Annotated in this window: 54 protein-coding genes and 1 pseudogene (2 of these 55 cut by a window edge); 37 read left to right on the forward strand and 18 right to left on the reverse strand. The window is 67.8% G+C overall.

All coding sequences use genetic code 11. The annotated features are described in order from the left end of the window. A protein-coding gene (locus AC1RUS_RS02080) for an AraC family transcriptional regulator (RefSeq protein WP_492912528.1) crosses the window boundary here: on the reverse strand, positions 1-120 show its 5' portion. 897 nt of this gene lie to the left of the window's left edge; the window shows 120 of its 1,017 coding nt (coding positions 1-120); it begins with the start codon at positions 118-120; its stop codon lies beyond the left edge, outside the window. A gap of 123 nt (positions 121-243) precedes the next feature. Between AC1RUS_RS02080 and AC1RUS_RS02085 the strand changes: the two genes are divergently transcribed. From AC1RUS_RS02085 to mopJ, 5 genes are all read left to right on the forward strand, one after another. After that, positions 244-1,047, forward strand: coding sequence for a DUF2306 domain-containing protein (locus AC1RUS_RS02085; protein WP_492912530.1), 804 nt, complete (start codon positions 244-246; stop codon positions 1,045-1,047). Positions 1,048-1,113: 66 nt separating this feature from the next. Continuing rightward, positions 1,114-1,998 carry a crotonase/enoyl-CoA hydratase family protein gene (locus tag AC1RUS_RS02090; RefSeq protein WP_492912532.1) on the forward strand — a complete coding sequence of 295 codons (885 nt, stop codon included), beginning with the start codon at positions 1,114-1,116 and terminating at the stop codon, positions 1,996-1,998. 162 nt (positions 1,999-2,160) lie between these two features. After that, a complete protein-coding gene (locus AC1RUS_RS02095; protein ID WP_492912534.1) occupies positions 2,161-3,384 on the forward strand; it encodes a DUF2336 domain-containing protein in 1,224 nt (407 codons plus the stop codon). A 204-nt stretch (positions 3,385-3,588) separates the two neighbouring features. Beyond that, a complete protein-coding gene (locus tag AC1RUS_RS02100) occupies positions 3,589-4,008 on the forward strand; it encodes a Ros/MucR family transcriptional regulator (protein WP_492912536.1) in 420 nt (139 codons plus the stop codon). Between the two features lie 196 nt (positions 4,009-4,204). Further along, the gene (mopJ, locus tag AC1RUS_RS02105; protein WP_492912959.1) at positions 4,205-4,702 is read left to right on the forward strand and encodes a motility/cell cycle regulatory protein MopJ; all 498 of its coding nucleotides are present in this window, start codon (positions 4,205-4,207) and stop codon (positions 4,700-4,702) included. Positions 4,703-4,719: 17 nt separating this feature from the next. On the opposite strand, the gene AC1RUS_RS02110 is transcribed toward mopJ, so the two are convergent. From AC1RUS_RS02110 to AC1RUS_RS02120, 3 genes are read right to left on the reverse strand one after another with little or no spacing between them, the layout of a single operon-like run. Further along, complete coding sequence (locus AC1RUS_RS02110) at positions 4,720-5,631, reverse strand: ribokinase (protein ID WP_492912538.1); 912 nt, start codon at positions 5,629-5,631, stop codon at positions 4,720-4,722. Between the two features lie 9 nt (positions 5,632-5,640). Then, positions 5,641-6,441 (reverse strand): flagellar type III secretion system pore protein FliP, encoded by an 801-nt coding sequence (fliP, locus tag AC1RUS_RS02115; RefSeq protein WP_492912961.1) that lies wholly within the window; start codon positions 6,439-6,441, stop codon positions 5,641-5,643. Next, on the reverse strand, positions 6,438-6,755 hold the full coding sequence (locus tag AC1RUS_RS02120) for a flagellar biosynthetic protein FliO (RefSeq protein ID WP_492912963.1): 318 nt from the start codon (positions 6,753-6,755) through the stop codon (positions 6,438-6,440). The genes fliP and AC1RUS_RS02120 overlap by 4 nt, the downstream gene beginning before the upstream one ends. Before the next feature lie 115 nt (positions 6,756-6,870). Between AC1RUS_RS02120 and flgB the strand changes: the two genes are divergently transcribed. The 8 genes from flgB (at position 6,871) to AC1RUS_RS02160 (ending at position 11,602) form a co-directional block, all read left to right on the forward strand. Further along, the gene (gene flgB / locus AC1RUS_RS02125) at positions 6,871-7,314 is read left to right on the forward strand and encodes a flagellar basal body rod protein FlgB (protein WP_492912540.1); all 444 of its coding nucleotides are present in this window, start codon (positions 6,871-6,873) and stop codon (positions 7,312-7,314) included. An 11-nt stretch (positions 7,315-7,325) separates the two neighbouring features. After that, entirely contained in the window at positions 7,326-7,745 is a 420-nt protein-coding gene (gene flgC / locus AC1RUS_RS02130) for a flagellar basal body rod protein FlgC (protein WP_492912542.1), read from the forward strand. Positions 7,746-7,755: 10 nt separating this feature from the next. Then, positions 7,756-8,070 (forward strand): flagellar hook-basal body complex protein FliE, encoded by a 315-nt coding sequence (fliE, locus tag AC1RUS_RS02135; RefSeq protein ID WP_492912544.1) that lies wholly within the window; start codon positions 7,756-7,758, stop codon positions 8,068-8,070. Between the two features lie 60 nt (positions 8,071-8,130). After that, positions 8,131-8,418 (forward strand): hypothetical protein, encoded by a 288-nt coding sequence (locus AC1RUS_RS02140; protein WP_492912546.1) that lies wholly within the window; start codon positions 8,131-8,133, stop codon positions 8,416-8,418. A 125-nt stretch (positions 8,419-8,543) separates the two neighbouring features. After that, positions 8,544-9,725, forward strand: a complete 1,182-nt coding sequence (ftsW, locus tag AC1RUS_RS02145; RefSeq protein WP_492912965.1) for a putative lipid II flippase FtsW — start codon at positions 8,544-8,546, stop codon at positions 9,723-9,725. A 1-nt stretch (position 9,726) separates the two neighbouring features. Next, positions 9,727-10,815, forward strand: coding sequence for an undecaprenyldiphospho-muramoylpentapeptide beta-N-acetylglucosaminyltransferase (gene murG / locus AC1RUS_RS02150; protein WP_492912548.1), 1,089 nt, complete (start codon positions 9,727-9,729; stop codon positions 10,813-10,815). A gap of 68 nt (positions 10,816-10,883) precedes the next feature. Next, on the forward strand, positions 10,884-11,276 hold the full coding sequence (locus tag AC1RUS_RS02155) for a hypothetical protein (protein ID WP_492912550.1): 393 nt from the start codon (positions 10,884-10,886) through the stop codon (positions 11,274-11,276). After that, positions 11,273-11,602, forward strand: a complete 330-nt coding sequence (locus tag AC1RUS_RS02160) for a hypothetical protein (RefSeq protein WP_492912552.1) — start codon at positions 11,273-11,275, stop codon at positions 11,600-11,602. The genes AC1RUS_RS02155 and AC1RUS_RS02160 overlap by 4 nt, the downstream gene beginning before the upstream one ends. Here AC1RUS_RS02160 and AC1RUS_RS02165 read toward each other — a convergent pair. Continuing rightward, positions 11,592-12,062 (reverse strand): hypothetical protein, encoded by a 471-nt coding sequence (locus AC1RUS_RS02165; protein ID WP_492912554.1) that lies wholly within the window; start codon positions 12,060-12,062, stop codon positions 11,592-11,594. The two genes, AC1RUS_RS02160 and AC1RUS_RS02165, sit on opposite strands and share 11 nt — an antisense overlap. A gap of 49 nt (positions 12,063-12,111) precedes the next feature. Between AC1RUS_RS02165 and AC1RUS_RS02170 the strand changes: the two genes are divergently transcribed. Both AC1RUS_RS02170 and AC1RUS_RS02175 read left to right on the forward strand, forming a co-directional pair. Further along, entirely contained in the window at positions 12,112-12,828 is a 717-nt protein-coding gene (locus AC1RUS_RS02170) for a hypothetical protein (protein WP_492912556.1), read from the forward strand. A 5-nt stretch (positions 12,829-12,833) separates the two neighbouring features. After that, a complete protein-coding gene (locus tag AC1RUS_RS02175) occupies positions 12,834-13,166 on the forward strand; it encodes a hypothetical protein (protein WP_492912558.1) in 333 nt (110 codons plus the stop codon). Between the two features lie 11 nt (positions 13,167-13,177). Here the strand turns inward: AC1RUS_RS02175 and AC1RUS_RS02180 are convergent, their stop codons facing one another. Then, positions 13,178-13,699, reverse strand: a complete 522-nt coding sequence (locus AC1RUS_RS02180) for a hypothetical protein (protein WP_492912560.1) — start codon at positions 13,697-13,699, stop codon at positions 13,178-13,180. Between AC1RUS_RS02180 and murC the strand changes: the two genes are divergently transcribed. From murC to AC1RUS_RS02245, 13 genes are all read left to right on the forward strand, one after another. Further along, positions 13,698-15,116, forward strand: coding sequence for a UDP-N-acetylmuramate--L-alanine ligase (murC, locus tag AC1RUS_RS02185; RefSeq protein WP_492912562.1), 1,419 nt, complete (start codon positions 13,698-13,700; stop codon positions 15,114-15,116). The genes AC1RUS_RS02180 and murC overlap by 2 nt on opposite strands. Then, a complete protein-coding gene (gene murB / locus AC1RUS_RS02190; RefSeq protein ID WP_492912564.1) occupies positions 15,113-16,027 on the forward strand; it encodes a UDP-N-acetylmuramate dehydrogenase in 915 nt (304 codons plus the stop codon). The genes murC and murB overlap by 4 nt, the downstream gene beginning before the upstream one ends. Before the next feature lie 120 nt (positions 16,028-16,147). Then, positions 16,148-17,548, forward strand: coding sequence for a M20/M25/M40 family metallo-hydrolase (locus AC1RUS_RS02195; RefSeq protein WP_492912566.1), 1,401 nt, complete (start codon positions 16,148-16,150; stop codon positions 17,546-17,548). A gap of 218 nt (positions 17,549-17,766) precedes the next feature. Further along, a complete protein-coding gene (locus AC1RUS_RS02200; protein WP_492912568.1) occupies positions 17,767-18,723 on the forward strand; it encodes a D-alanine--D-alanine ligase in 957 nt (318 codons plus the stop codon). Next, positions 18,692-19,603, forward strand: a complete 912-nt coding sequence (gene ftsQ, locus AC1RUS_RS02205; RefSeq protein ID WP_492912570.1) for a cell division protein FtsQ — start codon at positions 18,692-18,694, stop codon at positions 19,601-19,603. The genes AC1RUS_RS02200 and ftsQ overlap by 32 nt, the downstream gene beginning before the upstream one ends. A gap of 28 nt (positions 19,604-19,631) precedes the next feature. Further along, positions 19,632-20,957, forward strand: coding sequence for a cell division protein FtsA (gene ftsA, locus AC1RUS_RS02210; protein WP_492912572.1), 1,326 nt, complete (start codon positions 19,632-19,634; stop codon positions 20,955-20,957). Between the two features lie 308 nt (positions 20,958-21,265). Continuing rightward, the gene (gene ftsZ / locus AC1RUS_RS02215; protein ID WP_492912574.1) at positions 21,266-22,810 is read left to right on the forward strand and encodes a cell division protein FtsZ; all 1,545 of its coding nucleotides are present in this window, start codon (positions 21,266-21,268) and stop codon (positions 22,808-22,810) included. Between the two features lie 114 nt (positions 22,811-22,924). Beyond that, positions 22,925-23,395 carry an Lrp/AsnC family transcriptional regulator gene (locus tag AC1RUS_RS02220; protein WP_492912576.1) on the forward strand — a complete coding sequence of 157 codons (471 nt, stop codon included), beginning with the start codon at positions 22,925-22,927 and terminating at the stop codon, positions 23,393-23,395. Positions 23,396-23,538: 143 nt separating this feature from the next. Continuing rightward, positions 23,539-24,660 (forward strand): histidinol-phosphate transaminase, encoded by a 1,122-nt coding sequence (gene hisC / locus AC1RUS_RS02225; RefSeq protein ID WP_492912578.1) that lies wholly within the window; start codon positions 23,539-23,541, stop codon positions 24,658-24,660. Between the two features lie 19 nt (positions 24,661-24,679). After that, positions 24,680-25,744: a 4-hydroxyphenylpyruvate dioxygenase gene (gene hppD, locus AC1RUS_RS02230; protein WP_492912580.1), complete on the forward strand. Its 1,065-nt coding sequence runs from the start codon at positions 24,680-24,682 to the stop codon at positions 25,742-25,744. A 169-nt stretch (positions 25,745-25,913) separates the two neighbouring features. Then, positions 25,914-27,194, forward strand: coding sequence for a homogentisate 1,2-dioxygenase (hmgA, locus tag AC1RUS_RS02235; protein ID WP_492912582.1), 1,281 nt, complete (start codon positions 25,914-25,916; stop codon positions 27,192-27,194). A 25-nt stretch (positions 27,195-27,219) separates the two neighbouring features. Beyond that, positions 27,220-28,227: a fumarylacetoacetate hydrolase family protein gene (locus AC1RUS_RS02240; RefSeq protein ID WP_492912584.1), complete on the forward strand. Its 1,008-nt coding sequence runs from the start codon at positions 27,220-27,222 to the stop codon at positions 28,225-28,227. 20 nt (positions 28,228-28,247) lie between these two features. Beyond that, entirely contained in the window at positions 28,248-28,607 is a 360-nt protein-coding gene (locus tag AC1RUS_RS02245) for a Rieske (2Fe-2S) protein (RefSeq protein WP_492912967.1), read from the forward strand. A 124-nt stretch (positions 28,608-28,731) separates the two neighbouring features. On the opposite strand, the gene AC1RUS_RS02250 is transcribed toward AC1RUS_RS02245, so the two are convergent. Next, positions 28,732-30,237: a spinster family MFS transporter gene (locus AC1RUS_RS02250; protein ID WP_492912586.1), complete on the reverse strand. Its 1,506-nt coding sequence runs from the start codon at positions 30,235-30,237 to the stop codon at positions 28,732-28,734. A gap of 801 nt (positions 30,238-31,038) precedes the next feature. After that, positions 31,039-32,373 (reverse strand): spinster family MFS transporter, encoded by a 1,335-nt coding sequence (locus tag AC1RUS_RS02255; protein WP_492912588.1) that lies wholly within the window; start codon positions 32,371-32,373, stop codon positions 31,039-31,041. Positions 32,374-32,468: 95 nt separating this feature from the next. Here AC1RUS_RS02255 and AC1RUS_RS02260 point away from each other — a divergent pair, with 95 nt between their 5' ends. Further along, on the forward strand, positions 32,469-33,095 hold the full coding sequence (locus tag AC1RUS_RS02260) for a glutathione S-transferase family protein (protein WP_492912590.1): 627 nt from the start codon (positions 32,469-32,471) through the stop codon (positions 33,093-33,095). A gap of 123 nt (positions 33,096-33,218) precedes the next feature. Here the strand turns inward: AC1RUS_RS02260 and AC1RUS_RS02265 are convergent, their stop codons facing one another. After that, positions 33,219-33,698 (reverse strand): hypothetical protein, encoded by a 480-nt coding sequence (locus AC1RUS_RS02265; RefSeq protein ID WP_492912592.1) that lies wholly within the window; start codon positions 33,696-33,698, stop codon positions 33,219-33,221. A 29-nt stretch (positions 33,699-33,727) separates the two neighbouring features. Further along, the gene (locus AC1RUS_RS02270; RefSeq protein ID WP_492912594.1) at positions 33,728-34,204 is read right to left on the reverse strand and encodes a hypothetical protein; all 477 of its coding nucleotides are present in this window, start codon (positions 34,202-34,204) and stop codon (positions 33,728-33,730) included. A gap of 195 nt (positions 34,205-34,399) precedes the next feature. On the opposite strand from AC1RUS_RS02270, the gene AC1RUS_RS02275 reads away from it, so the two are divergent. From AC1RUS_RS02275 to AC1RUS_RS02290, 4 genes are all read left to right on the forward strand, one after another. Continuing rightward, positions 34,400-35,338 (forward strand): RDD family protein, encoded by a 939-nt coding sequence (locus AC1RUS_RS02275; RefSeq protein WP_492912596.1) that lies wholly within the window; start codon positions 34,400-34,402, stop codon positions 35,336-35,338. Between the two features lie 114 nt (positions 35,339-35,452). Continuing rightward, a complete protein-coding gene (locus tag AC1RUS_RS02280; RefSeq protein ID WP_492912598.1) occupies positions 35,453-36,955 on the forward strand; it encodes an NAD(P)/FAD-dependent oxidoreductase in 1,503 nt (500 codons plus the stop codon). 2 nt (positions 36,956-36,957) lie between these two features. Next, positions 36,958-37,386 (forward strand): GtrA family protein, encoded by a 429-nt coding sequence (locus tag AC1RUS_RS02285; protein ID WP_492912600.1) that lies wholly within the window; start codon positions 36,958-36,960, stop codon positions 37,384-37,386. 35 nt (positions 37,387-37,421) lie between these two features. Further along, on the forward strand, positions 37,422-39,278 hold the full coding sequence (locus AC1RUS_RS02290) for a hypothetical protein (protein WP_492912602.1): 1,857 nt from the start codon (positions 37,422-37,424) through the stop codon (positions 39,276-39,278). On the opposite strand, the gene AC1RUS_RS02295 is transcribed toward AC1RUS_RS02290, so the two are convergent. Continuing rightward, positions 39,248-39,424, reverse strand: coding sequence for a hypothetical protein (locus AC1RUS_RS02295; protein ID WP_492912604.1), 177 nt, complete (start codon positions 39,422-39,424; stop codon positions 39,248-39,250). The genes AC1RUS_RS02290 and AC1RUS_RS02295 overlap by 31 nt on opposite strands. Before the next feature lie 244 nt (positions 39,425-39,668). Here AC1RUS_RS02295 and AC1RUS_RS02300 point away from each other — a divergent pair, with 244 nt between their 5' ends. After that, positions 39,669-41,018 carry a sugar MFS transporter gene (locus AC1RUS_RS02300; RefSeq protein ID WP_492912606.1) on the forward strand — a complete coding sequence of 450 codons (1,350 nt, stop codon included), beginning with the start codon at positions 39,669-39,671 and terminating at the stop codon, positions 41,016-41,018. A 212-nt stretch (positions 41,019-41,230) separates the two neighbouring features. On the opposite strand, the gene AC1RUS_RS02305 is transcribed toward AC1RUS_RS02300, so the two are convergent. The 5 genes and pseudogenes from AC1RUS_RS02305 to AC1RUS_RS02325 all read right to left on the reverse strand — a co-directional run bounded on the left by AC1RUS_RS02305 (position 41,231) and on the right by AC1RUS_RS02325 (position 45,278). Continuing rightward, positions 41,231-41,665: a c-type cytochrome gene (locus AC1RUS_RS02305; RefSeq protein ID WP_492912608.1), complete on the reverse strand. Its 435-nt coding sequence runs from the start codon at positions 41,663-41,665 to the stop codon at positions 41,231-41,233. 2 nt (positions 41,666-41,667) lie between these two features. Then, the gene (locus AC1RUS_RS02310; RefSeq protein ID WP_492912610.1) at positions 41,668-43,260 is read right to left on the reverse strand and encodes a flavin monoamine oxidase family protein; all 1,593 of its coding nucleotides are present in this window, start codon (positions 43,258-43,260) and stop codon (positions 41,668-41,670) included. A 204-nt stretch (positions 43,261-43,464) separates the two neighbouring features. Further along, positions 43,465-43,560: pseudogene (locus AC1RUS_RS02315) on the reverse strand (hypothetical protein); the annotation flags it as partial. A gap of 9 nt (positions 43,561-43,569) precedes the next feature. Beyond that, positions 43,570-44,688, reverse strand: a complete 1,119-nt coding sequence (locus tag AC1RUS_RS02320) for an HlyD family secretion protein (RefSeq protein ID WP_492912612.1) — start codon at positions 44,686-44,688, stop codon at positions 43,570-43,572. Beyond that, positions 44,685-45,278: a TetR/AcrR family transcriptional regulator gene (locus tag AC1RUS_RS02325; protein ID WP_492912614.1), complete on the reverse strand. Its 594-nt coding sequence runs from the start codon at positions 45,276-45,278 to the stop codon at positions 44,685-44,687. The genes AC1RUS_RS02320 and AC1RUS_RS02325 overlap by 4 nt, the downstream gene beginning before the upstream one ends. 65 nt (positions 45,279-45,343) lie before the next feature. Here AC1RUS_RS02325 and AC1RUS_RS02330 point away from each other — a divergent pair, with 65 nt between their 5' ends. Further along, positions 45,344-46,960, forward strand: a complete 1,617-nt coding sequence (locus tag AC1RUS_RS02330) for a DHA2 family efflux MFS transporter permease subunit (protein ID WP_492912616.1) — start codon at positions 45,344-45,346, stop codon at positions 46,958-46,960. 128 nt (positions 46,961-47,088) lie between these two features. Here AC1RUS_RS02330 and AC1RUS_RS02335 read toward each other — a convergent pair whose 3' ends face one another. Then, complete coding sequence (locus tag AC1RUS_RS02335; protein WP_492912618.1) at positions 47,089-48,846, reverse strand: calcium-binding protein; 1,758 nt, start codon at positions 48,844-48,846, stop codon at positions 47,089-47,091. A gap of 251 nt (positions 48,847-49,097) precedes the next feature. On the opposite strand from AC1RUS_RS02335, the gene AC1RUS_RS02340 reads away from it, so the two are divergent. Then, the gene (locus AC1RUS_RS02340; protein ID WP_492912620.1) at positions 49,098-50,441 is read left to right on the forward strand and encodes a dicarboxylate/amino acid:cation symporter; all 1,344 of its coding nucleotides are present in this window, start codon (positions 49,098-49,100) and stop codon (positions 50,439-50,441) included. 102 nt (positions 50,442-50,543) lie between these two features. Next, entirely contained in the window at positions 50,544-52,847 is a 2,304-nt protein-coding gene (locus tag AC1RUS_RS02345) for a glycoside hydrolase family 3 N-terminal domain-containing protein (RefSeq protein WP_492912622.1), read from the forward strand. Here AC1RUS_RS02345 and AC1RUS_RS02350 read toward each other — a convergent pair. Beyond that, a protein-coding gene (locus AC1RUS_RS02350; protein WP_492912624.1) for a sensor histidine kinase crosses the window boundary here: on the reverse strand, positions 52,844-54,411 show its 3' portion. 100 nt of this gene lie beyond the right edge of the window; 1,568 of the gene's 1,668 nt are visible here — the last part of the coding sequence; the start codon falls outside the window, past its right edge; it ends in the stop codon at positions 52,844-52,846. The genes AC1RUS_RS02345 and AC1RUS_RS02350 overlap by 4 nt on opposite strands.

Raw genomic sequence — 54,411 nt, forward strand, 5'->3', positions numbered from 1 at the left:
GTCGTCGAGATCCTCGGGCCGCACGCCCGAGCGCTGAACGAGCGCGGCGGGGTCGGCGCCGTTGGCGATCGCGAAGCGCATCAGGTGATCCGTAAAGCCCGCCGAGACCGTGCCGGTCATCGGCTTTCGGGCCGACTGAATCCCAGGGTCATGTTTTTCGATCGCGGCCGTCATGGCCCAAGTCTTGGCCGCTGACCTAGCCTGTTGGCAACACGCCCAATGGGGTCGGGCCAGGGAAAACGCATGACGAAAACCGCTGTCGCGGCCGCCAGGGCCTTGCGCGTCTCGGCAAGGCTGTGGGTGTTCACGGCCTTGGCCGGCCAGCTGGCTTTCGCGCTTTATGTCGTCGCCTTCTACGGTCGCGCGGCGGTGAAGGGGCGGTTCGAGCGCTGGAACGATGTGCTGGTCGGCGGCTATGTCTCGGGCGCCGTGATCGGCAATGTCGTGCTGGGCGCGCACCTGCTGCTGGCGGTGGTGATCACCTTGGGCGGACCGATCCAGCTGTGGCCTTGGCTGCGCCGGCGCGTCCCCCGGCTGCACCGCTGGAACGGCCGACTCTACATGCTGACCGCCGTGGTCATCACGCTGGCGGGGCTCTATGCGGTCTGGACGCGGGGAACGGCCGGCGGGCCGCTGATGCGGATCGGCATCAGCGTGAACGGCCTGCTGATCCTGGCCTGCGCCGCCCTGGCCTGGCGCGAGGCCCGGGCCCGACGCTTCGACGCCCACCGCCGCTGGGTCCTGCGGCTGTTCCTGCTGGTCAGCGGCGTGTGGTTCTTCCGGATCGGCCTGATGTTCTGGATTCTGGCCAACCGGGGTCCCGTGGGGATCGGCAAGGACTTCGACGGACCGTTCGTGCGGGTCCTGGCCTTCGCCTGCTACCTCGTGCCGCTGGCGGTGCTGGAGCTCTATTTCAGCGCCGAGGGGCGGAAGGGCGCCGGCTCCCGTTACGTGATGGCCGCCGCGTTGTTCGCATTCGCGCTGTGCACCGGCGTCGGCATCCTGGGGGCGTTCGTCGGCATGTGGCTGCCGCGGATGACGGGTTAGGCGCGGCTTGGCGTTGCTCCTGACTCAAACGCATGTTTGACTGCGTCAAAATCAGGAGGAGCCACCATGTCGCAGCCCACCTTCGAGACCCTGCTCTATGACGTCGAGGACGGGATCGCGACGATCACCCTGAACCGGCCCGAGCGGATGAACGCCTTCACCGCCCGAATGATGAAGGACCTGATCGACGTGTTCGACGTCACCGACGCCGACGACGACGTGAAGGTGGTGATCGTCACCGGGGCGGGCCGGGCGTTCTGCGCCGGGGCGGATCTGGGCGCCGGCGGGGCCACGTTCGATCGCACCTCGCCCCAGGCGCTGGAGCGGGAGGAGGGCAAGGTCGGCGACATCTATCGCGACGGCGGCGGTCGCTGCACCTTGCGCATGTACGACAGCCTGAAACCCATCATCGCCGCCGTGAACGGGGCGGCCGTGGGCGTGGGCGTGACCATGCAGCTGCCCATGGACATTCGGATGGCCTCGAGCGACGCCAAGTTCGGCTTCGTGTTCGCGCGTCGCGGCATCAATCCCGAGGCCGCCTCGTCCTGGTTCCTGCCGCGCCTGGTCGGCCTGCAGACGGCGCTGGAGTGGTGCTACACCGGCCGGGTGTTCTCGGCGCAGGAAGCGCTGGACAAGGGGTTGGTCCGCTCGCTGCACGCGCCCGAGGACCTGCTGCCCGCCGCCCGAGCCCTGGCCCGCGAGATCGCCGACAACAGCGCCCCGGTCTCCGTCGCCCTGACCCGCCAGCTGCTGTGGCGCATGGCCGGCGCCGACCATCCGATGGAGGCCCACAAGGCCGACAGCCGAGCGATCCAGTCGCGCGGCGCGGCCGCCGACGCCAAGGAAGGCGTGACCTCGTTCCTGGAAAAGCGCGCGCCGACCTATCCCGACAAGGTCTCGACGGACCTGCCGGACATCTGGCCCGAATGGGGCGAACACCCTTTCCGCTAAAGGACTGGCGAAAGATTTTTCGCGCCCAAGGTCAAGCTGCGACCGATTTTGGTCGTGGTTGGGCGTCATCGTGACACGGAAGCCGAACCGCTGCGCTCATCGGACGTTAATGACGTTCTGATCAGTGTCGGATTGGCGGCTGAATCAACCGTCAGGATGACCATGAGCGAACCCGCGCCGATCACGCCCTTTCCGCAGCCGGAGGCCCCAAAGCCGCCGGCGCGCTCGCGTGCGGCCCTGCTCAAGCGCCTGGCCGACGTGGTCTGCCTGCCCGCCAGCCGGGTGAACGCCTTCGAGCGCGCCATGACCGCCGACCTGCTGGTCGAGATGCTGCGCGACGCGGTGATCGAGGAGCGCGAGAAGGTCGCCCGCCGCTTGGCCAACCTGACCGAGATGCCCGGCACCCTGGTGCGGCTGATCCTGCGCGACGAGCTGGTGGTTTCGCGGGCCCTGCTCGAGAACTCGCCGACCCTGGGCGACGCGGACCTGATCGACTGCGCGCGCAACACCACTCAGGAACACCGCCGCATGATCGCCCAACGCCGCGGCGTGGGCGAGATGGTGGCCGACGCCCTGGTCGAGGCCGGCGAGCCCGCCGTCGTCGAGGCCCTGCTGCGTAACGACTTGGTGCGCTTCGGCCACCAGACCATCGAGACCATGGTGGCGATGACGCGCGACAACCCGCGCCTGATCCCGCTGCTGCTGCGCCGCGCCGAGCTACGCCCCAGCCACGCCTATGTGATGTTCTGGTGGACCGACAGCGAGGCCCGCAAGCTGATCCTGCAGCGCTTCGCCGTGTCGCGGGAAATCCTGCAGGACGCCGTCGGCGACATCTTCTCCATCGCCTCGGAGGAGGGGTGGCAGGATCCGCTGTCGCGCAAGGCGCTGCAGTTCATCGAACGGCGTCAGCGAAACCGCGCCGCCATCGCCAAGAGCCCCTTCGACAGCCTCGACGACGCCATCGCCGCCTCGCAGAACGGCATGACCCGCGATATCGCCGAGGAAATCTCATACCTGTCCGGCCTCAAGCCGATGACGGGCGCCAAGATCTTCACCGATCCGGGCGGCGAGCCGCTGGCGATCCTCTGCAAGGCCACCGGCCTGCCGCGCACCGCCCTGCGCGCCTTGTGGCGCGGGCTGCGTCGGCCCGAAACCGACTCGACCGGCGCGACTGCCCCGGCGCTGGACCGGGTGATGGCCGTGTTCGACATGATCGCCGTCGATCGCGCCCAGACGGTGCTCCGCTATTGGAACTGGTCTCTGTCGTCGGCGCTGACGCCAGCCTTGCTGAAGGCTATCCGCGAGGGCGACGAAGCCGCCGTGGACGAATATTCGGTCCCGCAACGTGCGGCAATGCTAGCGCTATCACGCGACTTCGGGCGCTAACTCAAATATCATTGAACGCATTCGGCGAACGATTGCCGGACGTTGAGGAACTCAACCTCCGTGGGTGATTGCGAGCGATGATTTGAGGAGGGCTCTCCTCTTCCCGATATTGCAGTGTAACGCTGTTCTCTGTATCCACGCGGCGACTGATTTCAGAATCAGGCTAAGAACTCAAAAAACAAAACCGCGACGGGCAAGACCACAATGGATGATCAATCCGACCTCATCGAGATGACGGCGGGCATTGTTTCCGCCTATGTCGGCAACAACACCGTGACGACCGCTGATCTGCCCGCGCTGATCCAGCAGGTGCACCGGGCCCTGGCCGCCGTGGGCGGTCCTGCCGAAGCCGAAGTCGCTCCCCCGAAGGAGCCCGCCGTGCCAGTCAAGCGCTCGATCGCGCCCGACCACCTCGTCTGCCTGGAAGACGGCCGCAAGTTCAAATCGCTGAAGCGCCACCTGCGCACCAAGTACAATATGAGCCCCGAAGAGTACCGGGCGAAGTGGAACCTGCCCAAGGACTACCCGATGGTCGCGCCGAACTACGCCAAGGCGCGTTCGGAGCTCGCCAAGTCGATGGGCCTGGGCCAGGGCGGCCGCAAGCCGCCGCGCAAGGCGAAATAGCCGAGTCTGATCAAACGCTTGCCGCTTCGGCGGCCTGAAAACCTGCGACGCCCGTGATCCGAGTCCGGTCACGGGCGTTTCGCTTGTTGGTTGACTCTTAACCAAAATCTTGTCGAGCCGTGCGGTTTTTGCTTGCCGCCGATTCGTTCCTTAAGCGATAGTGAATCGTCGTGATTCCAACGGCTTGTTAAGGAATCTGAAGATGAACGCGCAGCTGAGCGCATCGGCCACGGCGGCCCGCGCTCACCAGGAGATGTTCGCCTACTGGGCGTCCCTCCGTCGGGGGGCTAGCCTTCCCGCGCGCGTCGACCTGAGCCCGCTTGGCATCAAGCGTATGCTCCCCACGGTCAGCCTGATCGACGTGGTCAACGAGCCGCGCGACTACAAGCTGCGCCTGGCCGGCACCGGCCTCTACGGCGTCTATGGCCGCGAGATCACCGGCAAGGGCCTGCACGAAGTCTACAACACCGCCGCCGCCGATTACTGGCGCAAGGAACTCGACAAGGTGGTCGACGGCCGCCGTCCGGGCGTCGGCGTCCACAGCATGGCTTGGCGCGGCGCGCCGCACATGTCGATCCTGTGGCTGCGCCTGCCGTTGGCCACCAACGGCAAGGACGTCGACATGATCCTGGGCTACGACGCCGTCATGGGCGCCCAGGCCGAGCACGGCTTCAGCGGCATCCGGGCGGCTTAAGCCGCCCAACCTTCATCTCAGCTTTCGAGGAACGCCTCGACCTCGCGCTTGCCCGGCATCGAGGGCGCGGCGCCGGACTTCTGCACCGACAGGGCGGCGGCGGCGTTGGCCATCTCGACGGCCTCGCGCAGGTCGACATTGGCCGACAGGGCGGCCGCCAGGGCGCCGCAGAAGCAGTCGCCGGCGCCGGTGGTGTCAATCGCCTTGACCTTGCGGCCCTCGATCAGGAACGCCTCATCGCGGCGCACGGCGGCGACGCCGGCCGAGCCGAGGGTGACGATCACCGTCTGGTCAGGACGGCTCATCAGCTTGCGCGAGGCGCGCGAAACCTCTTCCAGGCGCACCGGCTCCTCGTCGAGCTTGGCGTAGGTAGCCAGTTCGGTCTGGTTGAGGATCAGGATATCGACCAGCGGGAACAGCGCCGCGCCCTGGGGCAGGGCGGGGGCGGCGTTCAGGATGCGCAGCGCGCCCTTGGCCGCGCCGGCGCGGAACAGGGCCTCGATGGCCTGGGGCGGCGACTCCAGCTGGCTGAGCAGCACGCGCTGGCCTTCCAGCGGCGTGGCGGCCACGTGCTGCGGCGTGATCGAGGCGTTCGCGCCGCCGGTCACGACGATCATGTTCTCGCCGCTGGAGCTGACCCAGACATGGGCCTGGCCGGTGGGAACAGTCGGCAGTTCCATGACGTCGGCGACCTGCACGCCGTAGCCGGCCAGCTTGGTCTTCAGGCTCGGGCCGCTGTCGTCGCGGCCTACGGCGCCCATCAGCCGGGTCGGCGCGCCCATGCGCGCGGCGGCCACCGCCTGGTTGGCGCCCTTGCCACCCGGGAAGAGCTCCAGCGACAGGCCGGCGACGGTCTCGCCGGGACGCGGCAGGTCATCGACCCGCGCGACGGCGTCCAGATTGATGGACCCCAGGACAAAAACGCTCATCGGAAACCTCTAACCGCCAGCGCCACGCTGGAAACTCTCGACCAGGCTGCCTGCAACGAGTCGCCATCCGTCGACCAGCACGAAGAAGATCAGCTTGAAGGGTAGGCTGATCGTGGCCGGGGGCAACATCATCATGCCCATGCTCATCAGCACGCTGGCCACCACCAGGTCGATGACAAGGAAGGGGATGAACAGCAGGAAGCCGATTTCGAAAGCCCGCTTCAGCTCCGAGATCATGAAGGCCGGGGTCACCACCTTCAGCGGCGTGTCCTGGGCGGTCTTGGGTTTGGGGATCTTCGACAGGCGAACGAACAGGGCAAGGTCGTCGCGATCGACCTGCTTGAGCATGAAGGCCTTCACCGGTCCGCCGGCGGCCTCGAAGGCCTCGGGAAGCTCCATCTGCTTGTCCAGCAGCGGCTTGACGCCCAGGTCGTAGGATCGCTCGAAGGTCGGGCCCATGACGATGGCGGTCAGGAACAGGGCCAGGCTGATGATCACCGGGTTCGGCGGGCTCTGCTGCACGCCGATGGCGGTGCGCAGCAGGCCCAGCACCACAACGATCCGCACGAACGAGGTGGTCATGATCACGATCGACGGGGCCAGGGACAGCACGGTCAGCAGACCGACCATCTGGACCACGCGCTCGGAGAGGCCCGCGCCGGTGCCCAGGTTCACGTTGATCGCCGACTGAGCCAGGGCCGCGGCCGGCATGATCGTGGTGGCGAGTGCGGCCAGCACCGAGATGATCGCGGCGCGGCGCAGATCTTCGGGCTTGGCGCCGGTGACGGACTTGATCAGGTCGCGCATCAGACCACAGGCTCCGGGACGGAAACGGTCGTGGGTGGGGACACGGCGGACGCGGCGGCCTTGGGGCCCCAGTCCAGCAGCTTGCCTTCGCCCAGCAGCATCAGGCGCTCCTCGCCGTCCAGGCTGAAGATCACCAGGCGGCGGGTCGGGTCCAGCGCCAGGCTCTCGACCACCCGCATCCGGCGCACCTGGCGCGCGGTGATCATGCGTCCCACCGCGTCGGGACCGAAGCGGCGCAGCGCGTATGCGGCCAGGCCGATCAGGCCCAGTGTGACCGCCAGGGCCGCTATGGCGCGGATGAATTGCAGGATGTCCATGACGCCTGGAGGGTGCTCGAGCGAGACAAGATAGCGCAGGCGAAACGCCCGCTGACACTGGTGTGCCTGACGCTTCTTAATGCCGGATTAACCCTGTTTCTTCACCATGATCGCCATGGGTCCCGATGACATTCCCCTCTTTGGCATGCTCAAGAGCCGCCTCGGCTATCTGTCCGAGCGGCAGAAGCTCGTGGCTCAGAACGTCGCCAACGCTGACACCCCCGGCTACGCGCCGCGCGACCTGAAGGCCTATAGTTTTCAGGCCTCGCTGATGAACCAGGGTTCGGGCGACGCCTATCGAGGCGGCAAGGTCGCTCCGACCAGCGGCGTGAAGATGATGGCCACCTCGGCCTCGCACATGGGGCCGTCGAACGCGCCGAGCGCGTGGCGGGCCACGGCCGGCGCCGATTCGGAAACCACACTCGACGGCAACGCCGTGAACCTCGAGGACCAGATGCTCAAGATGACCGACGCGCGCATGAACTACGACGCGGCGGTCACCTTCTACCAGAAGTCCCTTTCCCTGCTGCGCATGGCGTCGCGCAAGCCCAACGGCTGAGGATCTAGGTCATGCCCGAGATCAAATCCCAATCGATGGCGACCATGGCGGTCGCGGCCTCGGCCCTTCGCGCCCAGCAGGGCCGCATGCGGGTCATCGCCGAAAACCTGGCCAACGCCAATTCGACCTCTCGCACGGCCGGCGGCGACCCCTATCGCCGCCAGGTGCCGGTGTTCAAGCCGACCAAGATCGAAGGGGCCGAGGGCGTGCAGATGCTGCGCGTCGACCCCGACCAGAGCGACTTCCGCACCGAGTACGATCCGGGGAATCCGGCCGCCGACGCCAAGGGCTACGTCAAGCTGCCCAACGTCAATTCTCTGGTCGAGGCCCTGGACATGAAAGAGGCGCAGCGCGCCTACGAAGCCAACCTCAACGTCATCGAGACTGCGCGTTCCATGGAATCGCGCACGCTCGACCTGCTGCGCAAGTAAGGGCTGACCGATGATCACCGCGCTCGCCGCCGCCAAGGCCTACGCCTCGCAAGGCGCCATGTCGGTCGGCAACATCGGCTCGATCGGCGGAAGCGGCGCGCCCAAGGGCGTGGACTTCGGCGACATGCTGAAGTCGGCCATGAACGACGTCACCAGCGCTTCGCGCAACGCCGAGCACAAGGTCGCCCAGCAGGTGGCCGGCAAGGCCGAACTGGTCGATGTCGTCACGGCGATCTCGTCGGCCGAAGCCAGCTTGGAGACGGTGATGGCCGTGCGCGATCAGGTGATCTCGGCCTACCAGGAAATCATGCGGATGCCGATCTAGGCGCTCGCCCAGCCCGCGCCACAATCCCGGCGTGTGATGAGCTCTCGCTGGGAGGGTCTCATGCGCACGTTCCGGATCGCCGCCGTCGTCATCGCCCTATGTCTGCCGCCGGTCGCCGTCCAGGCGCAGGCGTCCTCCGCTTCCCCGCCACCGCCCAGGTTCTGCGTCGACGCCGCCGGGCACGCTGCGGAATGCGGCGTCGATCCTTCGAACGTTCTGCGCGAATGCCGGGCGGCGGATCCGTTCGGAAGCTGCCCTGACGATCCCAAGTGCTTCGCGCGAGACGGCCTGAGGGTCCGCTGCCAGCAGCCCGTGACCGTGATCGATAAAGACCGGCGCACACGCTAGAGCCTTATCAGGCAGCGCACCGGCACGGCGATCGTGCTAGATAGTCCGCAGCCTTTCGCCGCATGTCCACCGACGCGCGGCTGCGCTGCAATCCTTGATTAACCTTGCGGTCCGACTCTCCGGCCATGCCCGCCCAGACCACCCACGCCTTCGCCCGGACCGACCGCACCGCGATCGGCATTTGGTGGTGGACCACAGACCGCTGGTTGCTCGGCGCGACCGCGCTCCTGGTGACGCTCGGCGTCCTGCTGTCGTTCGCCTCCAGCCCGGCCGCCGCCCAGCGGATCGGCATCGACGACCAGTTCCATTTTGCCCTGCGTCAGTGCGTGTTTGCGGCCGGGGCGGCGGTGATCGTGCTGTCGGTGTCGATGCTCTCGCCGCGCGGCGTCAGGCGGGCGGCCTTCTTCATCTACATCGCCGCCATCGCGGTGATGATCGCCCTGCCGTTCATCGGCCACAACGCCAAGGGGGCGACCCGCTGGCTTCAGTTCGGCGGCTTCACCCTGCAGCCTTCCGAGTTCATGAAGCCCGCCCTGATCGTGCTGGTCTCGTGGATGTTCGCCGAGGGCCAGAAGGGCGAGGGCGTGCCCGGCGTGTCGATCGCCTTTCTGCTCTATTTCATCGCCGTGGGCCTGCTGCTGATCCAGCCCGACGTCGGCCAGACCGTGCTGATCACCGTCGCCTTCGGCGCGGCCTTCTGGATGGCCGGGGTGCCGATAAGCTGGATCATGGGCCTAGGCGGCGTCGCCCTGGTCGGCCTCGGCTCGACCTACTTCGTCTTCCCGCACGTCCATGCCCGGGTGCAGAAGTTCCTCAGCCCCGACCAGGCTGACACACATCAGATCACCCGCGCCGCCGAGGCCATCCACGCCGGCGGCCTGTTCGGGCGCGGACCGGGCGAGGGGGTCATGAAGCGCCACGTGCCCGACCTGCACACCGACTTCATCTATTCGGTGGCCGCCGAAGAATATGGCCTGATCTTCTCGCTGGCCCTGATCAGCCTGTTCGCCTTCGTGGTGGTGCGAGGCCTCTATCGGGCCATGAAGCTTTCCGACACCTTCGAGCAGGTGGCGGCGGCCGGCTTGTTCGTTCTGGTGGGCCAGCAGGCCATCATCAATGTCGCGGTGAACTTGAACATGATCCCGACCAAGGGCATGACGCTCCCGTTCATCAGCTACGGGGGATCTTCGATGCTGGCCATGGGATTGACGCTGGGCTTGGCCCTGGCGCTGCTGCGCAAGCGTCCGGGCGCCTATGGCCCGTCGGGCGAGTTCATCCATGGCGCTCCGGACGGACCGTTCGCCTGACATGAGCAAGCTTGTCGTTGTCGCCGCCGGGGGAACCGGCGGTCACCTGTTTCCCGCCCAAGCCCTGGCTGACGCTCTGAGCGCCCGCGGCTGGCGCATCGTGCTGGCCACCGACGAGCGCGGCGCGCTCTATGCCGACAAGTTCCCGGCCGAGGAGCGTCTGGCCCTGTCGGCCGCCACCGCCAAGGCCGGCGACCCGATCGGCATGCTCAAGGCCGGCGTCGTCGTCGCCCAGGGCGTGATACAGGCCCGAGCGGCCTTCAAGCGCCTGGACCCGGCCGTCGTGGTCGGCTTCGGCGGCTATCCCGCGCTGCCGGCCCTGCTGGGCGCGCTGAGCCAGAAGCGCCCCACGGTCATCCACGAACAGAACGCCGTGCTGGGTCGGGTGAACCGCTTTCTGGCGCCCCGGGTCAACGAAGTTGCCTGCGCCTTCCCGATCCTGGAAATGGCCACGCCGAAGGTTAAGGCCCGCGCGCACGTCGTCGGCAACCCCGTGCGTCCGCCGGTGCGCGAGCTCTACGACGTGCCCTATCTGGCGCCTGAGGTGCAGCTGCGCGTTCTTGTGACCGGCGGCAGCCAGGGCGCGCGCCTGTTGTCGGAACTGATCCCCGAGGCCATCGCCAAGCTGCCCGAGGAGATGCGCGGCCGCCTGAAGGTCTTCCAGCAGGCCCGCGCCGAGAGCATGGAGCACGCCCGCAAGATCTATCGCAACGCGATGGTCGACTGCGAGGTGGCCCCGTTCTTCCGCGACATGGCCGGTTATCTGCGTCAGTCGCACCTGGTGGTCGGCCGCTCGGGCGCCTCGACCTGCACCGAACTGGCGGTCGCCGGCCGCCCCTCGATCCTGATCCCGCTGAAGATCGCCGCCGACGATCACCAGCGCTTCAACGCCAGACTCCTGGAAGAGGCGGGCGGGGCGGCCGTGTGCCTTGAGGACGAGCTGACTGTGGACGCCATGGCCGGCGCCCTCAACGCCCTGCTGAAGAATCCCGAGCGCCTGGCGCGGATGGCCGACGGCGCGCGCAGCGTGGCCAAGCCGAACGCGGCCGAGGAGCTGGCGGATCTGGTGGAGCGCACGGCAGGGCGTTAGCTCACCTTTTAGTTGCCATTTTGTTCTCATCTCGCTAGGGTGGATTGGCGAGGATGGGAGCGTGGTGAATGCGTCCGCCGTACAACTATGTGAGATGGCCGCACCGGCGACGGGTGATCGGCCCTCGGTTCATTCCCTATCTCGACGCGTCCGGCGAGCGCCTTGAGGCGTCGATCCGTGTGCGGATGGGCGCGCGTGAGTTTTGGATCTTCGATTACGTCGAGGGGTTGGAACACGTCGAAGGTGATGACGACCTGCTGGGCCGGCTCTGGGTCGAGATGGACGGTCTGCGTTGGGCCCACACCGTCCGGGGAAGCGACGAAATTCATCTGTTGCGCATCTGCATGTGGTTCGCTGGCGACTGGCTGATCCGCACCGCCCGCGACGAGGGTCTGACCCTGCTGCCGGACCGCGGGGCGCCGGTGACCGAATGGCCTCAGCTTTTCACGGCCAACCCATGACGGGAGCTGTCGAGGACCTGGTGCTGGGCCCGCGCTTGATATCGTACGGTGAGCCCCGGGAAGAGGATGACGAGACCGACAACGGCTCGGTCTTGATGACCCTGCGCACGCTCGAGTCTGGCGAGGTGATCGGCTGGGCCGACCTCGAACTCGACGGCCAGGCCGTCCGCCTCGAGACGCGCGGCGAGGACGAGCTCCAGGTCACTTACGATCTTATCCATCTCTCCGGCGGATGGCTGATCGAGACGGCCAAGACGCGCGGGCTGACCCTTTTCGCATGGGGGCAGCTGCCAATGGAGACGCCGCTGGACGTGTTCAAACTGTGATCCGATGAGCGACCCCTACGCGCGATTTTCGGAGCATGTCGTCCATTACGAGGATGGCGATGGCGAAGAGCGAGAGATCGCCATCGTCTTCGAGTTCGGCCAAGATCGAGAAGTGGACTTGGGCGACGGCTTGATCCTGATCCGCCGCACGGGTCGCGCGCGCTTCGATCTGTTGGGCCATGCCCACACGGTCCGTGCGGAAGGCGAGGATCAGGTCCAAGTCGTCTATCGTCTGATGATGATCTGCGGCGCGGAGTTGCTGCGCGCTGCGGAGGATGCGGGTTTGCAAGTCTACCAGCACCAGTCCGGCGACGCCCTGCGGTGGCAGGACTTCTTCAGGTAGCGCTTGGCCGGCAGAGCAACGGGGCGCGGGGAAAGGCGCGCGCGTCTCCTCGGGATCGATCTCGAAATTCAGTCGTAAATCAATGCCTTGATCGGATGCCGACGCATCTTGTCCCATGCGTTCGCCGCGCCCGCATCATGGATCCGCGAGAATTGCGGAGAGGACCATGACGTCGGATGAATTCGAATTAGCCTTAGGACGGTTCAGGAGCGACGCGGCCGCCGAGACGCTGCGGCAGGCGCTGCGAGACCTGGAAACCAAGTTCGATCCCAACCAGCCGCGCGCGCCGGTTGGCAGCGCCAACGGCGGGCAATGGGTCGACACCGGGCGTGGGGGCGGGGCGAAACCCCGCAAGCTTCCCAAGACCGGACTGAAGCTCGCGGGGCCCAAGCCCAAGGTGCGGCGACTGGCGGCCCAGGCGGTCCGCTTGCTGGCCACCCATCCCGAGGCCGGCCCGCTCGTGCAGGCGGTGGGGCTGCCCGCCATCGCCGGCGGCGTCGCGCTCACCCGCGCGGTCGGCGACTTCGACAAGCGGACGACGGGACGCGAGAAGACGCCGTTCCTGAAGTTGCCGACGGAGAAGCTGGATCTGACCATCACGGCGAACGGTTCTGGCAAGCGCGCCAAACCATTCAAGGCCGGTGCAACCTATTCATTCAGGTCTTCAACGAAGCAAAAAGAAAAGGAGAGGGAATGTGATGAGTTGGAGGAGTCGGATCTTGTCCAATGCAAGACCTTCGGATCAATGTATGGACGAAGTGCGGCGGATAAGAAACGCATCAAGGCGATATGCTACGCCACAATGAATGAACGCCAGGCGGAATGCCGTAGAGGTGATGGCGTCAATTCCGTGATCACTGATTTGTACACGGGGCGTAGGTGAGGCAAATGACCAGCGAACATTTTTCGAGCCATACAGTCCATTACATGGACGAAGATGGCGTAGAACAGCAAATCCAAATCGACTTTGAATTTTGGCCAGTTGAAAACCAGGATGTAGGCGAAGGGGATGTCTATTCTCTTCACAAGATGAGCGCGCGCTTCGCGTTTTTCGGCGAAGATCACACCGTCAGGGGCTACGGCGATAGTCGGACGCAGGCCGTTCTGCGAGCCGCGAGGCTTATCGGTATCGTGCTCCTCGACGTGACCGATGAGCACGGCGTCGCCGTCTACAAATACGAGCCAGGCGATGTGACCGAACCGCTCGATCTGTTCTCCTGATCCTTAAGCCTTTAAGGCTCCGCCCCCGTCTCGATCAGCGGCCTTCCGATCCCAACCGCCTGTTCGACGCTGGTCGCGACGGGGATCTTGGCGAAGGGCTTCCAGCCGTCGCAGACGACCTTGGCCACGGCGTCGTCGGCGCCGCCGGGCGAGATGGGGGCGGCGGGGCGCTGGTCGCCGGTGACGGGGCCTTCCTTGCCGCCGGCGCGAATGCTGCCGAAACCGGCGTGGGCGATGGCGCGGGCGTCGCAGTCGAGGACCTCGTGACGCCAGCCGCCCCAGAATTCCTCGGCCCCGGCCTTGAAGCCGCCCTCGGTGACTTGCAGCACGCGAAGGCGCGCCGTCCGGCCCGTCCACTGGACGCTGGTCTGGTCGACGAACACCGCGAACCGGCCGACGTCGGCGAGGCGCAGCTCAAGCGGGGCCGGAGTGGGCGCCTTGGTCGGCTCCTGGGCGAGGGCGGGGCTCGCCGACAAAAACACCGCCAAGAGGGCGTTTCGCGTCGTCTTCAAATGGTCTAATCGGCTCTTCATGATCCAGCGTCGACGCCCCGTACCCTTCGAACTCGGCCCCGTGCACTTCATCGGCATCGGCGGCATTGGCATGTCCGGCATCGCCGAGATCATGATCCGTATCGGCTACACCGTTCAGGGCAGCGACGCCAAGTCGAGCGCCAATACCGAGCGGCTGCAGAAGCTGGGCGCGCGGATCTTCATCGGCCACGAGGCGGCCCATGTCGAAGGCGCGTCGGCCATCGTCTATTCGACGGCCGTGAAGGCCGACAATCCCGAGATGGTCGCCGGCCGCGACAAGCGCCTGCCGCTGGTTCGCCGCGCCGAGATGCTGGCCGAGCTGATGCGTCTGCAGTTCTCGGTGGCCGTGGGGGGCACGCACGGCAAGACCACCACCACCTCGATGGTCGCGGCGCTGCTGGACGCCGGCGCGCTGGACCCCACCGTGGTCAACGGCGGCATCATCAACGCCTACGGCACCAACGCCAAGGTGGGTGAGGGCGACTGGATCGTCGTCGAGGCCGACGAGAGCGACGGCAGCTTCCTGAAGCTGAAGTCGACCGTGGCCATCGTCACCAATATCGACGCCGAGCACCTGGACCACTGGGGCGACTTCGAGGCGGTCAAGAAGGGCTTCCGCGACTTCGTCGAGAATATCCCGTTCTACGGCTTCGCCGCAGTCTGCACCGACCATCCGGAAGTCCAGGCCCTGACGTCGCGGATCGAGAACCGCCGTCTGGTCACCTACGGCGTCAACCCCCAAGCCGAGGTGCGCGTCTCCAACATCGAGATGGGCCCCGATGGCAGCAAGTTCGACATCATCGTCTCGCCGCTGGCGGGCGAGCCGGTGCGCTATGACGGCCTGAAGATGCCGATGGCCGGCCACCACAACGTGCTCAACGCCACCGCCGCCGTGGCCGTGGCCCGCGAACTGGGGGTCGACGCCGACGCCATTCGCGCGGGCCTCGCCAGCTTCGGCGGGGTCAAGCGTCGCTTCACCACCACGGGCGTCGCCAACGGCGTTCGCGTGGTCGACGACTACGGCCACCACCCGGTCGAGATCGCCGCCGTGCTGAAGGCCGCTCGGGCCGTGACCGAGGGCAAGGTCATCGCCGTGGTCCAGCCGCACCGCTACACCCGCCTTCGCGACCTGATGACCGAGTTCAGCAGCTGCTTCAACGACGCCGACACTGTGATCGTCGCCGACGTATACACGGCCGGCGAGCAGCCGATCGAGGGCGTCAATCGCGACGCTCTGGTCGAGGGCCTCAAGAAGTTCGGCCACCGCCGCGCCCTGGCGCTGGAGACCCCCACGGCCCTGCCGCGCCTGATCGCCGAGGAAGCCAAGGCCGGCGATCTCGTCGTGCTGCTGGGCGCCGGCGACATCACCACCTGGGCCTATGCGCTGCCGGGTCAGCTGGAAGCGCTCGCGAAGTGAGCTGGAAGGCTTCACTCCCCAACGTCCGCGGCAAGCTGCTGATCGACGAGGCGCTGGCGCCGTTCACCTGGTTCCGCGTCGGTGGTCCGGCCGACGTCGTCTTCTTGCCGGCCGACGAACAGGACCTGGCCGACTTCCTGAGGGCGCTGGATCCGGTCGTCCCGGTGCTGGCCATCGGCGTGGGTTCGAACCTGCTGGTCCGCGACGGCGGCGTCGAGGGCGTGGTCGTTCGGCTGGGCAAGGGTTTCAACGGCGTCGAGCCGTTGGGCGACAATCGTATCAAGGCCGGCTCGGCCGTGCCTGACGCCATCCTGGCGCGCAAGGCGGCGGAAGCCGGCATAGCCGGGCTGGAATTCTACGCCGGCATCCCCGGCACGATCGGAGGCGCGGTGATCATGAACGCCGGGTGCTATGGCTCCGAGACCGTCAATGTCGTGCGGTCGGTGCGGGTCATGGACCGGGCCGGGCAGGTGCGTGAGCTCGGCGTCGAGGACCTTCACTACACCTACCGCCACAGCGCCTTGCAGGACGGCGAGACCGTGATCGTGCTGGACGCGATCTACGAAGGGACCGCTGACGATCCGGCCGCGATCAAGGCCCGGATGTCCGAGATCACCTCGCGACGCGAGACCACCCAGCCGATCCGCGAAAAGACCGGCGGCTCGACCTTCAAGAATCCGCCTGGCCACTCCTCGTGGAAGCTGGTCGACGAGGCCGGCTGGCGGGGCAAGCTGTTTGGCGGGGCGATGTTCTCGCCGCTGCATTCGAACTTCCTGATCAACACCGGCGAGGCGACGGCGGCCGACTTGGAAGGGCTGGGCGATACGGTGCGCGCCGACGTGCTGGCTAAGACCGGGGTGCAGCTGGACTGGGAAATCAAGCGGATCGGGCGAAGCGCCCGAGCCAGATAGATGCTCCCCCAAAAGGGGGAGGATCTGCTTTTCCCGCCTCCGGCATAGTTCAGCGCGTTGCTGCCTTTTCCTGGCAAGCGTCGGTGCTATGACTGGCGAAACCTGGGAGAATCTTCGCGCATGTTCCGTTCGCTGCTGACCGCCGCCGCCGTTTCCGCCCTGTTGGCGGGGACCGCTCACGCTCAAGACGTCAAGACGGCCGAAGCGCTGCGCGACAAGGCCCTGCGCGACTATCTGGCCTGGGACATCACCGAGGACCTGACCACCAATATCGGCCCGCGCCTGGTGGGCTCGCCGGCCATGGAGCGCGCCAAGGACTGGGGCGCGGCCAAGTTCAAGGCGCTGGGCTTCACCAACATCAAGGTCGAGCAATTCGCCAAGCCGTCCTGGACGCGCGGTGAGGAGAGCGCCGAGCTGATCGCGCCCTATCCGTTGAAGCTGGGCATCGTCGGTCTGGGTCGCACCGTGCCGACGCCGCCCGAAGGCATCGAGGCCGACGTCGCCCTGTTCAAGACCTACGCCGACCTGATCGCCGCTCCTGAAGGCGCGGTGAAGGGCAAGATCGTCGTCATCACCCAGCCGATGGTGAAGGCCCAGGACGGCGCCGGTTACGGCGTGGCGGGAATCTCGCGCCGGGCCGGTCCGACCGAGGCCGCCAAGCGCGGCGCCCTGGCCGTGCTGATCCGCTCGATCTCGACCTCGGACTCCACCGTGCCCCACACCGGCGTCACCGCCTTCGGCGAGGGCGTGGCCACCATCCCGTCGGCCGCCATCGGCGTTCCGGAGGCCGAGCAGCTGGAGCGCCTGGCCGCCAAGCACACCCTGCGCATCAAGCTGAAGCTGGCCTCGACCGTCGATCCCCAGGACGTGGCCTGGAACATCTCGGGCGAGATCAAGGGCTTGGAGAAGCCGGACGAAGTGATCGTCATCGGCGGCCACCTCGACAGCTGGGACGTCGGCACCGGCGCCTTGGACGACGCCACGGGCGTGGCCATCACCACGGCCGCCGCCAAGCTGATCGGCGACCTGCCCAAGCATCCCAAGCGCACCATCCGCGTGGTGATGTTCGGCTCGGAAGAGAGCGGCGGTTCGTCTGAAGCCTATCTGGAAGCCCACAAGACCGAGGTCGCCAAGATCGTGCTGGCCGGCGAAAGCGACACCGGCGCCGACCGCATCTACTCGCTGAAACTACCGGCCGGCGGCGGCGCCCACCCGCTAATGAAGACGGCCGCCGGCGTGCTGGCCCCGCTAAAGATCTATGTGAACCAGGCCCCGGCCGCCCACGGCGGCGCCGACATCTCGGGCCTGGAGCAGGCCGGCGTGCCGTCCATCGAGCTGGAGCAGGACGCCACCCGCTACTTCGACTACCACCACACCGCCGATGATACGCTGAACAAGGTGCGTCCGGACGAGCTGGCGCAGAACGTCGCGGCATGGGCCAGCTTCATCTATCTGGTGGCCGACAGCGACATCGACTTCCGCGCGCTGAAGGCGGCGGCTCCGACGGCGGCGTCGCACTGACGGCCAGCGCTGGACGCCCCCTCCGTCACGCTGCGTATTCGCAGCGCGCCACCTCCCCCGTTTTACGGTGAGGAGGATCTTCTCCTCCCATGCGAAGCGGGGGAGGTGGATCGGCGCGAATACGCGACGAGACGGAGGGGGCGTCACGGCGGTTGGCATAGTCGCGCTCGCTGACTAGGAGTGGCGTCTACCTTTCCGCGCTTCGTCGAGCTCCCCGCATGACCCTCCCTCTCTCCGGCCGCCACATCGCCATCCTGCTGGGCGGACCCTCCTCGGAGCGCGACGTCAGCCTGGTCTCGGGCCGTGAGTGCGGCGACGCGCTGGAGCGGCTGGGAGCCAAGGTCACCCGCGTCGATCCGGGCCGCGACGTCGCCCAGGTGCTGACCCAGGTGAACCCCGACCTCGTCTTCAACGCCCTGCACGGCGAGTGGGGCGAGGACGGCTGCGTCCAGGGCGTGCTTGAGACCCTCAAGATCGGCTACACCCACTCCGGCGTGCTGCCCTCGGCCCTGGCGATGGACAAGGCCAAGGCGAAAGCCGTGCTGGCGGCCGCTGGCGTAAAAGTTCCAGGCGGCGGCCTCTACAACCGACACGATGTCGCGCGTGACCATGTGATGCAGCCACCCTACGTGGTGAAGCCCAATGCGGAGGGATCTTCGGTTGGGGTGTTCATCATCTTGGAGGGCGCGAACCGTCCGCCGGTGGAATTGTCAGCGCCGTCATGGACTTACGGCGAGGAAGTCATGGTCGAGCCCTATGTGCGGGGGCTCGAGCTGGCCGTCGCGGTGATGGGTGAGTCAAAAGGTCCCAGGGCGCTGGCGGTAACCGATATTCGTGCGTCCACAGGTTTCTATGACTACGAAGCCAAGTACTCCGAGGGCGGTTCCATCCATGTCTTGCCGGCCCCAATCCCTGATAGCGTAAGGGATAGAGCCATGCGGATGGCCGAGCTGGCCCACACAGCTCTTGGTTGCCAGGGCGTAACCCGTTCGGACTTCCGTTATGACGACATTAACGACCTTCTGGTCCTTCTAGAGGTCAACACGCAGCCCGGCATGACACCGACTTCGCTCGTTCCCGAGCAAGCCGACCACGTTGGGATTTCGTTTGATCAACTAGTGCTCTGGATCGTGGAGGACGCTTATGCCCGCTGTAGTGCGGGGGGGATCGCCTAAGCCTAGGCGCCCTCGGGCCGAAGCGCCCGCAAGTCCGAATAAGGCTCGTTCGGCTGCGCCCAAGGGCGCGCAGCCGGCCGCAAAGCTGCACGCCGCGAAGGGCGTGGGTCTCTCGCCCGCGTTCGCGCTCGGCGTCGCCGGCGCGGCTCTCGGCCTCGGGCTTGTGGTGATGCTCGCGACCGGCCATCGGGCCGAGCGCCTCGTCATGGCTGGACGCCATGGCGTGGGCAGCCAGTTCGCGTCGGCCGGCTTCAAGCTCAAGACCGTGCACATCCAGGGCGCATCGGGTCCGGCCCAGGCCGACATCATGCGCGCTTCGGGCCTTTACCTCGATCAACCCACCCTGGGCCTCAGCCTGGCCGAGATCCGCCAGCGCGTCGAAGCGGTGGGCTGGGTCAAGGAGGCCAAGGTCGTGCGCCTGCTGCCCGACACCGTGGTCATCGCCGTCAAGGAACGGCCCGCGCTCGCCGTCTGGCAGAGCGGCGGCCGCATGCGCGTCATCGACGGCGAAGGCCGGGTGATCTCCGAGGCCGACGCCTCGCGTTTCCCGCAGCTGCCGCTGGTGGTGGGGCAGGGCGCCGATCAGGCCGCCGGCGCCATCCTCCCGGCTGTCGCCGCGCGTCCGCGTCTGCGCGACCGGCTCGAGGCCATGGTCCGCGTCGACGATCGCCGCTGGGATCTGCGCCTGAAGGACGGCTCGCTGATCCAGCTACCGGCGATCGACGAAGAATCCGCCTTGATTCAGCTAGATCAGTTGGACCAACGGCAACGAATCCTGGATTTGGGTTTCGCACGTATCGATCTGCGCGACCCTGAAATGGTGGCCATAAGACCTCGCGACGCGGCTCTGCCTGGGCAGACCGTGGCGGGCGGGGCGTGAACGTGATGGTTTTGAGGTGACGATAGCGATGTCGCGTTTGGAAGATCGGAAACAGGCCCGGGACGGCTTGAAGGCGACGCTCGTGCGTCAGCCCGCCGTCGCCGCTGTCGATCTTGGCGCGTCCAAGGTCACGTGCTTCATCATGAAGGCGGACGGGATCCACCGCGACAACCGCACCCTGACCACGGCCGGCGTCGGTTATGTGCAGTCGCGCGGCGTGCGCGGCGGCGCGATCGTCAATCTGGACGAGGCCGCCCAAGCCATCGCCCAGGCCGTGGAGCGCGCCGAGACCGTGGCGGGAGTCAACGTTCAGGGCGTGTCGGTCTGCACCGCTGGCGGCCAGCTGGCGTCGCACCGCGTCCATACGCAAGTTTCGCTCGGCGCCCGTCCGATCGCCGACGGCGACCTTTCGCGGGCCATCGCCTCGGCCCTGGCTCAAGTTCGCATTCCCGGCCGCAAGCCGATCCACCTTTTGCCCATCGCCTGGTCGGTGGACGGGCAGAAGGGCATCCGTGATCCGCGCGCCATGTTCGGCCGCGCGCTGGGCCTCGAATTGCTGGTGGTTTCGGTCAACGAGAACATCTTCCACACCCTGGCTCACTGCGTTGAACGGGCGCACCTCAGCTTTGAGGGCGTTGTCGCCGCGCCGTTCGCCTCGGCCCTGGCGGCCCTGGAAGAGGACGAGATGGACCTGGGCGCCGTCTGCATCGACATGGGCGGCGGCTCGACCTCGGTGGCGGTGTTCAACAACGGCGCACTCTGCCATGTCGACAGCCTGGCCGTCGGCGGCGGGCACGTGACGCAGGACATCGCGCGCGGCCTGCAGACCTCGGTCGCCGGCGCAGAGCGCATCAAGACCCTGCATGGCAGCGCCATCGCCTCGGCCAACGAAGACCGCGAGATGATCGAAGCCCCGCCGCGCGGCGACGATCCGGGCGCCGGTCCGGTGATCGCGCCCCGGTCCTTGCTCAAGGGCATCATCCAGCCGCGCGTCGAAGAGACCCTGGAACTGCTGCGCGAGCGCTTGAAGGCCTCGGGCGCGCCGGTCGAGCCGGGCGCGGGCATCGTCCTGACCGGCGGCGCCAGCCAGCTGGCCGGCGTGCGCGAAGTCGCCGTGCGGGTGTTCGACCGTCCTGTGCGCCTCGGTCGTCCGCGCCGGGTGCCGCATCTGGCGGACGCCGCCTCGGGTCCAGCCTTCTGCGCCGCCGCCGGCGTCCTGCACCGCACGGCCTTCGGTCCGCGCGAAGTGGTGTCGCCCAAGGCCCTGGCCGGCGCGGCCCTGCGCAAGCGTCCGATCGACCCGAACGCTTCGCCGATGGCCAAGGCCGCCGCCTGGTTGCGCGACAACCTTTAACGTTCGCGGTTAACGGTCACGCTCAAAAACGCGTGGTCAAGCTGTCCGACGACCCCAGAATTCGCCCCAGCGTCGTTCCGTCGCATCAAGTATCCATGATGCGCGGAACCCTTGGACTCCCAAGCGATTCTGTTGATGGAGCGCGATTTATGCTCCGGCAGCGCTCGACCTGCCCCCGACTCATATTATGCAGTTAACCGCCGATTAACGATGGTGGTTGTTCTGTTAACCCGATCGTCGAGGCGTTCCCGGCGGTTAACGCGCCGGGTCTTGTTTGACGAATTCGGCGTTTAGGACGCGAGGGTCTCATGGCTATTTCTCTTTCCGCGCCGCGCACCACCGAACTGAAGCCGCGCATCGTGGTTTTCGGCGTTGGCGGCGCTGGCGGCAACGCCGTGAACAACATGATCGAGGCGGGTCTCGAAGGTGTTGAGTTCGTGGTGGCCAATACGGACGCCCAACAGCTGCAGTTCGCCAAGACGGACCGTCGCATCCAGCTGGGCGTGCAGGTCACGCAGGGCCTGGGCGCCGGCGCGCATCCCGAAGTGGGCATGAGCGCGGCCGAAGAGAGCTTCCCCGAGATCGGCGAGCACCTGGACGGCGCTCACATGGTCTTCATCACCGCCGGCATGGGCGGCGGCACCGGCACCGGCGCCGCGCCGATCATCGCCAAGTGCGCCCGCGAGCGCGGCATCCTGACGGTCGGCGTGGTCACCAAGCCCTTCCACTTCGAGGGCCGTCACCGCATGCGTCTGGCCGATGCCGGCATCGGTGAGCTGCAGCGTTATGTCGACACCCTGATCGTCATTCCGAACCAGAACCTGTTCCGCGTCGCCAACGAGCGCACGACCTTCGCTGAAGCCTTCGGCATGGCCGACCAGGTCCTGCACTCGGGCGTTCGCTCGATCACCGACCTGATGGTCCTGCCGGGCCTGATCAACCTCGACTTCGCCGACGTCCGCACGGTCATGACCGAGATGGGCAAGGCGATGATGGGCACCGGCGAGGGCACCGGCGAAGACCGCGCCCTGATGGCCGCCCAGAACGCCATCGCCAACCCGCTGCTGGACGAAGTCTCGCTGAAGGGCGCCAAGGCCGTGCTGGTCAACGTGACCGGCGGCATGGACATGACCCTGCTGGAAGTCGACGAGGCCGCCAACGCGATCTCCGACCAGGTCGATCCGGAAGCCAACATCATCTTCGGCGCGGCCTTCGACCCGTCGCTGGAAGGCGTGATCCGCGTGTCGGTGGTCGCCACCGGCATGGACGGCGCCTCGATCGCCCAGATCGAGCCCAAGCCGGTCACCCGCAACACCACGACCGCTCCGCTGATCGCCGACACCACCCGTCAGGCGCCGGCCCCGGCTCCCGAGCCGGTGGCGCGCACGACCTCGCGCTATGAGGCTCGTCCGCTGGACCGCCCGACCGCTCCGACCTCCTACGCGCCCGAGCCCGCCTATGAGCCCGAGCCGCAGATCGTGGCTGAAGAGCCCCAGGCGGATCTCTATTTCGAAGAGCCGACGATCGCCGAGGCTCCGCCCGAGCCGCGCATCACCCAGCCGGCTCCGCGCACTGTCACCCGCATCGTCGACCCGATGGTCGAGGACGCCGACGACACCCCGCTCTACACCGAGCAGCACTATGATGACCGTCGTCCGCAAAAGTCCGGTGGTTGGATGAGCCTGTTCGGCGGCAATCGCCAGCGCGACTACCAGCAGCCCGCGCCGCAACAGCAGCCGCAGGCCCGCTCGGCCGCCAGCGCCCGACCGGCCCTGCAGCCGATCGAGTCGCAACAGATGGACGAAGGCGAGGATCTGGAGATCCCGTCGTTCCTGCGCCGTCTGGCCAACTGATTTAAGGGGCCGTCGAAACGAAACGCCCGGGGGAAACCCCGGGCGTTTTGCGTTTGAGGGGCTGGCGGCCTAGGCTTGGCACATTCTGCCAACCTCTCTCCAAAGCCGGTCACGATGAAGCTCACCCGCGCCGATCGGAAGATTCTCCAGGTCCTCCAGGAGGACGGGAAGATCTCGAACGTCGATCTGGCCGAACGCGTGGGGCTGTCGCCCAGTCCCTGCCTGCGGCGGGTCAAGCAACTGGAGGCCTCGGGCTTGATCAGCGGCTATGTCGCGCTGCTGGACCGGCGCAAGGCCAAGCTGGACGTGCTGGCCTATGTCGAGGTCCAGGTCGATCGCCACAGCGAGGAGGCGGCCGAGGCCTTCCGCCAGGCGGTGCTGCGCGAGCCCGAGGTGGTGGGCTGCTACGTGATGACCGGCGGCTACGACTATCTGCTGAAGGTGGCCGTGCCCAACCTCGACGCCTATGCCGACTTCACCATGAAGCGCCTGCTGAAGATGCCGGCCGTCAAGGACATCCGCTCCAGCTTCGTGCTGGACACCATCAAGGATTCCACGGCCCTGCCGCTCGACTATCTGGATTGACGCAACTTCCGCCATTTCGAGCCGATATCAATTCGAGGATTGGCATGATATGACCTGTTCACAGGGATGATCGGTCATGATCGGCAGGTTCTGACTTCGGCTCGGCGTTATCCTGACCGCTGTTCATTCGAGGAGCGGTTTCCATGCTGGTTGTCGACCAGAAGCCCCTGGCTTCGGCCGTGTCGTCGCCCGTTCGCGCGGCGCTGGAGACGGTGCAGGCCTACAAGTCCGGCATGACCCTGGCCGAGGCCGCTCGCCGCACGGGCCGCGACGACTTCTCCAAGCTGGCCAGCAACGAGAACCTGCTGGGCGCCAGCCCCGAGGTCGCTGACGCGGTGATGGCGGCCATCGCCTCGCCTGAGATCTATCCCGACCCCTATTGCGAGACCCTGCGCGACGCCCTGGGCTCGCACCTGGCCGTCGATCCGGCCCGCATCGTGGTGTCGCCGGGCTCGGAAGCCCTGATCGACTATCTGTTCCGCGCCGTGATCGCGCCGGGCGAGACGATCCTGATGTCGACCCCGACCTTCCCGGCCTACGAGATCTTCGCCAAGTGCGCCGAGGCCACGATCGTCGACGTGCCGCGCCTGGCCGATTTCGACCTCGACGTCGAGGCCTTCAAGGTCGAGGCGGCCAAGGGGCCCAAGCTCCTGGTGCTGTGCACGCCCAACAACCCGACCGGCAACGCCCTCTCCGGTGTCGACATCGGCGAGATCCTGGCCGTCACCCCGCGTTCGACCCTGGTCTTCGTGGACGAGGCCTATCGCGAGTATCACGAGGCCTTCAACACCTTCGCCCTGCTGGAAGCCTGGGGCGGCCCGTGGGTGTCGGCCCGCACCTTCTCCAAGGCCTACGGCCTGGCCGGCCTGCGGGTGGGCTATGGCGTCGCCTCGTCGGCCGAGTTGGTCGGCTATCTGGACCGCCTGCGTCCGCCGTTCAACGTCACCGCCGTCAGCCAGGCCGCCGCCTTGGCCGCCTTGGCCGATGTCGAGCACCTACAGCGCACCGTCGCCCTGACCATCGCTGAGCGCGGTCGGGTCGAGGCGGCTCTGGACGCCATGGGTGTCGAACGCACTGCCAGCCAAGCCAATTTCGTGTTCCTGCGCACGCCCGCGGGTCCCGAGGTCACGACCGCGCGTTTGTTGCACGAAGGGCTTATCATCCGCCCGACGCCGGTCGCCGGCGGCTGGGTTCGCATAACCATCGGCCGGCCGGCCGACAATGACCGCCTGATCGCCGCCCTGCCGGCGGCGCTGGCGCGCTGAGGGAGTTTCCGACGTGTCCATGACCCCCGCAAACCCGCTCGGCCTCGACGGCTTCGAGTTCGTCGAGTTCACCAGCCCGGATCCGGCCGCCATGAAGGCGCTGTTCGAGGCCATGGGCTTCGTCGCCGCCAGCAAGCATCCGACCAAGGCCGTGACCCGCTACAAGCAGGGCCGCATCAACCTGCTGGTCAATGAAGAGGCCGTCGGCCAGGTCGCCGAGTTCCGCGCCGCCCACGGCCCGTCGGCCAACGGCATGGCCTTCCGCGTCGACGACGTCGAGGCCGCCTATGCCGAGGCGCTGAAGCGCGGGGCCGTCGCGGCCGACGCCAGCAAGACTGTGCTGGGCGAAGGCGCGCGGGTGCTTGAAGGCATCGGCGGCTCGATGCTGTACCTGGTCGATCGGCACGGCGATCGCGGCACGATCTATGACAGCTGGGAGCAGGTTCCTGGCGCGGCCCTGGCCGAGGCCAAGAACGGCGTCGGCCTCGATCTTCTGGACCACCTGACCCACAACGTCCGCCGGGGCGAGATGCGCACCTGGTCGACCTTCTACCGCGACGTCTTCGGCTTCGAGGAGCAGAAGTATTTCGACATCAAGGGTCAAGCCACGGGCCTGTTCAGCCAGGCGATGATCGCGCCGGACAAGGCCATTCGGATCCCGCTGAACGAGAGCCAGGACGACAAGAGCCAGATCGAGGAATTCATCCGCCAGTACAACGGCGAGGGCATCCAGCACCTGGCCCTGACGACGGACAATATCTACGAGACCGTCGAGAAGCTGCGCGCCCGAGGCGTGAAGCTGCAAGACACCATCGAGACCTATTACGAGCTGGTCGACAAGCGCGTTCCCGGCCACGGCGAGGACCTGGAGCGGCTGCGCAAGAACCGCATCCTGCTGGACGGCAATGTCGGCGAGGAAGGCCTGCTGCTGCAGATCTTCACCGAGAACCTGTTCGGTCCGATCTTCTTCGAGATCATCCAGCGCAAGGGCAACGAAGGCTTCGGCAACGGCAACTTCCAGGCGTTGTTCGAGAGCATCGAACTGGACCAGATCCGCCGGGGCGTGATCACGGTCGAGGCCTGATCGCTTCCGCCAAATTCCCCTTCCTTGTCATCCCGGCCGAAGCGTAGCGTAGAGCCGGGACCCAGGAGACGGGGCGAACGCGGCGCGGCCGCCCCTGGGTCCCGGACAGCCTCTGCGAGGCTTCCGGGATGACAAGATAATGATGGCCAGAGGGTCACGGGAAACGCGCATGGACCTCCGCTACCAATCCGGCTTCGGCAACCACTTCGCCACCGAGGCCGTCGCCGGCGCGTTGCCGGTCGGCCAGAACTCGCCGCAGAAGGTCCCGTTCGGTCTTTATGCCGAGCAGCTGTCGGGCACGGCCTTCACCGCCCCGCGCCACGAGAACCGCCGCAGCTGGCTCTATCGTCTGCGGCCCAGCGCCGGGCACGGCCGCTATGAGCCGTACGCCCAAGCCGCGCTGGCCAGCGGTCCGTTCGAAGGTCCGGTGACGCCCAACCGTCTGCGCTGGGACCCTATCGAGGTCCCGACGGCGCCCACCGACTTCGTCGACGGCCTGCTCACCCTGGCCGGCAACGGTGATGTGGCGACGCAAGCCGGCATGGGCGTGCACCTCTATCTGGCCAACGTCTCGATGCGGAACCGGGTGTTCCAGAACGCCGACGGCGAGCTCTTGATCGTTCCTCAGCAGGGCGTGCTGACCCTGGTCACCGAGCTGGGCGTGCTGACGGCGGGACCCGGTGAGATCGCCCTGATCCCGCGTGGCGTGCGCTTCCGGGTCGAGGTCGAGGGCCCCTCGCGCGGCTATGTCTGCGAAAATTACGGCGCGGCGTTCCGGCTGCCGGACCTCGGGCCGATCGGCTCGAACGGCTTGGCCAACCCGCGCGACTTTGAGACTCCCGTCGCGGCCTTCGAAGGTGTCGAAGCGCCGACGCAGGTGATCCAGAAGTTCCAGGGCGCTCTGTGGGCCGCCGAGTGGGACCACAGCCCGCTGGACGTCGTCGCCTGGCACGGCAATCTCGCGCCCTGCAAATACGATCTGAGCCGCTTCAACACGATCAACACGGTCAGCTTCGACCATCCCGATCCGTCGATCTTCACGGTGCTGACCTCGCCCAGCGAGATCTCGGGCACGGCCAATTGCGACTTCGTGATCTTCCCGCCGCGCTGGATGGTGGCCGAGCACACGTTCCGTCCCCCGTGGTTCCATCGCAACGTGATGAGCGAGTTCATGGGCCTGGTCCACGGCGCCTATGACGCTAAGGCCGGCGGCTTCTCGCCGGGCGGGGCGTCCTTGCACAACGCGATGAGCGATCACGGTCCCGACCTGGCCAGCTGGCAGGGCGCGACGGCGGCCGATCTGAAGCCTCACAGGATCGAAAACACCCTGGCCTTCATGTTCGAGAGCCGATGGGTGATCCGTCCGACGCGATTTGCTCTGGAGCATTCGTCGCTTCAGGCGGACTATGACGCGTGCTGGTCGGGCTTCCCCAAGGCCGTCCTGCCTTAACGATAACGATAAAGAGGAAGCGCCCATGAAGCTCGCGTCTCTCAAGGGCGGCCGTGACGGCCGTCTGGTGGTGGTCTCCAACGACCTGGCCTGGTTCACGGACGCGGCGACGATCGCCCCGACCTTGCAGGCGGCGCTGGACGACTGGGGACGGTGCGAAGCTCTGTTGCGCGGCCTGGCCGAGAGCCTGGAGCACGGCGGGGTGCCCAAGGAGCGCTTCCACGAGCATGACGCCGCAAGCCCCCTGCCGCGCGCCTATCAATGGCTGGACGGCTCGGCCTATGTGAACCACGTGCAACTGGTCCGGCAGGCCCGCGGGGCCGAGATGCCTGAGAGCTTCTGGACCGATCCGCTGATGTACCAGGGCGCCTCGGACGGCTTCCTGGGTCCGCGCGACACCATTCCGCTGGCCGATGCGGCCTGGGGCTGCGACTTCGAGGGCGAGGTGGCGGTGATCGTCGGCGACGTGCCGCTGGGCGCGACGCGGGACGAGGCTCTGGCCGAGATCCGCCTGGTCATGCTGTGCAACGACGTCAGCCTGCGCAATCTGATCCCGGCCGAGCTGGGCAAGGGCTTCGGCTTCGTGCAGTCCAAGCCGGCCAGCGCCTTCTCGCCGGTGGCGGTGTCGCCCGACGCCCTGGGCGAGGCCTGGAAGGATGGCAAGCTGCACGGCGCGTTGCTGGTGGAGCTGGACGGCAAGGACTTCGGCGCCGCCGACGCCGGCGTCGACATGACCTTCGACTTCGGGACCCTGGTGGCCCACGCCGCCAAGACCCGGGCGCTGGCGGCCGGCACCATCGTCGGCTCGGGCACGGTCAGCAATCGCGGCGCCGACCAGGGGCCGGGCAAGCCGATCGCCGAGGGCGGCGTCGGCTATTCGTGCCTGGCCGAGCTGCGCACCGTCGAGACCATCCTGAAGGGTGCGGCCAAGACCCCGTTCCTGATGGGCGACGACACCGTCCGCATCGAGATGAAGGACGCCAAGGGGCACTCGATCTTCGGGGCCATCGAGCAGACGGTCGAGCGGATTTGAGCGACGAAGAGCCCGCTAGGATCGAGGGCGGACGGGTCTGGACGACGCGGGCCGGGATCAATCTCGGTCCGCTGGACCTGATCGCCGACGGCAAGGCTCGCAATTACGTGCTGCAGATCGGGTCGGCGCGGTTCCACGGCTTCGTGGTCCGCAAGGGCGCGGCGGTGTTCGGCTATGTCGATCGCTGCCCGCACGCCGGCCTGCCTCTGGCCCAGCAGCTGGATCAGTATCTGACGCCGGACGGCGGGCTGATCGCCTGCTCGTGGCATGGGGCCGTGTTCACGGTGGAGGAAGGGGCCTGCGTCGGCGGACCCTGCGTCGGGGCGCGGCTGTCGCCCTGGCCGGTGGCGGTGAGCGAGGGGCGGGTGGTCACGGCCTAAAAGCTTGTCATCCCGGAAAGCGCGAAGCGCTTGTCCGGGACCCAGGGGTAACCGCAGTGCGCCGGCCCCTGGGTCCCGGACAGCCTCTGCGAGGCTTCCGGGATGACAAGATTGGGGTGAAGTCCTACGCCTGCGCCTTCGCCCGGTCGTCCATGTGCTTGACCATCCCGATCGCGGCCAGGGCGTAGTGCAGGCCAGCCCAGGCGTAGAAGCACAGCGAGACGATGATGCCCTGCTGGCTGGAATGGGCCAGCACCAGCCGGCAGTGGTCGGCGAGCTCGGCCGGCGAGCCCTTGGGGGCCGCTCCGCCGGGGCAGGTGGTCGCGAAGTCCGCGCCGCCGTGGGCGCCGAACGACCCCAGCAAGGTCGAGATCAGGCCGCCGGCGTTGGGCGTATTGAAGTTGTACTGCGCCAGGTGGTCGATAAGCCAGCCGGTGAAGACGGGCCCGCCGCCCAGGGCGATCAGGTTCAGGAAGAAGAACAGCAGCGCCGTGGCCGTGGCCCGGCGACGCGGCTCGACCGAGTTCTGGACCACGCCGAAGGTCGGGGCCAGGTAGGTGTAGTGGAAGATGCCCGGGACCAGCAGGATCAGGGCCGTGGCCTGCCAGTTGGTCTGCAGGTAGGCGGCGATGTAGATCGGGGTGCAGATCAGGAGGCCGATGGCGGGGGTCAGGGCGTACCATTTGGCGCTGCGCTTGCCGGCCCAGTCGCCCAGGAAGCCGCCGACCAAGGTGCCCAGGCCCGCCGAGAAGCCGGCCACGACGCCGGTGATCAGGCCGACCTGCGCATAGCCCAGGCCGAAATTGCGCACGAAATACGAGGGCACGAAGGCGCCGGAGCCGTACGAGCCGAACGAGGCGATCGTCACCCCGATCATCATGTGCAGCACGGGCCACTTGCCGAACAGGGTCTTGAGGACCGCGCCGATCTCCTTGAACTCGTTGGCCAGGGAGAAGGCGGGCTTGGCGGGTTCGACCACCACGGCCTCGGCCTCCAGCGGCTGTTCCTTGATCTCCGAGTGGCCGCGGGCCGGCTCCTTGATCACCAGCTTGACGATCACCGCCAGCAGGATGCCGGGCAGGCCGACGATGACGAAGGCCACGCGCCAGCTGAATTCCTGGGCCAGCCAGCCGCCGATGATGGCCCCGAACATGGTGCCCAGCGGAATGCCGAACGAGTAGATCGACAGGGCCGAGGCGCGCTGCTTGGGGGCGTAGTAGTCGCTGATCAGCGAGTGGCTGGGCGGCGAGCAGCCGGCCTCGCCGACCCCGACGCCGAAGCGGTACAGGGCCAGCTGGGCGAAGTTGCCGGCCGCGCCGCACAGGGCGGTAAAGCCAGACCAGATCACCAGCGACACCGAGATGATCGTCACCCGGTTCCAGCGCTCGGCCATGCGGGCGATGGGGATGCCCAGCAGGGTGTAGAGGAGGGCGAAGTAGAGACCGCCCAGAAGGCCCAGCTGGGTGTCGGTCAGCTTCAGGTCCACCTTGATGGCCTGGCCGATGGTGGCGATGATCGTCCGGTCGATGAAGTTGAAGGTGTAGGTGGCGAGCAGCAGCCCGAGCACCGAGGCCTTGTACGCATTGGAGTATAGCGGTTTCGCACCGCCGGACGCAGTTGCGTCGGCCATCCTGACTCTCTCCCTTCAAACATTTGTTCTAATTCTTGATCGGACTGTAGACGTAAGGGAACGCGGAGCGCCAGAGGGGATTTGGGCGTGGGCGGGACAGCCAGTCTGGCAGTCGCCTTGCGTCCTTCGAGGCTCCCGCTGGCTCGCACCTCAGGATGAGGACCCTTTTGCATCTGATCTCCTCATCCTGAGGCGCCCGCGCAGCGGACCTCGAAGGACGCACGGCTTCGCCGCCTCACGCGGAAGACCGCTGAAGGGTGTGGGGAGGCGCGAAGCGGCCGGGACGAACCCGGGGACCGTGATGTGTTGTGTGCGTTTCGGTTCGATCGTCCGCTTCGCAGGCGCTGTTCTTGACCTGAGGATGGGAGGCGTGAGCGTTTTTCGGCTCGGGTCCCCAAGAGCCCCCGGACGGGCAGGGATAAGATCGATCGGTCTCTGTCCGTCTCGACCCCGACTATCCCCGATAGGCGGCTTGTACGATCACCGCCCTGTCGTTCCCGCGCTTGTCCCGACCTTGCGAGCCACTCGGCGCTTGCGCCGTCCTTCTGAGACAGCCCGCACGCTTCGACCCGCCGGCCGGGACATCGCGGCCCCGCTCAGCTCCATCCCCATCGCCGCTTTGGGCCGGTACCAAGCGCCCTCCCCCTGCGACGGGGACAGCGTTGAGTATGGGGCGGGTTGAGGCACCGTGGATTGGCGCGGTCGAGAAAGTTGCATGGCGTTGATTGGATGGAGCTTTGTGTCGGAAAAGCGCGGGGATAGAGCGCGCTGGATCCTCCCCCTTCAGGGGGAGGATCTCGGTCACCCCACCATGTCTTCCCGGATCGTCTTGCGCGCCTGCCAGAACAGGCCAAACGACACCACGCCCAGCAGGGCCGAGACGATCAGGGCCCAGCGGACGCCTTCGGCCGCGCCCAGGCCCATCGGGCCGGCCAGGATGTCGCTCAGCGCGCCCACCGCGACGGGGCCCAGGCCCAGGCCGATCAGGTTGATGACGAACAGGATCACCGCCGAGGCGGTGGCGCGCATGTGCGGTTCGACGATGCTCTGGGTGGTGGCGTAGACGGGGCCGTACCACAGCGTGCCCAGCAGCAGCGGCACGGTCAGCACGCCGATGGCCTGCATCAGCGACGGCAGGTTGATGGCCACCAGGTAGAAGGGGATGGCGGCTAGGGAGGCGATGGCCGGGACGATGACGTAGTAGCGCAGGTCCTTGGCGCCCATTCGGTCGGCCAGGACACCGCCCAGCCAGGCGCCGATGACGCCGGCCGTGCCGCCGATCAGGCCCAGGGCCAGGCCCAGGAAGCCGGCCGACTTCAGGCCAAACATCGCCGCCAAGCTGGCCAGTTCGGCGGTGTGGTTGCGGAAGAAGAACGAGGCGGTGAACGGCGCGTGGCCGTAGCCGATGAAGGCCTTGATCGAGGCGGCCAGGGCCACCAGCCAGAAGGTTTTCTTGGCGGCCAGCACGGCCAGGGCGGCGCCCAGGCTGATCTGCTGGCTGGCGCGGGCGGCGAGGTCGGCGGCCAGCTGGCGGCGCGGCTCGATCAGGGTGAAGGCGGCGACCAGGGCGAAGATCACGCCCGGCGCGCCGGCGACCATGAAGGCCACCCGCCAGCCATAGGCGTCGGCGACGAGCCCGCCCATGGCCATGCCGGCCAGCGTGCCCAGCGGCGTGCCGATCGAATAGAAGGCGATGGCGCTGGCCCGCTTCTCCTTGGGCACATAGTCGGTGATCAGCGAGTGGGCGGGCGGGGTGCAGCCGGCCTCGCCGACGCCCACCCCGATGCGGGCCAGGATCAGCTGGGTGAAGTTCTGGGCGAAGCCGCTCAGCAGGGTGAAGAAGCTCCAGGCCGCGACCGAGGCGCCGATGATCATCGGCCGGTTCCGGCGCTCGGCCAGGCGGGCGATGGGAATGCCCAGCACGGTGTAGAAGATCGCGAAGGCCAGGCCGCTCATCATGCCCAGCTGCCAGTCGGCCAGGCCCAGGTCGCGCTTGATCGGCTCGGCCAGGATGTTGACCACCTGCCGGTCCAGGAAGTTCAGCGTGTAGATGATCAGCAGCACCCAAAGGGCGTAGCGGCGATAGGCCGTCGAGACGGGGTTGATGACCGGCGACGGGGTTGCCGTGTCCGTCATGAGCGCTCTCCCTCAAACAGTTGTTCTAATCGTTGTGGCCACCTTAGACGCACGCTAAGCGGGATGGCCACCCCAAGCATCTGGAGCATCGCCCCATGGAACTCGTCATCGGCACCAAGCTGTGGTCGTCCTGGTCGCTGCGTCCGTGGCTGGTGCTCAAGCGCCTGGGCGTTCCGTTCACCGAGACCTTGGTCAGCCTGCGCCAGGCCGAGGTGACGGCGGCGGAGCTCGCCCAGCGCTCGCCCAGCGCCCTGGCCCCGGCCCTGAAGGACGGCGAGCTGGTGGTCTGGGACTCGTTGGCGATCTGCGAATACCTGGCCGAGAAATTTCCCGACGCAAAGCTGTGGCCGGCGGATCCTGTCCTGCGGGCCTTGGGGCGTTCGGCCTCGGCCGAGATGCATTCGGGTTTCGGGCCCCTGCGCAACGAATGCCCGATGGCCCTGGACGAGGCGCCGCGCGTGGTCGAGCTGTCGGAGGCCACGCAGAAGAACGTACGGCGGATCGTGACGCTGTGGAACGACCTGCTGGCGCGCTCGGGCGGTCCGTTCCTGCTGGGCGACTGGTCGATCGCCGACGCCTTCTACACGCCGGTGGCGACACGCTTTCGCACCTATGGCGTCGACTTTTCGGCCTATGGCGACGGCGGCGCGGCGAGCGCCTACAACCAGCGCCTTCTGGAGACGCCGGAATATCTGGACTGGGAGCGTACGGCGCTGGCTTAAGGCGCAGATCCTCTCCTTTGGAGGAGGTGGCCCGGAGGGCCGGAAGGGGTCCTCTCCGGTCTATGCCGTTGAGGACCCCCTCAGTCGCTCCGCGACAGCTCCCCCATAGGGGAGCGCCTTGCTTTACACCCCCGCCGGCAGTCCGTTGACCACGGGCGGCGGCTTGCAGCGGCCGGCGCGGGCCTGAACCACGTAGAACAGCGCCCGGCCATGGGCGAAGGCGGCGTGCTCGGCCAGCGGATTGGTGGGCTGGCCCGTTGACAGGCTCAGCGCCTGTTCCGCGCCTTCGGCCGGCGGGGTCTGGCCCAGCGAGGCCTGGTTCCAGCGGCTGAGCGCCGCCGAGCAGGCCGCGACCGTGGCCTCGGCGACCACGTCGGCGCTGTCGCGCGAGCCGGCCAGGCTGTAGGCCCAGCGCCGCGTGCATTCGTCCACCGGCGTGGCGGCGTCGGCCGGCGCGATGGCTGGAACACCGGCCTGGGCGGCGCTGTTGGTCTTGAAGTTCGCGCAGATCTTGGAGTTGACCATGGCGTCATGGCGGTCGTCGCAGGCGGCCAGGCCCAGGGCGGTCAAGGCCAGGGCGGCGATCAGGGGCTTGCGGATCATGAAGGGTCCTCGTCGGTAGGGGCGGGGGCTCAGCGCGAGCAGATCTGCACGGGGCGCTGGGTCAGCAGGCCGCGCTCGTCATAGAAGGACCGGGTCTCGGTGCGGCAGGCGCCGCCAGCGTTGGAGACGGTCTGATAGGTCCCGCCGGTCCCGGGCGCGGGGCCGCTGGAGACCGGATTGCCGTACTGGTCGTAATAGACGTAGCGGACGGCCTTCGGCTTGGCCTGAGCAGTCTCGCGCGGGGCGCTCTCGTAATAGGTCGTGGTGCGCGAGCCGCAGCCGCTCTTGGCGATCTGGTGGCCGACCACAGCGCCGCCCAGGCCGCCCAACAGCAGGCCGCCGCCGCCCTTCGAGATCGAATTGCCGATCAGCGCGCCGCCGACCCCGCCGATCACCGTGCCGGTGGTCTTGCGGCTGCGGCACGAGGCGTTGGCGTCGCTGGGCGCGACGACGGCGGGAAGCGCCAGGAGACCGGCCGCCAGGCCGATCACGATCATCCGGGTCATGTCCTTGTCCTCACTGTGAGGGTTCGCGACCAGACAACGCATCGTCGCGCACTATGGATGCGTCGGCGAGCCGACATGGATCGGGAGGTGTGTCGGATCGTCCACAGGCTGCGCGACTGCCGCCGCTCGCCTTGCGGAGGTTTTACTGCCAAGCTGACGGCTCGCGCGGGGGCGCGACGTATTTCGGGGGCGTGCGTGAGTGACGTGAAGACGATCCGGGCCGGGTTCTGGCGCCGGGTCCTGGGGTTCGTGATCGACAGCCTGGTGCTGGGACTCGTCGGGATCGGTCTGGGCGCCTTGCTCTATGACGAGCTTTCAAACCTGACCGGACCCACGCGCCTGATCGGCCTGGCCATCGGCGCGGTCTATTTCGGGGCGCTGAGCAGCGTGGCCGGCGGCTCGCGCACCCTGGGCATGCGGGTGACCGGCCTGAAGGTGGTTTCGGTGCGGGGCGGGCCGCTGGGCCTGCCGATGTCGCTGTGGCGGGCGGTGCTGCTGGAGGCGCCGTTCATGCTGAACGGCATGATCGTCACCGTGCCCGACAGCCTTTGGGCCAAGCTCTATGCGGTGGTGGTCGGGACGATCGTCTTCGGCCTGGGCCTGGCGCAGATCATCCTGCTGCTGTTCAACCGGGCGTCGGGCCGGCTGGTTCACGACCTGCTGTCGGGCGCGGCCGTGGTCCGGGTCGAGGCCGATACGGCGCCGGCGAGCGAGGCGCGGGGCGCGGTCGTCACGGCGGGCGTGGTCGTGGCCGCGATCTTCGTGGTCATGATCGGCATGACGACCTACGGGACCAAGTTCCTGCCGGCGTCGATGGCGACGCTGAGCGCGTCGCGCGAGGCGGTGTTGGCCGTGCCGACCGTGCTGGCCGCGGGCGTGCAGGAAAACACCATGACCAGCCTCTCGGGCCAGGGCCGCCGGACGGCCCGGACGCTGATCGTCACCGCCAAGCTGCGGACCTGGCCCGACGAGCTCAAGCCGATGTCCGACAAGATCGCCCAGGCGGCGCTGTCGCGCTATCGCCTGGCGCCGGGACAGCGGGTGAAGGTGGTGCTCAGCCGGGGCTACGACATCGGCATCGCTCAAGGGTCCAAGACCTGGACCATGGCGTTCGATCCGCCGCCGCCGATCTAGCGCGCGCCGCGGCCCATCGTCCCAGATTCACGATTAACCGGGATTCACCACGCCTCGCGACCCGGCCTTAACCAAGGGCGGCCATTGTTGTCTCGAAACGGGATTGGAATGGACATGGCCCAGCACGTCGAAACCCTTGTGATCGGAGCCGGCCCGGCGGGCCTGACCACCGCTTACACCCTGGCCAAGGCCGGGCGGGGCGTGACCGTGCTCGAGATGGACCCGGTCTATGTCGGCGGCATCAGCCGGACGGTGGACTACAAGGGCTTCAAGTTCGACATCGGCGGCCACCGGTTCTTCTCGAAGTCCAAGGAGGTGGTCGATCTCTGGAACGAGATCCTGCCCAACGACTTCATCGACCGGCCGCGCCTGTCGCGCATCTATTACCGCGAGAAGTTCTACGCCTATCCGCTGAAGGCCTTCGAGGCGCTGGCGAACCTGGGCGTCTGGACCGCGACCAAGTGCATGGCCTCGTTCGGTTGGGCGAAGTTCCGCCCCATCAGCGAGCCGACCACCTTCCACCAGTGGGTGCGCAACCAGTTCGGCGAGAAGCTGTTCTCGATCTTCTTCAAGACCTACACCGAGAAGGTGTGGGGCATGAGCTGCGACGAGATCTCGGCCGACTGGGCCAGCCAGCGCATCAAGGGCCTGGACCTGGGCGCGGCCATCGTCGACGGCGTCAAGCGTTCGCTGGGCGTGAAGGCCAAGGCGACCGCCGAGGGCGCGCCCAAGACCCTGATCGAGAGCTTCCGCTATCCCCGCAAGGGCCCCGGCATGATGTGGGAAGCCTGCGCGCAGAAGATCACCGGCCTGGGCGGCGAGATCCGCATGGGCCGCAAGGTCGATGGCCTGCACTACGACAAGATGGCCAAGATCTGGACCGTCAGCGTCACCGGCGCCGATGGCAAGAAAGAGATCTACACCGCCGACGACGTGGTCTCGTCCGCGCCGATCCGCGAGCTGATGCAGGCCGTGTCGCCCACGCCCATCAGCCTGTTCCACGCCGGCGAGCTGATGTACCGCGACTTCCTGACCGTGGTGCTGATCGGCAAGCCGCAGAAGGAGCTGCCGGACAACTGGATCTACATCCACGACCCGTCGGTGAAGGTGGGCCGGGTGCAGAACTTCCGCTCGTGGTCGCCCGAGATGATCCCGGACGGCGTCTCGACGTGCCTGGGCCTCGAATACTTCTGCTTCGAGGGCGATGGTCTGTGGACCTCGACCGACGAGGACCTGGTCGCCCAGGCCAAGCGCGAGATCGCCAAGATCGGCCTGATGGATCCCGCCGACGTCTACGACGCCTGCGTGGTGCGCCAGCACAAGGCCTATCCGGTCTATGACGACGCCTATGCCGAGCACATCAAGATGATCCGCCTGGACCTGAAGATGCACTTCCCGGGCCTGCACCTGGTCGGCCGCAACGGCATGCACAAGTACAACAACCAGGACCACGCCATGATGACCGGCCTGCTGACGGCCGAGAACATCATCGCCGGCGAGACCCTGCACGACGTGTGGGAAGTCAACGAGGACGCCGAATACGGCGAGGCCGGCGTCTCGGGCGCACGCGAGGCGCTGAGCAGCGTCCGCGACGCGCCGCGCAAGGTCGCCGCCTGAGCATGAGCCTGGTCCGCGACCTCTGGCTTCGCCTGCCGGCCGGTTTGCGCGAGCTGGGTCTCTATGGCCTGGCCAGCGCCGCCGCCCTGGCGGTCGACTGGGGTCTGCTGGTCGTCCTGAGCGGGGCGGGGCTGAACTATCTGGTCGCCGCGGCGATCGGCTTCCTGTCGGGCATGGTCGTCACCTATGCGGCCAGCGTCTCGGTGGTCTTCAAGCATCGCGGCGTCACCGATCGCCGGCGCGAGTTCGTCGGCTTCGTGGGCGTGGGCCTGGTCGGCCTGGTCCTGACGCAGGCGCTGATGGCGCTGTGGGTCGGACGCCTGGGCCTGACGCCGGGCCTGGCCAAGATCCCGACGGCGGTTCTGGTCTTCGTCTTCAACTTCACCGTCCGACGGGCGCTGCTGTTCCGCGCGCCCCGCGCCGCCGCGTGAACCGCGAGGCGACCGAGGGGGGCAGGGGGCGCTGGATGTTCCTGGCCGTCGCCGCGTCGCTGCTGGCGCTGAGCCGCATCCATCTGGGCCTGCGCCACGACGCCCGGCTCTATTTCGGCGACGCCCTGGCGCGGCTGGACCCGCAAGGCGTCGGCCGCGACCTGATCTTCGCCCATGACGGCCAGTTCGGCTTCAGCCTCTACACGCCCGCCCTGGCCTGGCTGGTCGCGCGCACCGGCCTGGACATGGCCGTGATGCTGGTCAGCGGCCTGGGCCTGGTCCTGTGGCTGGCTGCGCTGCTGGCCCTGATGTCGAAACTCTTGGCCGACCTGCCGACGGCCTGGCGCCGCCTGGCGGTGGTGCTGGTCATCGTCGCCGCGCCCTATTACGGAGCCTTCGAGGTGTTCGCCTATGGCGAGGCCTTCGCCACCCCGCGCGTGCTGGTCGAGGCCGTGGGCATGGCCGCCGTCGCCGCCTGGCTGAGCGATCGGCGGTGGCTGGCCGGCCTGATGCTGCTGGCCGCCATGGCGCTGCACCCGATCATGGCCCTGTGCGGCCTCGGCTTGCTGGCCGTCGCCCTGTGCCTGGAGGACCGTCGCTGGCTGCTGGCCGTCGGCGCGGGTCTCGCCGCGCTGCTGGCCGCAGCGGCCCTGGACCTGCCGGTCGCCGGTCGCCTGTTCGAGGTGATGGATCCCGCCTGGCGCCGGATCAGCGCGCTGCGCAGCCCGCCGGTGTTCGTGTCGCTGTGGCCGATGGAGGCCTGGGGGCGGATCGCCATGCAGGCCGTCACCCTGGGCCTGGCCGCCAGCCTGTCGCGCGGCGCGGTCCGCCGGATCATGACGGCTGCCCTGGTCGCGGGCCTGCTGGGCGTCGCCGCCGCATGGATCGCGGACGGCTTCTCTCTCGTTCTGCCGCTGCAATTGCAACTGTGGCGCACCCTGGCCCTGATGGCGGTGATGGGGGCGGGCGGCCTGGCGGTCTGTCTGCAGGCCTTGCCGTCGCGCGGTCCCAGCGGCGTGCTGGCCGTGGCCGCTCTGGTCGTCGGCTGGACCCTTCTGGGCTGGGGACCGGCGCCGCTGGCCCTGGCCGTGATCGCCCTGGCCGCAACCCGCATTCCCGCCAGCGCCTGGAGTCGGCCGGAGGTCGCCAACCGGGCGATCGTGATCATCACGTCGCTGATCATCCTGGCCTGGGCGGTGGTTCGCCTGCGCGCGGCCGTGGCCAGCTTCGCCCTGCTGCCGCCCGAGCGCGGACTGGCCGCCACCCTGGTCTGGAACAGCGGCCTGCCGGGCTGGGTCGCCGCCGCGCTCGCCGTAAGCCTGGCGGTTCGCCCGGAGGCCTTGAAGCCACGCCTGGCCATCGCCGGCGCCGTCGTGCTGAGTCTCGCGGCCGTGGCGCTGTGGGACGGCCGTACGGCGTTCAGCCGCTGGCGATCGGGCGGTCAGAGCGCGCCGCTGGTTCGCCAGCTGGCCGACCGGCCCGGCGAAGCGCTGTGGCTGGCGGGGGATGTCGATCCCTGGACCCTGGCGGGACGACCCAGCTGGGCCAGCAAGCTGCAGGGCGCGGGCGTGGTGCTGTCACGACCTCTGGCCGTCACCCTGGGCCCGCGCGTTGACCGGCTGATCGCGGCCGGGCTGGTTGACGAGAGCTGGCGTCAGCCGTTCTCGGTCCTGGCCGTGGCGCCGCCAAGGCCGACCCTGGCTCAGGTGACGGGCTTCTGCGCGGCGACCGATGCGCCGGCCTGGATCATCGCGCCCCTGGCCGATGCGCGCGGCATCGACGCCGGCTTGAAGGCGCGGGTCTTCACCCTGCCGACTCCGTATTACATCGAGACGTCGGAGCGCTGGGCCAAGGCCAGGATCTACGCGGCGATTCCCTGCGCGGGGCGCTGAGCGGGCTCGGGACGTCGTTCGACCAGGGCTTCGGGCGCGCGCAGGGCCTTGGCGCCGGCGCAGACCATGTGCACGAAAAGGTCGATCAGGCCGATCACGGCGGCGACGGCGAAAATACCCGAAACAAGAACGATGACAGGCGTCATGGCGGCTCTCCCCAGCTGCGAAATTAACCGTGGAAGAGACGCTTTGGTTCCTGTCTGGTAGCGCTCTCAGGGAGCGTATTCTGGAGCTTTCTATTGACAACGTTGTCACGGATCGAAGGAATGCGCCATCCCGTGAAGACGGACTGGGCCCGCGAAGACGGACAGGGAGTGAAAGCATGACAGGTAAGGGTATCGGCGCGCCGGGGGCGGACGCGTCTGTGAACGGTCTGACGGGAGCCGCGCGATGAGCGACGCCGCGATCCCCGCCAAGAAGGCCGGCGGCTTTGGACTGGCCGTGGTCTATGTGACCTGCCTGTTCTTCATCTGGGCCCTCGTCACCAATCTGCTCGATCCGCTGCTGAAGACCTTCAAGACGGTCTTCACGCTGACCCCCGTCGAGGCCAGCCTGACGGGCTTCGCCTTCTTCATCGCCTACGGGATCATGTCGCTGCCTTCGGCGGCGTTCCTGTCCAAGATCGGCTACGCCAAGTCGGTGATGGTGGGCCTGGGCGGCATCGTCGCGGGCTGCTTCATCGCCATCGCCGCGGCCAAGCTGCACACCTTCGGCGTCTTCCTGGTCGGCCTGTTCGTGATGGCCTCGGGCGTCACCCTGCTGCAGGTGGCCGCCAACCCGCTGATCGCCTCGATGGGCAAGCCGGAAGACTCGTCCTTCCGCCTGAACCTGTCGCAGGCCTTCAACTCGCTGGGCGCGGCCTGCGGCCTGTGGTTCGGCGCCAACTTCCTGCTCAAGGGCGACATCTTCAAGAAGGACGTGGTGGTCACGGACGTCCTGCGCGAGCAGGCCCTGGGCTTCGTCTCGAACGTCTATTTCGCGATCGGCGTGGGCCTGGCCCTGTTCATCCTGCTGATCTTCCTGGTCCGCCAGAAGATCACCGACGCCGCGCCGAAGACCGGCCAGCTGGTCAATCCCTTTACGGCGCTGACGTCCAAGTGGGCGAACCTGGGCGCGATCGGCATCTTCCTCTATGTCGGCGCCGAGGTGGCGATCTCGCTGCACCTGCTGCTGTTCCTGGAGCAGACCCGCATCCTCGACATCCCGTCCGAACAGGCTGGCAAGCTGACCACCTTCTACATGGTGTTCGCGATGATCGGCCGCTTCGGGGGCTCGGCCCTGCTGAAGGCGGTCGAGGACTACTTCCTGCTGGCCTTCGTGGCCGTGGGCGCCATCGCTCTGTGCCTGGTGGTGATCTTCACCAAGGACATGACCCCGACGGCCCACGCTGGGACCGTGAACCTGCTGCTGGCCTCGGCGCCGCTGACCAGCGGCCTGATCCCGGCCTTCGCGGCGCTGCTGATCGGTCTCTTCAATTCTATCATGTTCCCGACCATCTTCACCCTGACCCTGCAACGGTCCTCGGCGCCGACCTCGGCGACCTCGGGCCTGCTGTGCATGGCCATCGTGGGCGGCGCCTTCCTGCCGCTGGCCTTCGCCAAGATCGAGGAGGCGACCGGTTCGATCTCGATGGGCTTCATCGCCCCGCTGGTCTGCTACGTCTACGTGCTGTGGTTCGCCTTCGCGGCCAAGAAGGCCCCGACGCACGAGATCACCGAGGCGGTCGCCGGCGGTCACTGATCGCCAGCGCCTGAAAGACGGAAAGGCCCGCCGGTTTCGCCGGCGGGCCTTTTCTTGCGAGTTGCGTGCGTCCGCTCACGGACCTCGCCAGGCTTTCGGAGAGCCAGCTTTCTGACGCCGCCCAGCTGGTTGCCAGTAACAGTCCCCGTCATTTCAGGAAGGGACTGACGGGGCTCTATGAGGTCAGGCGGAGTCCCGGAGGGCGATACGCTCTAGTGCGCCTCGGGATGCGGGATGTGCGCCAGCTTGGCGACGTCTTCCTCGGTGACCGGCTTGGCGTAGGCGTTGCCGAAGTTGGTGCGGACATAGGTGATGGCGGCGGCCATCTGGGCGTTGCTGAGCGTGCCTGCGAAGCCCGGCATGCCGCCCCGGCCGCCGGCGACGATGACGATCGGATAGGCCGCGCCGGCCAGCTTGGGGTTCTTGGCCAGGGCGGGGATGGTTCCCGCCCCAGAGCCGCCCTTGGCGTCCTGCATGTGGCAGGCGGCGCAGACGGCGCGATAGACCTCCTCGCCGGTGACCGGCTTGGGGACACGGACGATGCCGCCGCCGGTGTCGCCGCCCTGCGGGGCCTGGGCGGCGGCCGGGATGGCGACGAAGGCGGCGGCGACGAGGCCGGCGGCCAGGATGTTGCGGAACGGGCTCATGCTCAGGCCTCCAGCGCGCGCTTGTGCAGGCGGGTGACGGCGTCGATCGACGACAGCAGCGCCCCTTCCATCCAGCAGCCGACATAGCTGGCGTGCTCGCCGGCCAGCACCACGCGGCGGTCCATGGCCACCAGGGTCTGGTAGTGCTCCTTGCGGGTGTCCTCGTTCCAGCGGGCGCAGCAGCCCAGAGTCCAGGGCACGCGGCTCCAGGCCACCGAGGCGCCGGTCAGGAACTCCTTGCGGTAGCTGCCGGGGTGGATCACCGAGCCCTGCTGCAGCGCCACTTCGATCCGCTGCTCGGGCGTCATGCCGGCCAGGCGATAGGCCCCCATCTCGCGGGCGAAGGCTCCCAACAGCACGGCCGGCTTGTCGGTGAAGAAGTTGTTGTTGGGGTAGGAGATCAGGGCGATCTCCTGGTCGGTGAAGCTGTGGCCGCCATAGATGGAGTCGTCCTCCTCCCAGAAGCGGCGCTTCATCTCCAGGCCGATCTTCACCTGCCCCGAATAGGGCACGGCGGCGATGGCGGCGGCCATCCCGTCGCTGACCTGGGTCTCGATCTGGTTGAGGATCGACAGCGGGATGGTGCAGACGCACCAGTCGGCCTGCGCTGTCTCGACCTTGCCGGTGGCGGTGTCGGCATAGGTGACGGCCACGCCCTTGTCGTCCTGGGCGATCTTGCTGACCTTGGCGTTGTAGGTGATCAGGCCCTGGACCTGCCTGGCGAAGGCCTTGCCGATCATGTCCATGCCGCCGACCGGCTGGAACATGGTGGTGGCCATCTCGTGGCCCATGAAGAAGCCCATCGAGGTCCAGACCTGCGGGTCCAGCACGTCGTGGAAGTCGTAGAGTTCCGACGGCAGCGGCGCGCCGTTCACCCCGCCGCCGGGCGGGCGGTCATAGCCCCGGTGCGACGAGGACCGCAGGCCCTTGGCGTACCTGTAGTCCTTGTCCAGCATGCCCCAGCCCTTCAAGGCTTCGAGCAGGCGGTCGCGATCCTCGGCGGTGATCGCCTCATCCAGCGACTTCTGGTTCACCGACTTGGCCAGGAGCTCGGCGACATTGCCCTCGAAGTCGGCCGCGGCGGCCTTGAAGCGCACCGGCTTGCCGCCGAACGCCTGCGAGGAGTGGACCCAGGTGTTGTGGTTGAACTGGATGAACGGCTCCAGCGCCACGCCGAATTGCTTGCAGTAGTGCAGCAGCGTGCGGTGATGGTGCGGGATCCGCCACGGGCCGGGATTGAGGTAGTTGCCTTCGGAAAAGCCGACCTTCTGGGTCGCCCCGCCCAGTTCGGTGTAACTATCCCCGCCTCGGAGCGACCAGTTCCGGCCGCCGGCGCGGTTCTGGTATTCCAGCACCTTCACCTGATAGCCGGCCTTGGTCAGCTCATAGGCCGCCAGCATGCCCGCCAGGCCCGCGCCCAGCACGATCACCGAGGCGCCCTTGCGGGTCCCGGTCAGGTTCAGCGGGCCCTTGAACTGGGTCTCGGCCGCATGACCCATCGAGGTCATGGCCTGGTACAGCGCCGCCGTGCCGCCCACCTGGGCGATGGCGGTCAGAAGCTGTCGTCGTGTCGGTACGCGGTCGCCCAGAGCCATGCGCCAGATCCCCCATGCCGCCCGTCCGACGGTCAGGACTCAGACGTAGCAAGCGGGCCTCGCGCGACGCACGCCCTGGCGGAACGACTCGAGGCGTTCTCGACGACGCCGTCATTTCGCGGCGCCCGACAGGCGGCTTTGTGTAGGAATTGGGCAGCTCTCGCGAGCAAACAAACCTTGTCATCCCGGAAGCGCGCAGCGCTGTCCGGGACCCAGGGGCCGGCGCATCGCGGTTGCCCCTGGGTCCCGGCTCTCCGCTTCGCTGCGGCCGGGATGACAAGCTTTGAGGGAATGCTTCAGGAGAGACCCCTACCCCTTCAACCGCACCTTCACCGTCGTCGACAGACCCGGACGCAGCCGGTCCAGACCCTTCTGGCCGGGGTCGAGGGCAATGCGCACCGGCACGCGCTGCACCACCTTGGTGAAGTTGCCCGTGCCGGGTTCGAACGGCAGCAGCGAGAACTGCGAGCCCGAGCCCGGGGCGAAGCTTTCCACGCGGCCGGTCAGCGGCTTGCCGTCCAGGGCGTCGACCTTGATCGTCGCCGACTGGCCCACGACCATGCGGGCGACCTGGGTCTCCTTGAAGTTGGCGATCACGTAGAGGGCCTTCATCGGCACGATGGTCAGAAGGCGCGTGCCGGGCTGGACATAGTCGCCGGGCTCGGCCTGGCGGTCGCCGACCACGCCGTCGATCGGGGCGCGGATCAGGGCGTGGCCCTGGTCCTGGTCGGCCAGCAGCAGGGCGGCGCGGGCGCGGGCCACCGAGGCTTCAGCCTTCGCGAGGGCGGCGGCCAGGGTCGCGCGCTTGGCTTGGGTGACCCCGACCTGGTCGCGGCTGATGTCCAGCTGCGCGCGGCTGCGGTCGGCGTCGGACTGGGCGCTGATGGCGGCGGCGCGGTAGCGCTCGACGTCGCGGCGGGCCACCGCGCCGCTGTCGGCCAGGTCCTCGAAGCGCTTGCGGTCGGCCTGGGCGCGGACGCTCTGCGCATCGGCCGAGACGATGGCCGTGCGAGCGGCGCGGACGTTGCTGTCGGCCAGGCGCTCCTCAGCCGCCAGGGCGACGATGGCGGCCTGGGCGGCGGCGGCCTCGGCTTGGGCGTTGGCCAGATCGGCCTGGGCGCCGGCGACGCGGGCGTCGAACTCCTCCGGGTCGATGCGCACCAGCGGGTCGCCCTTGCGAACGGTCTGATTGTGGTCGACCAGCACCTCGGACACCAGGCCCCGCACCTTGGGCGCGACGCTGGAACTGTCGGCCTGGACATAGGCCGCGTCGGTCGAGACCGTGCTCTTGGGCATGGCGATCAGCGCGCCGCCGATCCCCGCCACGGCGATCGCGGTTCCGACCGCCAGCACGGTCTTGCGCGAGAACGGGGCCTTGGTCCTGGCGGCGGCGGGCGCGGAGACCCCGTCGAACGTAGCGTCGGTCATTGGGCGGCCTCTAGGCCAAAGCGGCGTTTCAGTTGGGCGCGCGAGCGGGCCAGGATGGCGTCGGAGCGCTCGGGATCGGTCTCGGCCCGCGCCAGGCTGACGGCGCCGACCATCTGGGACAGCATGGCGCTGGCCTCGTCCTCGGGATGGGGAAAGTCGATGCCGGCCAGGTGGGCGGCCAGGATCTCTGTCAGCCTGGCCGCGCCCTTGGCGTAGCGCTCCCGCGAGGCCTGGGCCAGACGCGGCGCCTCGGCGGCCAGGAACGGCAGCGGGCAGCCGCCGTCCACCGTGTCGCGGTGCGAGGCCGACAGGTAGAAGTTGATGTAGTTGCGCAGCGCCTGGCGCGGCGGCTGGTCGGCCACGCGCTTCAGCATCGCCGTAGGGCCGTCCTCGAACATCTGGCCGATCGCCTCGGCGACGAAGGCCTCCTTGGACGGGAAGTGCGCATAGAAGCCGCCATGGGTCAGGCCGGCCCGGGCCATCACCCCGGCCACGCCCAGCTTGTGTGGCCCCTCGGCCCGGATGGCCTTGGCGGCCTCCTTCAGAACCCGCTCGCGGGTCTTCTGCTTGTGCTCGGCGTCGTAGCGCATGACTTGCGGCCTCGGTTGGTATGATCCATATAATATTATAGACATCATACTTTCAAGGGCCGGACATGACCGACGCGACTTTCGGCTCGACAGGGAGCGCTCCGACAGCGAAGGCCGCCCCGATCGATCCGGGCGCTCTGCCCGACCGCATCAAGTATCTGATCTTCGGCGTAATGGCGTTCGGCCAGTTCATGGCCCTGATCGACATCCAGATCGTCGCAGCCTCGCTCAACAACGTGCAGGCGGGCCTGTCGGCGGGACCCGACGAGATCAGCTGGGTGCAGACCGGCTACCTGATGGCCGAGCTGGTGATGATCCCGTTCGCGGCGTTCCTGGCCCAGGCTCTGTCGACCCGCTGGCTGTTCGCCCTGTCGGCCGGCCTCTTCACGATCTCCTCGGCCCTGTGCGGCATGGCCTGGGACATCGACTCGATGATCCTGTTCCGCGTACTGCAGGGCTTCACCGGCGGGGCGATGGTGCCGACGGTGTTCGCCACGGGCTTTGCGATGTTCTCCGGACCGCAGCGGGCGATGATCCCGGCCATCCTGGGCATGGTCTCGGTGCTGGCCCCGACCCTGGGCCCCACGGTCGGCGGCTGGCTGACCGAGGCGGTCGGCTGGCGCGCGATCTTCTACATCAACATCGTCCCCGGAGCCCTGGTCACCCTGCTGGCGATCAGCGTCATCAAGGTCGATCGGCCCAACTTCAAGATGCTCAAGACCATCGACTACTCCCACCTGGTGGCGATGGCCGTCTTCCTGGGTGGGCTGGAGTTCGTGCTCGAGGAAGGCCCGCGCAAACAGTGGTTCGAGGACAGCCACATCGCCATCGCCGCCTGGGTGTCGCTGGTGGCCTTCGCGCTGTTCGTCGAGCGCTCGCTGCGGTCGGGCGGGCCGATCGTCAAGCTGTCGCCCTTCCGCAAGCCGACCTTCGCCTTCGCCTGCGTGTTCAACCTGGTGATCGGTTTCGGGCTCTATTCCTCGACCTATCTGATCCCCGTCTTCCTGGGCCGGGTGCGCGGCTATAACAGCCTGGAGATCGGCACGACGGTCTTCGTCACCGGCATCGCCCAGATCCTGTCGACGGTGATCGCCGCGCGGCTGTCGACCAAGGTCGACCAGCGGATGGTCATCAGCTTCGGCCTGACCCTGTTCGCCGCCAGCCTGTTCCTGACCTCGCACATGACCAGCGAGTGGGGCTTTTCGGCCCTGCTGATCCCGCAGGCGCTGCGGGGCTTTGCGATCATGCTGTGCATCGTGCCCAGCGTCGGCCTGGCCCTGAACGGCTTCGCCATGACCGAGCTGCGCTACGCCTCGGGCCTGTTCAACCTGATGCGCAACCTGGGCGGGGCCATCGGCATCGCCGTGGTCAACACCTGGCTGGGCGACAACGCCCGCATCCACGCCGCCTATCTGGGCGAGGGCCTGGGCCACCTGGGCGCGTCGGGCACGGCCTTCATCGCGCAACTAGCGGCCCGGATCGGCGAGACCACCAGCGACCCGGCCCAGGCCCTGCTGATGGCCCAGGGCGAGATGGCGCGCGTGGTCGGCCGCCAGGCCCTGACCCTGGCCTTCAACGACGTCTTCCGCCTGATGTCGTGGATCTTCCTGGCGGCCCTGGTGATGGCGCCGTTCTGTCGCCCCCCACCGCTGGACGCCAAGCCGCCGGCCGACGCGCACTGAGGGCGGGATGAAGGCCGCACGGGGCGTGCGCAGACGTCAGTGCAGGCGCCGCATCCAGACGTCAGATAGCCACCGCGAGGGGGCTCCCGCCACAAGGGCGAAATGACGGAGCAAACAGACGAACGACCTCAGTCGAAGTGGCTGACATCGAAGTTGTCGGCCGTGGTCCCGAACAGTCGAATGGCGTAGTCCGCGCTGGTGGAGCCGACGGAGTCGACGAAGATGAACAGGCCGTAGCCGGACACATAGGCGCCGTAGACGGTCGCCGACGGATTGGTGTCGAAGTACTTGTTGGCCAGGCTGAGCGCGTCGGCATAGGTCGCCTGGTCGGCGCTGGCCTCCGAATACAGCACCGGCCTGACGTCGAGATGGATCTTGTCGAGGATCGGGTCGAACGACTTGATCGTATCGACCGAGCTGGTGGGACTGAATTCGAGGAACGTCAGGCCGGAGTCGCCGGTGGCGAAGGAGAAGACGTCGCGGCCCCAGGTGCCGCGCAGTTCGTCCACGCCCGTGCCGCCGATCAGCGTGTCGTTGCCGGTGCCGCCCATGAGGGTGTCGTTGCCCGAGCCGCCCAGCAGAAGGTCGTCGTCGCCGCCGCCGTCGATCCAGTCGTCTCCCGCGCCGCCATCGATGGTGTCGTTCTCCGACAGCCCGTCGATATCGTCGTCTCCGCCGCCGCCGAGAATGGAGTCGGCCCCGGTGGCGCCGTTGATGTTGTCGATGCCGTCCCCGGCGTCGATCGTGTCGGCGCCGTTGCTGCCGTCGATCAGGTCTTCGCCGGCGCCGCCGTAAATGATGTCGTTGCCGTTATAGCCATTGAGCCGGTCATTGCCGTCGCCGCCGGAGATGATCTCGTTCCAGTCGCCGCCGCTGACGACGTCGTCGCCCGCGCCGCCGAACGCGTAGCCGCCGTTGCCGCTGACGCCCATGGCGTCGTTGCCTTCGCCGCCATCGACATAGTCGCCGGCGCCGCCGCCAAGCCAGTCGTTCCCGGCCCCGCCATAGATGGAATCGACGCCCGTTCCGCCATTGAAATAGATCGTGTCGTTGCCGCCCTCGCCGTAGAGGACGTTGGAGCCGGACCCGCCGTCGGCGACGATCCGATCGTCCCCGCCTTCGCCATGGACGATGTTGGAGCCCGACCCCGGGTCGAGGGTGTCGGCGCCTTCGCCGCCCCAGATGACGTCGTCGCCGCTTTCGCCGTAGAGCTGGTCCGCGCCCAGGCCGCCATAGATCGTGTCGGAATCGTCGCCGCCATAGACGCGGTCGTTGTCCAAATCGGCATAGATGGTGTCGTCGCCGGCGCCGCCGTAGATCAGGTCGTCCTGCTGCCCGCCCAGGATGGTATCGCGGCCCTCGCCGCCGTCGACGGTGTCGCGGCCGAGGTTGCCGTGGAGATAGTCGCCGCCGTCGCCGCCCGACAGCCTGTCGTCGTCCTGGCCGCCGAGCACGGTGTCGGAGTGTTCGCCCCCGTCGAGCGTGTCCTGGCCCTTGTTGCCCTGCAGGAAGTCGTCGTCGGCCCCGCCGAGCATGGAATCCGCGCCGTCGCCGCCGAACAGGACGTCCATGCCGCGGCCGCCGCTGATGGTGTCGGCGCCGGCTCCGCCGAGCAGGTAGTCGCCGTATATGCCGCCGGTCATCAGTTCGGACGCGGCCGCGCCGTAGACGAAGACCGAGCCGTCGACGAAGGTCGTCCGGCCCAGGCCGGCCAGGGTGGCGGTCTTGAAGACGAGGGTCTTGCCGGCCAGGGTCAGGGAGAGGTCGGCGCCGGTTTCGACGACGACCAGGCTGGGCGCCGTCCCGGCCGACACCTGGAGGGTGTCATTGGCTGTGAAGCCGTCGGCTTGAGCCTGGGTCGCGGTGTTGAAGTTCAGCGTCGCCATCGATTGCCCCCGTCGCGGCCGCCGCGCGCGCCCAACGGCGACGAAAGCAAACCTTGCTGGCTCGCGCTTAGCGCGCGGCAGCCCCCAAGGTTGTCTTTCACGGAATCCCCAAGCGTGACAATACGTGTCGGCGCGGTTTCGAACATTCTCCGAACCTCAGCTTTCCTGAAGGCGCTTGAGGAATTTCCTTGCTGGTAATTCCCCGGTCCCGGCACGACATTCAGCGTCCAGACTTGTTTTCAGGATCGATCATGGCCGCCGCCGCGACTTCCAAGAACCGCTTCATCAGCGGGTTCGGCTTTCAGGTGCTCATCGCCATGGTCATCGGCCTGGGCCTGGGGCTGCTGGCCCGCGAGCTGGGGCCGGAAAAGGGGCAGGCGGGCTTCGTGCTGGCCGAGACCCTTCGCCAGATCGGCTCGATCTTCGTCCAGCTGCTGCGCACCCTGGTGCCGCCGCTGGTGTTCACCGCCATCGTCGCCAGCATCGCCAATCTGGCGGAACTTCAGAACGCCGCGCGGCTGGTCTGGCGCACCCTGTTCTGGTTCGCCGTCACCGCCCTGATCGCCGTGCTGATCGGCATCACCCTGGGCCTGGTCCTGCAGCCGGGCCTGCACACCACGGTCGCCGCCGCCGAGGCCCATGCGCCCAAGACCAACGGCTCGTGGCTCGACTTCCTAACGGGCCTGGTGCCCTCCAACATCCTGGGCCTGAACGCCTCGACCTCGATCAGCGACACCGGCGCGGCCAAGACCTCGCTGTCGTTCAACGTGCTGCAGATCCTGGTGATCTCGCTGGTCACCGGCGTCGCGGCCCTGAAGGCGGGCGAGGCGGGCAAGGGCTTCCTGGCCTTCAACGCCTCGGCCCTGGTGGTGGTGCGCAAGGTGCTGTCGTGGGTGATCCGCCTGACGCCGATCGGCACCATCGGCCTGCTGGGCAACGCCGTGGCGCAATATGGCTGGACCACCCTGGGCCAGCTGGGCGCCTTCACCGGCGCGATCTATGTCGGGCTGGCCCTGGTGCTGTTCGTCGTCTACCCGATCCTGCTGGCCGCCAATGGCCTGAACCCGGTGAAGTTCTTCGCCGGCGCCTGGCCCGCGATCCAGCTGGGCTTCGTCTCGCGCTCGTCGGTCGGCACCCTGCCGGTGACCGAAGCGGTGACCGAGCAGAGCCTGGGCGTGCCGCGCGCCTATTCGGCCTTCGCCGTGCCGCTGGGCGCGACCACCAAGATGGATGGCTGCGCGGCGATCTATCCGGCGATCTCGGCGATCTTCGTGGCGCAGTTCTTCGGCCTGCACCTGGGGATCACCGACTATGCGCTGATCGTCTTCGTGTCGGTGATCGGCTCGGCCGCCACCGCCGGCCTGACCGGCGCGACGGTGATGCTGACCCTGACCCTGTCGACGCTTGGCCTGCCGCTGGAAGGCGTGGGCCTGCTGCTGGCCATCGACCCGATCCTCGACATGGGCCGTACGGCGGTGAACGTCGCGGGGCAGGCGCTGGTGCCGACCCTGGTGGCCAAGCGCGAGGGGATCCTGGATCTGGAGGTCTACAACGCGGGCCGCGTTCCCACCGAAACGCTGGCGGCGGCGGAGTAGCGGACGCGAGTGTTCGCCGGGGCAAACCCCACAGGCGAGCCCGGTTGCGCCTGTCGCTTTTAGCGGCGAGGTTGCCCGCCTCAAGGCGCGTAAAGGGAATCGATGGTGTCGAAGGCGAGTGAAGGCGGCCGGTCCGGGCCGAGCCGCAGGTCCATGCTCGCCGGAGCCGCGGCCATCGCCGGGTTCGCCATCACCGCACCAGCCCGCGCCGTCGTCGCCGCGCGCGGCTCCGATCGCATCGAGGCCCTGCTGGCCCAGATGACGATCGAGGAGAAGGCCGGGCAGCTCAGCTGCTTCGCCGACATGATCCGCCCGCCGATCGGCGACATGAACCCGCTAGTCAATATCCGCAACGCCCAGACCCTGATCTCGGAGATCAAGGCCGGCCGCATCGGCGTACTGATGAACGGCGTGGGGACCGCCGGCGCGCTGGAGGCCCAGAAGGCGGCGGTCGAGGGTTCGCGCCTGAAGATCCCGCTGATCTTCGCCGCCGACGTCATCCACGGCTTCCGCACCGTGTTTCCGATCCCGCTGGGCGAGAGCGCCAGTTTCGATCCGCACCTGGCCGAGCGCACCGCCCGGGCCGCCGCCTCGGAAGCTTCGGCGTCCGGCCTACACTGGACCTTCGCGCCGATGGTCGACGTGGCCCGCGACCAGCGCTGGGGCCGGGTGGCCGAGGGCGCCGGCGAGGACGTCTATCTGGGCGAGGTTCTGGCCGCCGCCCGCGTGCGCGGGTTCCAGGGCAAGGACCTGAAGGCCGACGACAGCATGCTGGCCACGCCCAAGCACTTCGCCGCCTATGGCGCGGTGACGGCGGGGCTGGAGTACAATTCCGTCGAGCTGTCCGAAGCCACCCTGCGCGAGGTGCACCTGCCGCCGTTCCAGGCCGCGTTCGCGGCCGGGGCGCTGACCACCATGTCGGCCTTCAACGACATCAACGGCGTGCCCGCCACCGCCAACAAGCGCCTGCTGACCGACATCCTGCGCGGCGAGTGGGGCTTCAAGGGCGTGGTGATCTCCGACTACACCGCCGACCAGGAGCTGGTGGCCCACGGCTACGCCCAGGACGATCGCGATGCGGCGCGTCTGGCCCTGCTGGCCGGCGTCGACATCAGCATGCAGAGCGGCCTCTACATCCGCTACCTGCCGGAGCTGGTCGCCTCGGGCGCGGCGCCGGTGGCGACGGTGGACGCCTCGGTGCGCCGGGTGCTGATGCTGAAGGAGGCGCTGGGGCTGTTCGACAATCCCTATCGCTCGATCAACCCCAAGGCCGAGGCGGCGCGCACCGCCACGCCGGCGATGCGGGCGCTGAGCCGCGAGGCCGGGGCGAAGTCGATCGTGCTGCTGCGCAACGAGGGCGCGATCCTGCCGCTGCCGCGCGCCGGCAAGCGCCTGGCCCTGATCGGTCCGTTCGCCGATGACAAGGACAATGTGCTGGGCGCGTGGGGCGGCTTCTTCGCCGACCGGGGACTGAACGTCGACCTGGCCACCGGCGTTCGCGCGGCCATGACCGACCCCGGCTCCCTGATCGTCGAGCGCGGCTGCGAGGTCGAGACCACGATCGCCGGAGGCTTCGAGCGCGCGGTCGCGGCGGCGCAAGGCGCCGACATCGTGCTGCTGGCGGTAGGCGAGGGCCAGGACATGACCGGCGAGGCCAAGTCGCGCACCGACATCCGCATCCCCGCCGTGCAGCAGCGCCTGGCCGAGGCCATCGCCGCCACTGGCAAGCCCGTCGTCGTGCTGCTGCGCCATGGCCGCGCCATCGCCCTGGAAGGCGTGGTGCGCGACGCCAAGGCGATCCTGGCCACGTGGTTCCTGGGCAGCGAGATGGGCAACGCCGTGGCCGACGTGCTGTTCGGCGCGGTCAATCCCTCGGCCCGCCTGCCGGTCAGCTTTCCCCTGGAGAGCGGCCAGGAGCCGTTCTTCTACAATGGCCGCACCACGGGCCGTCCCGCGCCGGTCGATCCCAACGCCCAGGAGTACAAGGCCCGCTGGCGGTCGATCCGCAACGAGGCGCTCTATCCGTTCGGCTTCGGCCTGGGCTACACGACCTTCGCCCTGAGCGATCTGAAGCTCAGCGAGGAAAAGCTGTCCTGGGGCGAGACCCAGCGGATCACCGCCAAGGTCACCAACACCGGCCAGGTGCATGGCGAGCACGTGGTGCAGCTCTATGTCCGCGACCGCGTGGCCAGCCGCACCCGTCCCGTGCGCGAGCTGAAGGGCTTCCAGCGCGTCAGTCTGGCCCCCGGGCAAAGCCGCGAGGTGAAGTTCGAGCTCAAGCGCGAGAACCTGATGTTCGTCGGCGACGAGGACCACTGGATCGTCGAGCCGGGGATGTTCGACGTCTGGGTCGCCAATTCGTCGGTCGACGGCCTGGCGGGCAGCTTCGAGCTGGTCTCCGCCTAGATCTTCGCCGCCACGCGCCGGGCGGGACGGGCGATGTGGGGCCGGCGCAGCGGGATGTCGAAGTGGAAGGTCGAGCCTTCCCCCAGCCTGCTGTCGACCTTGATCTTGCCGCCCATCAGTTGGACCAGCTCCTGGCAGATCGCCAGGCCCAGGCCCGAGCCTTCGTGCGCGCGGGTCAACGAGCCGTCGACCTGGGAGAACTTGGCGAACAGGCTGGACTGATCCTTCGGATCGATGCCGATCCCGGTGTCGCTGATCGCGAACCGCACGCCCTTGCCGGTCTCCCGCACGGTCAGGCGGACGGAGCCATGGTCGGTGAACTTGATCGCGTTGGCCACCAGATTGCCCAGCACCTGCCGCAGGCGCATGGGGTCCCCGACCCAGTCGCCCTCGCATTCCGGGGCCAGGGCGTGGTCCAGCAGGACGCTCTTGCTGGCCGCCGCGCCGGAGAAGGCGGCGCTGGTGCTCTCGACCAGCGTGTGCAGATCGAAGGTCTCGTTGCGCAGCCGGATCGCGCCGGAGTCCAGCCGGGCCATGTCCAGGATGTCGTTGAGGAGGCGGAGCAGAGCGGCGCCGGACTCGTTGATGATCCGCAGCCGGGTGCGCTGGGGCCCCGAGAGCTGGTCGGCCTCCATGATCTGGGCCATGCCCAGGACGCCGTTCAGGGGCGTTCGGATTTCGTGGCTCATATTGGCCAGGAACTGGGTCTTGGCGATGTTGGCGGCCTCGGCCTGGTTCTTGGCTTCGATCAGGGCCAGGCGGTTTTCGGCCAGCTTGGCCAGAGAGTCTCTCACCCGCATGAACAGCACCAGTCCGGCCGCGGCCATGACCAGGAAGCCCAGAGCCAGCCAGGGCGCGGCGCTGCGTAAAAGGGACATGCCCGGGTTGACGGAGGTCCAGGTCAGGGCGCCGATCCGCTTTCCCTGGGCGTCGATCAGGTCGACCTTGGGCGCCTTGGCCTCGGCGCGGGCGACGAGCGCCAGGCCAGGAACGTCGAGCGCCTGTTCCATGTTGCGGATCACCGCGCCGCTGATCCGGCGCGCCGAGACGATGATGGTCGGCGGCTGACGTCGGTTCGCGACCGCGGCCTGGCTTTCCACGATGGTGTCGGCGGCGACCACGAAATAGACCTCATCGCCCGAACGGATCAGTCCGGCTCCGGTCGTGGCGCCCTCAAGGCCGAAATTGCCCTTCGCATGGGCGACTGCGGCTTTGGCCGCGACGGCGTCGATGAGCATCCGGGCGTCGGAGGGCAGGGCGCCCAAGGCGGACTGGGTCACGCGCGCTCCGGCCAGCGAAGCGTAGGTGATCTTGCCGTCGCGCAGGGCAAAGGTCAGATCGTGACCGAAATAGCGATGATAGTACTCGGCGAAATTGAGGTCGGCCCAGGCCATGTCGGGAGACGGGCCCATGGCCCCATAGGCGTCGTCCCAGACTGTCGCCGAGGTGAGTTCGCGCGTCATCCGCGTCAGATCGCTCTGGATCGTGCGCTCGACCAACTCGCGTTCGTCGAGGCTTTCGATGCGATCAAGCTGCTTGGCCGCGAACAGCATCAGGGCCAGAC

The organism is Caulobacter sp. GW821-FHT10F06 (genome assembly GCF_058809215.1).

Bases quoted from the DNA above. Each gene is read 5' to 3' on its own strand.
- AC1RUS_RS02085 (WP_492912530.1), top strand. From the start codon at position 244: ATGACGAAAACCGCTGTCGCGGCCGCCAGGGCCTTGCGCGTCTCGGCA.
- AC1RUS_RS02090 (WP_492912532.1), top strand. From the start codon at position 1,114: ATGTCGCAGCCCACCTTCGAGACCCTGCTCTATGACGTCGAGGACGGG.
- AC1RUS_RS02095 (WP_492912534.1), top strand. From the start codon at position 2,161: ATGAGCGAACCCGCGCCGATCACGCCCTTTCCGCAGCCGGAGGCCCCA.
- AC1RUS_RS02100 (WP_492912536.1), top strand. From the start codon at position 3,589: ATGGATGATCAATCCGACCTCATCGAGATGACGGCGGGCATTGTTTCC.
- AC1RUS_RS02110 (WP_492912538.1), bottom strand. From the start codon at position 5,631: ATGAGCGTTTTTGTCCTGGGGTCCATCAATCTGGACGCCGTCGCGCGG.
- AC1RUS_RS02120 (WP_492912963.1), bottom strand. From the start codon at position 6,755: ATGGACATCCTGCAATTCATCCGCGCCATAGCGGCCCTGGCGGTCACA.
- flgB (WP_492912540.1), top strand. From the start codon at position 6,871: ATGGGTCCCGATGACATTCCCCTCTTTGGCATGCTCAAGAGCCGCCTC.
- flgC (WP_492912542.1), top strand. From the start codon at position 7,326: ATGCCCGAGATCAAATCCCAATCGATGGCGACCATGGCGGTCGCGGCC.
- fliE (WP_492912544.1), top strand. From the start codon at position 7,756: ATGATCACCGCGCTCGCCGCCGCCAAGGCCTACGCCTCGCAAGGCGCC.
- AC1RUS_RS02140 (WP_492912546.1), top strand. From the start codon at position 8,131: ATGCGCACGTTCCGGATCGCCGCCGTCGTCATCGCCCTATGTCTGCCG.
- ftsW (WP_492912965.1), top strand. From the start codon at position 8,544: ATGCCCGCCCAGACCACCCACGCCTTCGCCCGGACCGACCGCACCGCG.
- murG (WP_492912548.1), top strand. From the start codon at position 9,727: ATGAGCAAGCTTGTCGTTGTCGCCGCCGGGGGAACCGGCGGTCACCTG.
- AC1RUS_RS02155 (WP_492912550.1), top strand. From the start codon at position 10,884: ATGCGTCCGCCGTACAACTATGTGAGATGGCCGCACCGGCGACGGGTG.
- AC1RUS_RS02160 (WP_492912552.1), top strand. From the start codon at position 11,273: ATGACGGGAGCTGTCGAGGACCTGGTGCTGGGCCCGCGCTTGATATCG.
- AC1RUS_RS02165 (WP_492912554.1), bottom strand. From the start codon at position 12,062: ATGGGACAAGATGCGTCGGCATCCGATCAAGGCATTGATTTACGACTG.
- AC1RUS_RS02170 (WP_492912556.1), top strand. From the start codon at position 12,112: ATGACGTCGGATGAATTCGAATTAGCCTTAGGACGGTTCAGGAGCGAC.
- AC1RUS_RS02175 (WP_492912558.1), top strand. From the start codon at position 12,834: ATGACCAGCGAACATTTTTCGAGCCATACAGTCCATTACATGGACGAA.
- murC (WP_492912562.1), top strand. From the start codon at position 13,698: ATGATCCAGCGTCGACGCCCCGTACCCTTCGAACTCGGCCCCGTGCAC.
- AC1RUS_RS02180 (WP_492912560.1), bottom strand. From the start codon at position 13,699: ATGAAGAGCCGATTAGACCATTTGAAGACGACGCGAAACGCCCTCTTG.
- AC1RUS_RS02195 (WP_492912566.1), top strand. From the start codon at position 16,148: ATGTTCCGTTCGCTGCTGACCGCCGCCGCCGTTTCCGCCCTGTTGGCG.
- AC1RUS_RS02200 (WP_492912568.1), top strand. From the start codon at position 17,767: ATGACCCTCCCTCTCTCCGGCCGCCACATCGCCATCCTGCTGGGCGGA.
- ftsQ (WP_492912570.1), top strand. From the start codon at position 18,692: ATGCCCGCTGTAGTGCGGGGGGGATCGCCTAAGCCTAGGCGCCCTCGG.
- ftsA (WP_492912572.1), top strand. From the start codon at position 19,632: ATGTCGCGTTTGGAAGATCGGAAACAGGCCCGGGACGGCTTGAAGGCG.
- ftsZ (WP_492912574.1), top strand. From the start codon at position 21,266: ATGGCTATTTCTCTTTCCGCGCCGCGCACCACCGAACTGAAGCCGCGC.
- AC1RUS_RS02220 (WP_492912576.1), top strand. From the start codon at position 22,925: ATGAAGCTCACCCGCGCCGATCGGAAGATTCTCCAGGTCCTCCAGGAG.
- hisC (WP_492912578.1), top strand. From the start codon at position 23,539: ATGCTGGTTGTCGACCAGAAGCCCCTGGCTTCGGCCGTGTCGTCGCCC.
- hppD (WP_492912580.1), top strand. From the start codon at position 24,680: ATGACCCCCGCAAACCCGCTCGGCCTCGACGGCTTCGAGTTCGTCGAG.
- hmgA (WP_492912582.1), top strand. From the start codon at position 25,914: ATGGACCTCCGCTACCAATCCGGCTTCGGCAACCACTTCGCCACCGAG.
- AC1RUS_RS02240 (WP_492912584.1), top strand. From the start codon at position 27,220: ATGAAGCTCGCGTCTCTCAAGGGCGGCCGTGACGGCCGTCTGGTGGTG.
- AC1RUS_RS02250 (WP_492912586.1), bottom strand. From the start codon at position 30,237: ATGGCCGACGCAACTGCGTCCGGCGGTGCGAAACCGCTATACTCCAAT.
- AC1RUS_RS02255 (WP_492912588.1), bottom strand. From the start codon at position 32,373: ATGACGGACACGGCAACCCCGTCGCCGGTCATCAACCCCGTCTCGACG.
- AC1RUS_RS02260 (WP_492912590.1), top strand. From the start codon at position 32,469: ATGGAACTCGTCATCGGCACCAAGCTGTGGTCGTCCTGGTCGCTGCGT.
- AC1RUS_RS02265 (WP_492912592.1), bottom strand. From the start codon at position 33,698: ATGATCCGCAAGCCCCTGATCGCCGCCCTGGCCTTGACCGCCCTGGGC.
- AC1RUS_RS02270 (WP_492912594.1), bottom strand. From the start codon at position 34,204: ATGACCCGGATGATCGTGATCGGCCTGGCGGCCGGTCTCCTGGCGCTT.
- AC1RUS_RS02280 (WP_492912598.1), top strand. From the start codon at position 35,453: ATGGCCCAGCACGTCGAAACCCTTGTGATCGGAGCCGGCCCGGCGGGC.
- AC1RUS_RS02285 (WP_492912600.1), top strand. From the start codon at position 36,958: ATGAGCCTGGTCCGCGACCTCTGGCTTCGCCTGCCGGCCGGTTTGCGC.
- AC1RUS_RS02290 (WP_492912602.1), top strand. From the start codon at position 37,422: ATGTTCCTGGCCGTCGCCGCGTCGCTGCTGGCGCTGAGCCGCATCCAT.
- AC1RUS_RS02295 (WP_492912604.1), bottom strand. From the start codon at position 39,424: ATGACGCCTGTCATCGTTCTTGTTTCGGGTATTTTCGCCGTCGCCGCC.
- AC1RUS_RS02300 (WP_492912606.1), top strand. From the start codon at position 39,669: ATGAGCGACGCCGCGATCCCCGCCAAGAAGGCCGGCGGCTTTGGACTG.
- AC1RUS_RS02305 (WP_492912608.1), bottom strand. From the start codon at position 41,665: ATGAGCCCGTTCCGCAACATCCTGGCCGCCGGCCTCGTCGCCGCCGCC.
- AC1RUS_RS02310 (WP_492912610.1), bottom strand. From the start codon at position 43,260: ATGGCTCTGGGCGACCGCGTACCGACACGACGACAGCTTCTGACCGCC.
- AC1RUS_RS02320 (WP_492912612.1), bottom strand. From the start codon at position 44,688: ATGACCGACGCTACGTTCGACGGGGTCTCCGCGCCCGCCGCCGCCAGG.
- AC1RUS_RS02325 (WP_492912614.1), bottom strand. From the start codon at position 45,278: ATGCGCTACGACGCCGAGCACAAGCAGAAGACCCGCGAGCGGGTTCTG.
- AC1RUS_RS02330 (WP_492912616.1), top strand. From the start codon at position 45,344: ATGACCGACGCGACTTTCGGCTCGACAGGGAGCGCTCCGACAGCGAAG.
- AC1RUS_RS02335 (WP_492912618.1), bottom strand. From the start codon at position 48,846: ATGGCGACGCTGAACTTCAACACCGCGACCCAGGCTCAAGCCGACGGC.
- AC1RUS_RS02340 (WP_492912620.1), top strand. From the start codon at position 49,098: ATGGCCGCCGCCGCGACTTCCAAGAACCGCTTCATCAGCGGGTTCGGC.
- AC1RUS_RS02345 (WP_492912622.1), top strand. From the start codon at position 50,544: ATGGTGTCGAAGGCGAGTGAAGGCGGCCGGTCCGGGCCGAGCCGCAGG.